Raw genomic sequence first — 57,671 nt, 5'->3', positions numbered from 1 at the left:
GAGCCAATTTAGTGCCTGAGCCAACCGCGATGGGCATGGCGGAATGCTCCCATGCTCGTCGTGGCCCAGCGCCACAATGGGGGGCGGGCGGTGGCGTTGCGGTGCTGCGGCGATTACGGTGTGGCGGGCGGCGGGAAGTTGAGCAGTCCGCGCTGGTACGTTTCCCTGACTTCCGCGATCGGTTCGTGGTCGCGCGTGTACAGCACGGCGCGGTGCTCGAACAGGGCGGCGGGGATGGGCAGTAAGGCTGGCATCGCAGGCGTCGACGGCATGGCCGGTGCCGCGCCCGTTGCGACGGTGGCGGTGGCGCTGACGTTGACGGTGCTTGGCGCCGGCAGGCTTTCCCAGTGCTCGGGCAACGGCGACCACAGGGTTTTCGCGGCGAAGGTGCGGCGGTAGGGCGCCAGCGGCAACACGACTTTGCCGAACGGGGTGTCGGTCTGTTCCAGCAACTGGTTCATGGCGGCGCTCAGGCGGCCGGGCACGTACCAGTTATCCGCTTCGGACAGCAAGTGCTCGCCGCAATACAGTTGCACGCGGCGGTATTTCAGTGGCGTATCCGGTGTCACGGATAGTCTGGCGCGCTGCTCCGGCGTGGCGGGCAGGTTGGCGTTGGGCTGTTGCCGCGCCACGATTTTTGCGTCGCCGGCCATGCCATGGTCGGCACACCATTTTTCCAGGGTCAAGGTGGCGCTGGTGCTGGCGAGGATATTGGCGTTCAGGGTCTGCAGCAGGGCTTGTGCCTGCAGCCGGCGCACATAGGTGTCGGGCCAGGCTGGCGCGTCAGCCGCCTGCGCGTTACCAGTAAGGCATGCAGTCACCAGCAGCATCGCCGTCCAGCGGGAAAGGGAGTGTGGCGTCATCATTTCGCGTCTGCCAATGCAAAAAGCCGTTGCATGGCAACGGCTTTTTAGTATCTGGTTGCGGGGACAGGATTTGAACCTGTGACCTTCGGGTTATGAGCCCGACGAGCTGCCAGACTGCTCCACCCCGCGTCTGAGGCCGCAATTATATAGGGTGGGGGCAAGTTGCGCAAGGGAACGTCACGACGTCCGTCTGAAGGCTGGCGGACCCCGTCCTGTAGGGGTGGCTCGCCAGTGCTTGCCGCGTCTCCGAGAGCATGGGGGGCATGCCAAAATAATCCATGGTCTAGATCAGTATATTTGGGGTCACCTGCGTCCAGTTCGGGCGAAAACCCCGGGGCGGGAGTCGAGAATCGTCTACAAATTCATGGCGAAAGTCTAGTTTGATCCAGTGCCAAAGGGCGAAACGCTAAAACGAACCATATTCCATTTCACCGGTCCAATCTTTAGACACATCTCGAAAGGATTGAATCATGGCATATGAACCGAAGCGGCCGATCTACCTGCCCATAGGGGATTTACTGGACCTCGAACTACACCTTATGGAAACACGTCCAAGTGTCAAGCTGGAGGCCTTCGTGACTGACTTGGTGCAGCGATGGTTGGCGCTTGATAAAGAGCAGCTCGCACTGCGCAGGAACGGGCGGGCCATGCGCGGATTTCAGTGGAAGAGCATTTTCTTGCCCGACGGAACCAGCTTACGAACCAGTCACTGCGACAACGTTGAATTCGCAAAGGTGGTAGGCGATCACATCGTTTCCGAAGATGGTACATCGTTGACGCCGTCGTTATTCGCCAATCGCCACGCCAAGGGGCGCAACGCATGGCGTTTTGTTTGGCTGCGCTTTCCGGGCGATGATTACTGGATCCGCGCGGCCGATTGCAGAACGCGCTTTGATAATCTGCTGCAACAGCGGTCTATCGGGAAAATTGAAATGTCCAAGGTGGTCTAGTCTGGTGCGGGCTGGTAGGCTAGCCCGGTCTAAGGATTTTCCTGCAGAGGCGAGTTCGGTCTAGAAAATCTGGCGCCTTGGCGATTCTGGACATGACTAGACCGAACTTGTGCTGTTTCAGACAAATTAGACTGGTGGCGAAAAATGGGACATCCCCCCTGTCAGCGGCTCTAATCTAACTCGGCTTCTTAGGAGGCTTTCGAGGAACCTTGGACACATCGATTACACACACACGCATCTGCGGCGCCAGGCTGTCCTTGGCCGCTATGTCGCGGGCGCGGGCTCGAAGATGCTCCACAACCTCGGCAAAGGTCCAGTAACCTGATCCTGACGGCTTCTCCCAACCCTCCGCTCGCTCGGTCTGATAGACCAGCAGAAGTATGCCCCAGCGAGTGTTTTCATCTCGCAGATAACGCCCCATGAGTTGGACCTCCAGGGCCTCCTCGAGTTTGACGCGGAAATAATAGACGCCGGTCGGTTGCGGATAAGGCGGGGCGCTTCGATTCGCATGCGCGTGGCTCACTAAGTGGAGCGCCTCGGAAAAGCAAAAAGCCGGTGATTTCTATTGAAATCACCGGCTTTTCTGAATCTGGTTGCGGGGACAGGATTTGAACCTGTGACCTTCGGGTTATGAGCCCGACGAGCTGCCAGACTGCTCCACCCCGCGTCTGAGGCCGTAACTATAACGGCCCACGTTCCTTTATGCAAGGAAATTATAAAATTAGCTGGAAATCGCTGCCAAACGCCATAAGGAAGTCACTTCGGCGGCCCGTGCCGCGTGCAGCGGATCGGTGGCGTCTGCTGCCTTGGCATGCACGGGGCGCACGTCGTGGCGGTCCTTGACGGTCAGCCCGGCGGCGGCGATCCACTCCAGCAATTGCTCGCGGGGACGCAAGCCCAGGTGTTCGGCCAGGTCGGACAGGATCAACCAGCCTTCGCCGCCCGGCAGCAGGTGGTCTTTCAAGCCCGCCAGGAAGCCGCGCAGCATGGCGCTGTCCGGATCGAACACCGCATATTCAATGGGCGAGCTGGGGCGTGCCGGCACCCATGGGGGATTGCAGACCACCAGGCTGGCGCGGCCTTCCGGGAACAAATCGGTTTTCAATAGTTCCACCTGTTGCTGCACGCCCAGCAGCGCCAGGTTTTCCTTGGCGCATGACAGCGCGCGCGGATCCTGGTCGGTGGCGATGACGCGGGCAATGCCGCGTTTCGCCAGCACGGCCGACAGCACGCCGGTGCCGACGCCGATATCGAACGCCAGTTGCGTGCCGCGCGGCAACGGTGTTTCGTTGACCAGTGCCACGTATTCGCCGCGCACCGGCGAAAACACGCCGTAATGCGGATGGATGCGTTCGCCCAGCGCGGGAATCATGACGCCGTTGCGGCGCCATTCGTGGGCGCCGATCAGGCCCAGCAATTCGCGCAGCGACGCGATGAAGGGTTGCTCGCCTTTGCCGTACGCTTCATTGCACGCGAGCTTCACGTCCGGCGCGCGGCGCAGCGGGATGGTGTAATCCGCATCGAACGGAATCAGCAGCATGGCCAGGGTGCGGCCGCGCTGCGATTGCGCCTGGCGGTGCAGATGGAACGCTTCGGTGGGCGTGGCGGGCGCCTTGGCGGCCTTGGCCTTGCGCTTGCCTCCGCCGCCCTTGTGGTCGGCGCGGCGCGCCAGTGCTTGCAACAACTGTTTCGCGTTTTGATAATCGCCGCGCCACAGCAGCGCTGTGCCTTCGCAGGCGAGGCGGTAGGCGGTGTCGGCATTGGTGGTGTCGTCGGCGATGACGACCCGTTTCGGCGGCGGCATGTTGCTTTCGGAGCGCCAGCGGGCGGAACGCTGTTCGCCGTTTTCGGTCCAGTGGATGAGTTGGGGCGCGGTGGATTCCATGGGGATTTTCTTGTTGTAGGGTGTAAACGGCAGAACCGCCGCGCAAGGGCGGCGGTTCGCTGGGCGATCCCTATTATACGGGGCCGGGAACTTAGCCGGTTTGTTCCGGCGTTTCCACGGTATTCGCCGCCGTGCTGGCTGCCGTGTTTACGGCCGGTTCGGCTGCGGGTGCGGTGGCTGGCGCCGCTGTGGCAGCGTCGGTCGTCGCGGACTCCGCCGCATTGTTGGCGACGGCATCGGCAACGGCGTCCGCCTGGGCATCGGCCAGCGCGCCCGGTGTGGCCGGCAGCGCTTCCTTGCCATAGGCATTGGCCACGGCCTTGGAGCGGTCGGATGGGTGGTAAATGTCTTGCGGGCCCTTGCTGTCGACCAGGCTCAGCAGGCGCAGGGACAGCGAGCCCAGTTTCTGGTCGTTGCCCTGGCCCTGGTCTTGTTGCACGACGTCGGCTTTCAACGGTTTGTCGAACAGGCGGAACAAGTCTTGCAGGCTGCCGGGGAAGCGGATGTCCGGGAACTTGATTTCTGGCAACGGATCGGCGGCGGAGCGGGGCGCTTCGCCAGATTTGCCCGGCAGCGCGCCCTGGGCCGACTGGCTGCGGCTGGCGGCGGCTTCCAGCGCGTAATCGTATTGCACTTCCACTTCGAAATCGAGGGTGCGGCCATCGGCTGTGGTGATCGTGCCTTTGCCGATGAAGTGCGAACTTTCCGTCAGGCTGAAGGCGGCCGCGTCGGACACGCGGCCGGCGCCTTCGGTGTGCGCGATGCCGGCAGCATACGAGGCGGACGTGTCCAGGCTGACCGAATCAAAGGAAATCGTCGCATCCTTGGCGGCGTCGCCAAACAATTGCTGGGCGAAACTGCCCACCAGGTTTTGCGCCAGGTCGACCGTGGAATGGCCCAGCGATTCCACCCGCTGCTGCAGGTCGATGCCGTTTTTTGACAGCGACACCAGGTCATTCCTGGCCTTGTCCACCAGCGGCGCGTTGTCCGCGCGCGCGTTTTTCTCCGCCTGGGCAGGCAGCGCGGTGGGGAGGAATGAACGGGAAGTCAAAGGGCTTAAATTGGTCATGGCAGCACCTGGTGCAGGGCTAATCGGTGGTTTCCTTTAATACATCGGCAGATTTCCGGATTTCTTGAGGTCCGGGATCAGTGGTGGTGGTGATGGTGGTGCACTTCACCGGTTTCCAGGAACGACTTTACCGCATCCGCCTGGCCGGTGGCGTGCAATCGGAGTTCACCGCAAGCGCACAGGCCCTGGTACGGCTGGACATGCGAGCACGCCGAGACTTTTTGCAGATACAAGGTCACTGGTTTGTTGCATTTGACACATTTGAAGGTCAGGGTACGGGCTGGTTTGGACATGGTGAAAAGATTTCAGGTAAAACGCGGATTTTAGCATTGCGCGCCGGGTACGCTATGCCTCGACATCGATGGCCGGGCGCGGCTTGGCCTCGGTTGTATAGGCCTGTTGCAGTTCAGCGCGCGCGTCGCGTTCCATCTGGCCGGCCCGCGCCGCCACGCTGCGGTCTTGCCCGGAAGGATCTGCCGGGGCCAGGGCGGCGGCCTGGATGCGCTGCGCCCGGGCAATAGTTTCCTGCGGCGTGCCGCCCGGCGAGGTATCGATATTGACTTCGCCGCCCACCGCGTAGTTCACGCCGTTCGGCCCGCGCTGGTACGTGTAGGTCGGCCCGGAGCTGGCCAGGCCGCCGGCCGCCGCCAGGTGCGCCTGTTCGTGCTGGCGCACCTTGGTGTCGGCGGCCTTGAGTTTGTCGATTTGCGCCTGCTGTTCCGGCGTCAGCTCCACCTTGTCCTGGCGCGCCCGCGCCGCGCCGGCCGATGCCTCGGCAGGCGGATACGAACCCGAAGTGGCGGTAATGGCGCTGATACCCATGGTGGCGTGCCGGTGAAGACCACTACATTGTAACAAGGTGTTGTATTCGGCCCCCGCGCGTCAACTGCCGCGCCGCGCCCGCGTTGAACAGGTACCGGATGACCGGATTCTCGTGAAGAGGGACGCTGTGGAACATGTGAAACAACCAAGCAAGGAAGCTGTGCGCCAGTGGTTGCAGAAAAAGCTGGAAGAGCGGCGTCCGCCACCCGACCCGCAGCAAATTCGCCGCGAGCTGGGCTGGGATTTGGTGAAGGCGGACCCGGAGGTGAAAGTCCGCTGACGCGCCGTTAATCCGGTCCTACGCTTGCACCGATACCGTACTGCGGCCGCCGGCGGACGGCTGCACCAGGATGCGCGTGGAAATCCGTTCCGTCATTTCCTGCACGTGTGAAATCACGCCGACTTTACGGCCCATCGCCTGCAAGCCATCGAGCGCGTCCATGGCGACGCGCAGGGTTTCCGCATCGAGGCTGCCAAAACCTTCATCGATGAACAGCGATTCCACCCGCACCCGGTTGGACGACAGTGACGCCAGGCCCAGCGCCAGCGCCAGCGACACCAGGAACGATTCGCCGCCCGACAGCGAATGCACGGAACGCGATTCGCCGCCCATGTCCTGGTCGCGCACCAGCAAACCCAGCGACGGGTTGGTGGGATGGGGGATGCGTTCGAGCTGGTAGCGCCGCGCCAGGTGCGACAGATGCGCATTGGCATAGCCCAGCAACACATCGAGCGTGAATTGCTGCGCATAGTTGCGGAACTTCTTGCCGTCGGCCGAACCGATCAAGTCCGCCAGGCGCGCCCAGCGCTGTTCCACCGCTTCCTGCGCTTCGATGTCATCCATCATGGCGGCGGCGCGCTGGCGCTTGTCGTCATCTTGCGCAATCGCCAGGCGGTCGGCCGCCAGGGTGTCGGCAGCCTGGCGGTGCGCCAGCGCCAGTTCCTGCATGGCCTGCGCCAGCGTCTCCGCCGTAAATTGGTTGTCGCCGCCGGCGAGGTGCTGTTCGCGTTGCAAGCGGCGTTCCTGCAGCACGGTGGCGGCGCTGCCGGCCGCCTGGTCCAGCGCCTGCAAGGCGTCGCGCTGCGCACGCACCTCGTCGTCGGTTTGCGCCAGCAGCGCGTGCAAGCCGTCCATGGTCAGCAAGTCCGGATGCGCGGCGACAGCGGCATCACCGGACTCTTCTCCAAACATGTCGGCCACGGCGGGCGCCACGGCATCGAGCGCCGCGTCGCCCAGCCGTTCGCGGTTGAATTCGCGCAGCCACAACGCCAGCCGTTGTTCCGCAGTGCGCACGCCATCGCGCAGTGCGGCCACGCGGGCGGCGGCCTGGGCGCACGCTTCCTCGGCACGCGCATGCTGTTGCAGCGCTTGCGCGCTGGCCTGCTGTTGCGCCGCCATGCGTTCGCGCGCCGCATCGATCGCCGCCTGCAACTGCACTTCGACGTCGCGCACTTCCTTGCCGCCCCACAGCGCCATGCGCTGTTCCTGCAGCGCGATCACGCCGGTGTCGGCGGCGGCATAGGCTTCGCGCGCGGCGCCGGCGGCGGCGCCGGTGCGCGCCTGCGCATCGGCCAGCGCCTGCGCTTCGATGTCGAGCTGCGCGATCGCGATGGCGCGTTCGTCGGCCTGGGTGCGCTGCGTGTGCCATTGCTTTGCTTCCACGCGGCGCGCGTCATGAAAAACATCCGGCGCGGCGCGCCAGGCGTCTTTCCATTCATCGTTGGGCGCTTCGCCGCCGCTGAAGGCGCTGTCGAGTTCATCGAGCAGGCCATCGAGCTGCTGCGCGGTCTCGATGCGCTTTTCGTCGAGCGCGCGGTAATCGGCAATGGCCTGCGCCAATGCGGCGGCCGCTTGCGTCGCGCCGGCCTGGGCGCGCTGGTGTTCGGCCACGGCCAGGTCGACGCCTTTTTGGGCGGCGTCGCGCGCGGTCTGGGCGCGGCGCCATGCCTGCTCCTGCTGTTCCAGTTGCTGCACGCCGGTGCGCAGGTCTTGCAATTGCTGCGACAGCCACGCGGCGCGGGCGCCCACCAGGTCAATACTGGCGACGGGGACCGTCTCGCCGCCCGCCAGCCATGGATCGAGGGCATCGGGCGCGGCCGCTGCCGCTTCGTGTGCCAGCGGATGCGCCAGCCAGCCGGCGCTCAATTGCGCCAGCGCGCCTTGCAATGACTGCTGTTCGATGCCGATCGCGCCCAGGCGTTCAATGCACGATTGCACGGTGGCGCGTTGCGCGGCCTGCAGTTCCACATTTCTTTGCAGCTGGTCGCGGCAGCGCAGCACGTCGGCCTGCAAGGTGTGCAGCATCGATGCCAGTGCGCCGTCGTCGTGGCGGTACGGGTGTTCGTGCGCGCCGCAGACCGGGCAGGGGGTTTCGTCTTCGAGGGTGGCGCGCAGTTTTTCCACGCTGTCGCCGCACGCGGCTTGCGCCAGTTTCAGCGCTTTTTCCGCCGCGCCGAATTCCGCCATGATGACGGCATAGCCATGCTGCGCGGCGGACAGCGCGGTTTCCGCCGTGGCGCGGCTGGCGTGCAGGGTGGCGGCCTGGCTGTCCAGTTGCGCATTGCGCTCGGCCTTGCCCTGCAACTCGCTCCACAGCTTGTCGGCGCCGGCCAGCTGGTCGCGCCGCGCTTCCAGGGTGCGGCGGTGGGCTTGCAGCGATTCCGCATCAAACCCGGCCAGCGCGGCATCGGCCTGGCGGCGCTGTTCCTGCGCGGCGTCGAGCTTTTCGATGGAGGCCGCCAGCGCGGCTTTGCCACGGGCGTCGTCTTCGCGGTGACGCGCGCCGTTGTGCTGGATCGCGGCCAGCGCCTGCGCATGTTTAATCGCCTGGGTTTGCGCATGGCCCGCCTGCGCAAACAAGATGTCCCACTTTTCCCAGCGTTCGGCCAGCGGCTGCCAGGGCGCGTGCCGCGCCAGCCAGTCCAGGCCATGCTGTTGCGCCGCTTGCAGCTGGCGCCGTTCGCTTTGCTTGGCTTGCAGCGCGGCTTTGGCCTGGGTATCGGCTTTCTCCGCCGTCTCGAGCAGCGCCGACGCCTGCTTGTGGGCCGGCAGCAGCGCTTCGATGCGGGCGTCGAGCGCGCGCGCCTGGTCCAGCTGCGGGCCCGCCGTGCGCTGGGCGTGTTCGGCCTGCGCCAGCGCGGCTTCGGCCTGCTGTTGCGCGGTGATTGCTTGCCGGTGGCCGGCCAGCGCCTGTTCCATGGTTTGCGCACCGGCCGACTGCGCCGCCTGCGCGGTGGCGATATCGGCTTCGATGCGGGCGATGTCAATCGCCAGCGGGCGCGCCGCCTGCACCGCGTCGAGCTTCGCCAGGGCATCGCGGCGCGGCTTCGCCAGGGCGACATCGTGCTGGCGCTGTTGCAAAAGCTGCTCCGCCTGCTGCTCGGACGCGTGCAAGCGCGCCGCCTGCTCGAACCAGCGCTGGCGCTGTTCCAGGCCTTCCTTGCGGGTATCGAGTCCGGTCAGCGCCTGCTCCGACTGGTCGCGCCGCGCCAGCAGGGCCGCGCGTTCTTCGCCGCTCAGCGGTTTTTGATCGGCCAGCCGCGACGTGAGTTTTTGCAGCGCGGCGGTTTCCTGCTTGGCGCGCTCGAAGGCGCGCATGGAAATGTCGCTGTACAGCGCGCTGCCGGTCAGGGTTTCCAGCAATTCGCCGCGCTCGTTGTCATCGGCCTTCAGGAAGGTGGCGAATTCGTTTTGCGCCAGCAGCACGGCGCGCGTGAACTGTTCGAACGACAGGCCGATGCGCTTTTCGATTTCCGCCTTGACTTCGGTCTTGGTATTGCCGACCGGGACCAGTTCCGGCAAGGTGTGCAGCGCCATGGTGGTCGGCTGCAGGGCGCCTTCGGCGCGGTTGCGCGAACGGCGCACGGCCCAGCGCGCGCGGTAGCGGGCCTGGTCGCTGCCGACGAAATCGACTTCCGCATAGCCTTCGCTGGCGCCGCGCCGCAACAGGTTGCGGGTGTCCTGGGTCGACACGGTTTCGGCGCCCACATCGGGCACCATGCTGCCGCGCATGGCTTTTAACAGACGCGGGGTGGCGTCATACAGGGCCAGGCACAGCGAGTCGAGCAGGGTCGACTTGCCGGCGCCGGTCGGGCCGCTGATGGCGAACAGGCCGCTGGAAGCCAGCGGTTCCTGTTCAAAGTCCACGGAAAATTCATTGGCCAGCGACGCCAGGTTTTTACCGCCGATACGCAGGATCCGCATGCTTAACTCCCCGCCATCAATTCGGCCAGCGCGGCCAGCTGTTCGGCCGGCGCCTCGGCGTCATAACGCTGCCGGTACAGGCGTTTAAAAATGTCGTCCGGCTGCAGTTTGTCGAGCTGTTCCAGCGACTCCGTGACTTCTTCCAGCGATGGCGCGCGGCGCACGGCGGACGTGTCGATGCGCGCCAGGCGCACCGCCTTGCCCTCGAGCGCCGTTTCGATTTTTGCCCGCATTCCCGGCTGCGGCTGGTCCAGCAAGACCCGCACTTCCACAAAGGGCCGCGCCTCGAACGGCGCGTCCGGCGGCGCCAGCGCGGCCAGGTGTTCCAGCACCTGTTCCAGGGGCGCCGGTTTTTCCGGCAGGCGCAGCATGTCCACCGCGCGCGGCACCGCCAGCGGGACAATGTCCGCCGCTTGCCCGTCGCGCAAATCGATGCGCAGCACCTGGTGCTGGTAATGCACTTCCGAGAACGACAGCGGCAGCGGGCTGCCGCTGTAGCGGATGTGCGGCTGCTTGCCGACCGCCTGCGCCAGGTGCAAATGGCCCAGCGCGGCATACGCGATGTCCGGACCAAAAATCCCGGACGGCAGCATTTCCGTGCCGCCGATGACGATGCGGCGTTCCGATTCATTCGACATTTCACCGCCCACCATGTGGCAGTGGCCCATGGCGACGATGCTTTGCCCCGGCTGGCGGCGCCCAAGCGCCACGGCCAGCGCCTGCTGGTACAGCAGGGCGATGCCGCCCAGGTAGGGATCGCCGTCGTCCGGTCCGATGCGCGGCACGTCGGCCGGGCGCAGGAATGGCATCGCGATGCACCATGCTGCCACGTTGCCGTCGCTGCCCGTCAACGGCAGCACCAGCTGTTCCACATCGATCGCGCCGTCGCCGTGGCGCGGCACATTGCCCACCACGCGCGTGCCCTGTTCTTCCAGCAGCGGTCCCGGCGCATCGAGGCGGCCGGGCGAATCGTGGTTGCCGGCAATGACGATCACATCGAGTTGCGGCGCGCGCTGTTTTACCTGGCGCAGGAAACGGTACAGCTGGCGCTGCGAGGCCGCCGATGGATTGGCGTTGTCGAACACATCGCCGCACACCAGCAGGGCGTCGGCCTGTTCGGCCACGATGGTGTCGAGTAGCCAGTCGAGGAAGCACTGGTGCTCGTAGTGGCGGTCGTAATTGTGCAGCGACTGGCCCAGATGCCAGTCGGAAGTGTGCAGCAGGCGCATGGATAGCCGGTCAAACTTGCGGAAAAGCGCACAATATACTGCAATCCGCGCGGAGCGGGCATGGGATAGTCGATATTACACAATGATTTGCGTGGACCGGCCGTCAGGCCGCGTCGAGGTCCGGAATCAGCGCGCCGGAGCGGAACGTGTTGCGGCCGGCCTGCTTGGCTTGGTACAGCAGCATGTCGGCCCGGTTCAGCAATTCCGCCGGGCTGACGTCTTCGCCCCTGTACCAGGTCAGGCCGATACTGGTCGACACGTGCACGGTGATGGTGTCGAGCACGAACGGCGCCTGCATCGCGGTGACGATCTTGGCGGCCGCCGCATCGGCGTCTTCGCGCTTGCTGATGCGCTCCATGATGATGGTGAATTCGTCGCCGCCGAGGCGGGCAATGGTGTCGGTGGCGCGCATCGCATGCGCCAGCCGTCCCGAGAAGGCTTTCAGCAGCGCATCGCCGACGCTGTGGCCATAGGTATCGTTGACCGGCTTGAAGCGGTCGATGTCCATATACATAACCGCCATCATGGCGCCATTGTCGCGGCAATACTGCATGGTGTCGGCCAGTTTTTGCTGGAAGCCGGCGCGGTTGGTCAGCCCCGTCAGCGCATCGACTTGCGACAGTTTCAGCAAGCGCTGCTGTTCGCGCTTTTGCGCCGTGATGTCCTGGCGCATCACGTGGAAGCCCACCACCGCGGCGCCTTCCTCGTCGAATTGCGGGATGTAGTTGACTTCGAAGGTGCGCACGATGCCGGTGCTGTCGTCGTCTTCCTCGAACGCCAGCGGTTCGCCGGCCAGCACCCGGCGGATGTAGGGTTCCAGGAACGCGTAGCGCGGCTCGCCCACGGTTTCGCGCACGGTCTTGCCCATCACGTCCATGCCGCTGCGCGAAAATTCCCGCTCATAGGCGATATTGTTGAAGCGGTAGACCTCGTCGAAGTCGATGTAGGCGATCATGGCCGGCAAGGTATCGGCAATGGTGCGCAGGCGTGCTTCGCTTTCGCGCAGCGCCATCACGGACTTGCGCATCAAGGTGATGTCGTCCACGGTGCTGACAAAGCCCTCGATCCGGCCATCAACGATGATGGGCGCCACTTTCATCGAGGTCCAGACAATCTGGCCGTCCGGATGCACGCAGCGCAACGTGTCCTGGAACGGTTTCAGCGTATCGCGCAAATGCGCCAGCGCTTCCGTCAATACCATGCGGTCGTTCGGGTGCACGGCGGCCATCCACTGGTCGCCCAGCGCCTGTTCGCGGGTCAGGCCGGTGATCGCTTCGAAGGTGCGGTTGACGTAGGTGCAATGGCCGTTGGCGTCGGCGCGCAGCAAGCCCAGCGGCGATGCGTCGTTGACGGCCTGCAATTCCGCTTGGTGCTTGCGCATCGCCAGCTCGTCGCGCTTGCGCGACGTGATGTTGCGGGTGGTGACCGCCACGCCGTCATCGATGGCGACGATCTGGTGCCGCAGCCAGCGCGATTCGGTGGATTGGCCCGGCAGGTTTTGCGTTTCGACTTCTTCTTCCAGCGCCACGCCGGTGTCCAGCACTTGCCGGTATTTGTCGATGAACCCTTCGCTGCGCCACGCCGGCGCCAGTTCGCCGATGCGGTGCCCGACCGCGTCGTCGTGGTGGTGGCCCAGCATGACGGCGCCCCGTTCATTGACATCGGCCAGCGTGAAGTCCACCACCGTTCCCTCGCGGTTGCGGCAGGCTTTCAGCAGGAACACCGCATCGAGGCTGGCGTCGGCCGCCGCGCGCAGCTTTTGCTGGGCCGCATTGGCTTCTTCCATGCTGTCGCGCAGGCGCAGGCTTTGCTGCATCAGCAACAGCGCAAAGATAAACACCAGCACCGAGGCGGCCGACGCCACGCTGAAATACATGCGGCGCTGCCGCTCAAAGCGCGCCATCGCGTGCGTGACGGTATTGCCCACCACAGCGGTCAGCTGGTAGCGCGGCATGTCGCGGTAACTGTAAATGCGGTCCACGCCGTCGAACGGGTGGCGCAGCACCAGCTCGTCGGCCGAGCCGTAGGCGTCGACATTGGTGACGAAATCGATCGTGTCCGAGATATACAGCTGTTCATCGACGCGGGCAATGGCCATCGCGGAATCCCGGCTGACCAGCATCACCAGCCCGTTGCCTTCCACGTGCAGGCGGTCGTAATCCTCGACGAAATACGCGGGGTCGATCATCAGCATGATAATGCCGCCGAACTGCCCGTTGCGGTCGTTGACCCGGCGTGCGATCTGGATCAGCCATTTCGAGGTTTGCGAATTGACCACCACGTTCGACGCATGCGGAGTGTCTTCGGCCGACTGGGACAGCGCCTGGTACACGGTTTCGACCCGGATGTCGTCCTGGAACACGCCATGCAGGCTGTCGAGCAATTTGCCGTCCGGTCCATACAGGGCAATCGGCAATTGCAGCTTGGACGGCATCAGCGAATCGAGCAGGCCGCCCTTGCGGGTGAATTCGGCCAGGCGCAGGGCGCCCCCGGTTTCCTCGAATTTGAGTTTGAACAGCTGGGTGGCGTGGTCGCTTTGGCGCAACAGGTGACTGGCATGTTCGGCCAGGGTGCGCGCCAGGGTGTGGGCGTGCAGCACGGCCTCGTGCCGCGCGCTTTGGTATTCCTGGTTGACCTGGTACACCACGGCGGTCCACATCGAGACCAGCAACACGAGCGCGAACGCAGGCAGCAGTATCATCCGATACAGCTTGCGCAACAGGCGTCGGATTGGGCTGTCAGTCTGGATCACAGGGCCCCTTATGTGTGCAGCCCGCTGGCTGCGTACTGGTATTTTGCACGCAAACCCGCGGCTTTGACGCTGGCCAAGGCAGATTTTTCGTTTCCGTGTACCAAATCAGCGAAAACTTCGTGCCATGTTAGGGGAAACATTCCACCTTTCTTTATTAGAATAGCCCGCGGACACTTGGGAGAAAAGGAAGCGCGCTTGACTGAATTGACACTGACCCTGGCGGCGGCCCGCGCCCTGCACCTGGCGGCGCAGGGATTGTTGCAGCCGCGCCGAAAAAAGGCGCAAAAAAACGATGTACTGGACACCATCCGGCACATGGGTGTATTGCAGATCGACACCATCCACGTCGTGGCCCGCAGCCCTTATTTAGTGTTGTGGAGCCGGCTGGGCGACTACCCGCAGCCTTGGCTCGAACAATTGCTGGAAGAAGGCGCGCTGTTCGAATACTGGGCGCATGAAGCGTGCTTCGTGCCGATCGAAGATTACGGCCTGTACCGGCACCGCATGCTGGACCCGGCCGCCATGGGATGGAAGTATTCCGAGACCTGGATGCGCGAACGGCGCGCCGAGGTGGATGCGGTGCTGGCCCATATCCGCACCCATGGCCCGGTGAAATCGTCGGACTTCGAACGCAGCGACGGGCAGGGCGGCGGCTGGTGGCAGTGGAAGCCGGAAAAACGCTCGCTCGAAGTGTTGTTTACGGCGGGACACTTGATGATTGCGCGGCGCCACAATTTCCAGCGCGTGTATGACCTGGCCGAGCGCGTGCTGCCGGGCTGGGACGACCGCAGCATGCCGGTCATGGACGACGTGCGCCGCACGTTCGTGCTGAAAACCGTCAAGTCGCTGGGCCTGGCGCGGGCGTCATGGATTGCTGATTATTTCAGGACTAAACCACCACGGCTGGACCCGGAAACCCTGGTGGCCGAAGGCGCGCTGCTGCGGGCGCGGGTGCAGGGCTGGGACGACCCGGTGTATATCCACCCGGACCTGGCCGACCTGGCGGCCGGCGCGGCGGCGGGCAGCCTGGCGGCCACCGCCACCACGCTGTTGTCGCCGTTCGACCCGGTGGTGTGGGACCGCCGCCGCGCGCTGGATTTATTCGGCTTCGATTACCGGCTTGAATGCTATACGCCGGCGGAAAAACGCCGCTATGGCTATTTCACGTTGCCGATCCTGCGGCGGGGCGCGCTGGTGGGGCGGATCGACGCCAAGGCGCACCGGCGCGAGCAAGTGTTTGAACTGAAGTCCGTTGCGCTGGAAGCGGGCGTGAAAGTCAGCGAGCGCTTTGTGCGCGATATCGCGGGCGCCGTGCAGCGCTGCGCCAACTGGCATGGCTGTCCAGAGGTGCGTGTGGTTATCGATGCGGCAGTCGATGCCGCGGGCGGCGAACCGGCCGGCAGGTCGGCCGGCAAGCTGGCCAATGAGGCGGCCAGCGCTTTGGCGGACGGTCCATCGGCGGCCTTTGCCCGCCTGCTGCGGGCGGCGCTGGCCCGTACGGCTGGTCTGGCCGAGGAGGCGCCATGATGTTGCCTGACGCACCGCACACCATCGTGGGCGCCGATGGCATGCCCTTGCTGGGCCGCTTTGCCGGCCAGGCCGCGCAATTTGACTGGAAGCAACTGGCCGCGCCCCATGCGCGCGGCGCGCTGTGGCGCCGTTTCCATCATAAAAAATGGCACTATGTGGCGCTGGCCACGGATGACGTGTTTTGCGCGGTGGCCATCGTTGATCTGGGCTGGATCAGTTCTTGTTTTGCCTATGCGTTTGAGCGCAAGGAAGGCGACATGCTGGCCAATTTTTCCCAGGAAGGGTTGCCTGGCGTCGCGGCCAGGGTGGCGGACCATGCGGGCGGGCGCAGCACGTTCCAGGCGAAAGGCACGCGCATCGCCATCGACCGCCTGGACGGGGGGCGCTACAGCCTGGAACTGGTGTCGCCCTATCTGGAAATCGATGCGCAATTCGGACCGGCAACGGCGCCGTTGCTGCTGGCGACCGGCCCGGTCGAGGGCGGTTCCGTGCACGCCACGCAAAAGTCGTCCGGCATGCCTTTGACAGGTGAAGTGCGCTTGTGGCGGGGCGAGTTCCCGCTCGATGGCGGCGTCGCCAGTTTCGACTATTCCAACGGCTTGCTGGCCCGTCATACCGCGTGGCGCTGGGCTTCCGCCCATAGCCTGGACCTGGGCTTCAATTTACAGGCAGGCTATTTCGGCGCCAATGAAAACGCGCTGTGGCTCGATGGCGAAGTGCATCCGCTGGCGGCGGCGCATTTTGTCTTTGACCGCCACGATCCGCTGTCGACCTGGCATATCTTTACGGAAGACGATTTGCTGGAAGTGTTTTTCACGCCGGAAGGGGCGCGGCGCCAGGATAAAAACCTGGTGATCGCCGCCAGCAAATATTTGCAGCCGATCGGCACGTTCACGGGCTGGGTGCGTTCCAGCGTGGATGCGCCCAAGCGGGTCGTCAGCAATCTGGCCGGGGTGACGGAAGACCATACATCGAAATGGTGAAGGGGGCTTGTCATGAGCATCAGGAATTTTCAGAAACTGTTTGAACCTGGATCCGTGGCTGTCTTCGGCGCGTCGCAGCAACCGGGACGCCTCGGCACGGTCGTGCTGAATCATATGGCGGAAGGGGGCTATGCCGGTGCGCTGTGGCCGGTCAACCCGAAATATGACAGTTTGCTGGGCATTCCCTGCTACGCCAGCGTGGAGCGCTTGCCGCAGGCGCCGGACCTGGCCATCATTTGCACGCCGCCCGCCACCGTGCATGACTTGATCGCCCAACTGGGCAAGCGGGGCACCCGCGCGGCCGTGGTGCTGACGCCGGGACTGGAACGGGAAACCCGCTGGGAAGGCACCACCTTGCACCAGGCCATGCTCGATGCCGCCAAGCCGCATTTGTTGCGCATCCTGGGCCCGGGCGGGGTCGGCTTGCTGGCGCCGGGCAGTGGCCTGAATGCCAGCCTGGCGCCCTCGCGCCTGCCGGCCGGGCGCATCGCGTTCCTGTCGGAATCGGACGCCGTCATGACGGCGGCGCTGGACTGGGCGCATTTGCACGATGTCGGTTTTTCCAAATGCGTGTCGCTGGGGGAGCGCGGCGATATCGATCTGGGTGACTTGCTCGATTACCTGGCCGATGACGACGAAACGGGCGCCATCCTGATGTACCTCGACAGTGTGGTGTGCGCCCGCAAATTCATGACGGCAGGCAGGATCGCCTCGCGCGCCAAGCCGGTGATTGTCCTGAAACCCGGCGGCGGCGCCGGCGATGACGTGTATGACGCGGCGTTCCGCCGCGCCGGCATGCTGCGCGTGCATGCCACCGAAGACTTGTTCGATGCGGTGGAAACGCTGGCGCGGGCCAAGCCCATGCGCGGTGAACAACTGGCGATCCTGTGCAATGGCGCGGCGCTGGCCCGGATTGCCGCCGATACGCTGGCCCGGGCCGATGGCAGGCTGGCGGCGGAACCGGTGGTGTTGCCGATGGATGCGCCCGCCGATGCCTGCGCCGCCGCCTTGCAAGCCTTGCTGGCGCCGTCGGTGGGCGGCCCGGCGCCCGATGCCGTGTTGCTGCTGTTTGCGCCGTCGCAGGGCGCCGACGCGGCGGCGGTGGCGCAGGCGCTGGTGGGGCCGGTGCGGGCTTCGGGCAAGAATGTGCTGTCGTGCTGGCTGGGCGGCGCCGCGATGGCGCCGGCGCGCCAGGTATTCGCGCAAGCGGGATTGCCGACCTACGACACGCCGGAACAGGCGGTGCACGGCTTTATGCAACTGGTGCAATACCGCCGCAACCAGGACCAGCTGAACCAGGTGCCGGGCGCGTTGCCGCGCGCCAGCCGGCCGGAGCGGGAAGCCGCCCATGCGCTGATCGGCCAGGCGCTGCACGAAGGCCGCACCCGCCTTGACGGCGCCGATGCCTGCGCCGTGCTGGGCGCCTATGGCATTGCCGTGGCGGAGCCGGGCGCGGCGCCCGGTGCGCGGCTGGCGCGGGCATTGGCCCATGAACTGGCCATCACGGTCGAGACCGATGCCATGTTTGGCCCGGTGATCCGCTTTGGCCGGGGCGGGGCGGCGGCCGAGCTGGTGTCCGGCCTGACCGATGAGCAGGCGGTCGGCTTGCCGCCATTGAACATGGTGCTGGCGCGCGACCTGGTGCAGCGCACCCGCGTGGCCCGGGCGCTGGCCGGGGTGCGCCACGGTCCCCGGGTGCGGCCCGCCGCCGACCTCGATGCGCTGTGCCATGCGCTGATCCAGGTGTCGGACCTGGTGGCCGATACTGCGGAACTGGTGTCGCTGACCCTGGACCCGCTGCTGGCCGATGCCCAGGGCGTGCTGGCGCTCGGCGCGGCGCTGGAACTGGGCGCGCCGCGCGCCAGCCATGCCCAGGCGATCCGGCCTTATCCGCAGGAACTGGAGCAGGAAATCGGCTGGCAGGGCGCGCCGCTGGTGTTGCGGCCGATCCGGCCCGAAGACACGCCGCAGCACCGCGAATTCTTCAGCCAGTTGCAGCCGGAAGACGTGCGCCTGCGGTTTTTCTCGCCCATCCGTGAGCTGCACCCCAACCAGCTGGCGCGCCTGACGCAAATCGATTACGACCGGGCCATGGCGTTCATCGCATCGCGCACCCGGCCGGATGGCAGCCCGGAAACCCTGGGCGTGGTGCGGGCTGTTGCAGATCCGGACAACCGGAAGGCGGAATTTGCCATTTTGGTACGATCTGACTTGAAGGGAATGGGTCTAGGCGCTATCCTGTTTCAGAAGCTGATCGACTATTTCCGAGGCCGGGGCACCACGGAATTGGTCGGTGAAGCATTATCTGAAAATAACGGTATCCAGCAACTGGTGCGCCGCTTCGGCGGCACTGTCAGTCCCTCGCTGGAACCGGGGATGGCCGATCTTCGGATCAATTTGCAAGATCCTTGACATTGGTTTGTTGAATGTCAAGGTTTCAGCAGTCGTAAATCTTTACACTCTTACTTCCGCCTCTCGCTTAATTGAGTGAACCTTGCTTGGAGTAAAGATGTTAACGGCCACTTACACCTTGGTTGCTCTATCTGTTGAGCAAGCTAATATCCGCATCAGCCTGCAATCGTTTCAAAAATATGTGCAAGCGACGTTGCTGCGCCAGCATGGCATGTCGCTCAACCAGCTCGAGTTTGCCTGTGAGTCGCTGAACCGTCTGTACCAGGCCTGTCATTGGCGCAAGATCGAAATGTATTTGATCCCCGCCATCCGCCAGGCCACCCAGCAAGCCGATCAGTTGCTGGAAGAATTGGGCCGCCTGAACGATTCGGCGCTCAACGTGATCCGGTCGCTGCAGGAGCAGGTGGCGAAATCGCAGCAGGACAATGAAGCGTGTGGCGAAGAAATCGCCGAGCGGATCGATAACTTCTGCGATTCCATGCTGAACCGGCTGGACAAGGAAGAAAAAGAATTGTTCAACGTGGCCCGCACCGCGATTGGCGGCGAAGCGTGGTTTGCGATTGCCAACCAGTTCCTGTTGCACGATGCCCACGTGGCGGAAGCGCGCCGCTGCCGTGGCGCCCTGGCCGCGCCGGTCGCATCGGCCCAGCAGTTGCTGCTGGCCGAGCCGGACGACAATGTCATCGACCTGGTGCCGGCCCTGGCGGCCTTGCCGGTCGAGGTGCCGGACGACGAGCTGGAAACCAATATTCCGGTTTCTGAGTTGCAATATCAACGGCGTGCCAACGGCCGCCGCGCCATGATGGATTAAAACATATGGGGCAAATCCGGGCGGGCCGCCGAAGCAAAATGCTTTACTTTGCTATCATGGTGGTTTTGATCACCCGGTAGCCCATTATGTTCGAATTCCTCTTCAAACGCCCAGGCGACAAGTCGTCCGATCAGCAGGCTAATCCGGAACAGGCTGCGGCATCCGCTGCAGCGGCCGCCAATGCTGAGCAGACTGCCGCCCGCCGCGCTGCCCAGCTGGAACGGGCCAAGGCGCTGGAGAGCGATGAAGCGGCTGCCGTCGAACTGATCCTGCAAAGCGAATTCGCCGATGTGCGCCTGGCCGCCGCCGAGCACGTGCACAACCAGGCGGCGCTGGAACAAATCCAGCAGGCGATGCGCAATACCGACCGCCGCGTCGCCAAACTCATGCAAGGCCGCCTCGACGCCCTGCGTCACCAGCAATCCGAGCAGCGGCAAGCGGAAGCGGCCATCGCATCGGCCCGCAAGCTGGCGCAGGATGACAAGCTCAATCCCAACCAGGTAGCCGAACTGGACCGCCTGTGGAAAGTCATTGCGGCCGGTCCGGCATTGGCCGAAGAATTCGGCGCCGTGCGCGCCACCCTGGCCAAGCGCCTGGAAGATCAAATGGCGCTGCAGCGCGCCGCGCTCGACGCCTTGGCGGCCGTACGCCGCATCGCGTCCGGCCAATTGCCCGACGGCGCCAGCGCCGACGCGGTCGCCGCGCTGCTCGACACGCTGGCCGCTGAACACGCGGTGCGTGCGGCGTCGCCGGAAAAGGAATCGCTGCCGCGCCATTTGCTGGCCGATATCGACGCCGCCCTGGCCAGCGCCCGCGCCGGCCAGGAAAGCGTCAGCGCGCGCCGCGCCGCATTGGCCGGCTGGCAGGCGCAGGACGCGGCCACGTTACAGGCCGATGAATTGAAACGCAGCTGGCAAGCGTTGCCGAAAGTTGCCGATGCGGCCGTGGCGGCGGCGTTGCAGCAAGAATTCGATGCGGTGCTGGCCAGCGTGCCGGCGCCGGTGCGCGCCAGGGAAGAGGCGCAGGCGCAGAAGGCGCCGAAAGTGCACAGGGATCCTCAGGAGCATAAGGAGCATAAGGACCCGTCCGATCCGCATCATCACAAGGAACATGCCGCGAAGCCGGAAGCGCGCAAGGAATCGAAGGAAGCGCAGGAAGCCAACCGCGAAGCCAATCGCCACTTCATGTCCATCGTGGACCAGATGGAAGCGGCGCTGGACCAGGGGCAGTTGCATATCGCGGCCGACCAGGACAAGCTGTTGAAGGAAACCAAGACCGGCCGCCTGTCGCCGGCGCAGGCCGACCGCCTGGCGCACGTGCGCGCCGAGTTGAAGCGCCTGGGCGACTGGGCGCGCTGGGGCGGCAATGTGTCGCGCGAAGAGTTGGTGAAAGCCGTCGAGGAATTGCCGGCGCAAAAATTGTCGATGCCGGAACTGGCCAAGAAAGTCGGCAGCATGCGCGAGCGCTGGAAAGCGCTGGACGGCGTTTCCGGCGCCGCACCGAAATCGCTGTGGGAGCGTTTCGACGCGGCTTGCACGGCCGCCTATGCGCCCGCCGCGGCACACTTCCGGCACCTGGCGGACGAACGCCACACTAACGCCGCCAAGGCCGAAGCCATGATTTCCGAAGTGGAAAAAATGGCGCGGGAACTGGCTGGCGAGGAACCGAATTTCAAGGCGCTGGCCGCCGCCGCGCAGCGGCTGCGCCAGGCCTGGGGCCGTTTGGGCGCGATCGACCGCAAGGACAAGAAAAAGCTCGACACGGCCTTTGATAAAGCCATGGCCATGATGACCGGCCCGCTGGACGAGCAGCGCCGGGTGGAAGTGGCGCGCCGCGAACAATTGATTGCCGAGACGGAAAAGCTGTCGCCGACCGACCGCCATACGCTCGATACCGTGCGCCACCTGCAGGAACAATGGCAGGAATTTGCCCGCGCCCTGCCGCTCGAGCGCAAGCAGGAGCAGGCGCTGTGGCAGCGTTTCCGTGGCGCATGCGATGCGATCTTTGCCGCCCGCAAGGAATCGGCCCATGCCGCCGATTCCGAACGCAAGGCCCATCTGCACGTGCGCGAAGACATTTGCGCGCAACTGGAAAACGCCACCTTCAGCGGCGACGACAAGGCGCAAACCGCGGCGATCACCAAGGCGCTGCGCGACGCGGCCCAGGCCTGGCACGCATCGGGCCATGTGCCGCGCGCCAGCGAAGCGAGAATCGATGCCCGCTATAAAGCCGCGGTGGCCACGGTGCAAGCGCAGGCCGATGCGATCCGCAAACGCGCCGGCGCCGCGCAAGCCAATGCGCTGCGCGACAAGTTGCGCCTGACGCAAGCGCTGGAAGCGGCGCTGATCGCGGAAGAGGCGATCGATGGCGCGGATTGGGAACAGCGCTGGCAAGCCTTGCCCGCCTTGCCGGGTGAATATGAACGCGCCTTGCACGGCCGTTTTGCCGCCGCCATCGCGGCCTCCGGCGAGACTGGCAAGCGCGGCGCATACGGCGCCCGCCTGGAGCAGGCGCGCACCACCTTGCTGAGTGAAGTCTTGCGCCTGGAAATCGTGGCCGGCGTGGACAGCGGCGCGGAATTCGCCCGCGACCGCCTGAAGATGCAAGTTGAAGTGTTGCAATCGTCGCTGAAGTCCGGCCAGAAACCGATGACGCAGGCGGCGCAATTCCTGCAACTGTGCGCGATGCCGGCGCTGGCCGATGGCCGCACCGCGTCCCGCATCGAACAATTGTTCCGCCGTATCGGCGCCGATGCGAAATGACCGTGTTCTTTAATCAAGTCCGGGTCCAGGCCGAAGACTTCGATGTGGCTTACGAGCTGGCGCAGCTGCGCGCCGGCAACGCCAAGGTGGGCGGTATCGTGAGTTTTGTCGGCACCGTGCGCGACCTCAATGAAGGCGCGCAGGTGGCGGAAATGGAACTCGAGCATTATCCCGGCATGACGGAACAGTCGATCGCCGCCATCATCGGCCAGGCGCAGCAGCGCTGGCCGATCTACGGCGCGCTGGTGATCCACCGCATCGGCCCATTGAAACCCATGGAACAGATTGTCATGGTGGCGGTCACGTCCGCGCACCGGGGCGAAGCGTTTGCCGCGTGCGAATTCATCATTGACTACCTGAAAACCGAAGCGCCGTTCTGGAAAAAAGAGCAAACCCCGGATGGCGCGCGCTGGGTCGATGCGCGCGTCAGCGACGATGCTGCCCTTAAGAAATGGCAGCCGTAATGGCCTAGGTGACGCTCGGTGACTTGAAAAGCCGCAGGCCATCCCAACTTTGTTCGCAATAGAACATCACCGGAGCGGTTTACCATGCGGCAAGACAAACTCACCACAAAATTGCAGGAAGCCCTGGCCGACGCGCAAAGCCTGGCCGTCGGGAATGACAATCCCTATATTGAACCCGTGCACCTGCTGTCGGCCCTGATCAACCAGGACGACGGCGGCGCCCGTTCGCTGTTGCAGCGCGCCGGCGTCAACCTGGGCGGCCTGACCAACGCCATCAAGGGCGGGCTGGAGCGTTTGCCCAAGGTGTCCGGCAATAACGGCGACGTGCAAGCCAGCCGCGAATTCATCGGCGTGCTGAACCTGGCGGACAAGGAAGCGCAAAAGCGCGCTGACCAGTTCGTTTCCAGTGAAATGGTGTTGCTGGCGCTGACCGACGACAAGTCCGACGCCGGCCGCCTGGCGCGCGAAAACGGCTTGACCCGTAAATCGCTGGAAGCGGCCATCGACACCGTGCGCGGTGGCGGCAAGGTCGATTCGCAGGAAGCCGAAGGCCAGCGCGAAGCGCTGAAAAAATACACGCTGGACCTGACGGAACGGGCGCGCCAGGGCAAGCTGGACCCGGTGATTGGCCGCGACGATGAAATCCGCCGCGCGATCCAGGTGTTGCAGCGCCGCACCAAGAACAATCCGGTGCTGATCGGCGAACCGGGCGTCGGCAAGACCGCCATCGTCGAAGGCCTGGCGCAGCGGATTGTCAACAATGAAGTGCCGGACTCGCTGCGCGGCAAGCGCGTGCTGTCGCTGGACATGGCGGCTTTGCTGGCGGGCGCGAAATACCGTGGCGAGTTCGAAGAGCGTTTAAAAGCCGTGCTGAAGGAACTGGCGATGGATGAGGGCCAGACCATCGTCTTCATCGACGAGCTGCACACCATGGTGGGCGCCGGCAAGGCCGAAGGCGCGATGGATGCGGGCAATATGCTCAAACCCGCGCTGGCCCGTGGCGAATTGCACTGCGTGGGCGCCACCACGCTCGATGAATACCGCAAATACATCGAGAAAGATGCCGCGCTGGAGCGCCGCTTCCAGAAAATCCTGGTCGATGAACCGACCGTGGAAGCAACCATCGCGATCTTGCGCGGCTTGCAGGACAAGTACGAGCTGCACCACAAGGTCGCGATCACCGACGCGGCCATCATTGCCGCCGCGGAGTTGTCGCACCGCTATATCACCGACCGCTTCCTGCCGGACAAGGCAATCGACCTGATCGATGAAGCCGCGTCGAAGATCAAGATCGAGATTGATTCCAAGCCGGAAGTGATGGACAAGCTGGAACGCCGATTGATCCAGCTGAAGATCGAGAAGGAAGCCGTCAAGAAGGAAAAGGATGACGCGTCGCGCCGCCGCCTGGACTTGATCGACGAGGAAATCGCGAAACTGCAGCGCGAATACAACGATTTCGAGGAAGTGCTGAAGGCGGAAAAAGCTAATGTGCAGGGCACCACGCACATCAAGGAAGAAATCGAACGCATTCGCCAGCAAATGGACGAAGCCACGCGCGCCTCGAACTGGCAGCGCGTGTCGGAATTGCAGTATGGCCAATTGCCGCAACTGGAAGCGCAACTGAAGCAGGCCGAGTCGCCGGCGGCTGGCGCGCAGGCGGCCGGCAAGCCGACCCTGTTGCGCACCCAGGTGGGGGCGGAAGAAATCGCTGAAGTGGTGTCGCGCGCGACCGGCATTCCCGTGTCGCGCATGATGCAGGGCGAACGCGACAAGCTGCTGCACATCGAAGATAAACTGCACGAGCGCGTGGTGGGCCAGAATGAAGCCATCACGGCGGTGGCCGATGCGATCCGCCGTTCCCGCGCCGGCCTGGCTGACCCGAACCGTCCGTATGGTTCGTTCATGTTCCTGGGCCCGACCGGTGTCGGCAAGACGGAACTGACCAAGGCGCTGGCGGCCTTCCTGTTCGATACCGAAGATGCGCTGATCCGGCTCGACATGAGCGAATTCATGGAAAAGCATTCGGTGGCCCGCCTGATCGGCGCGCCACCGGGCTATGTCGGCTACGACGAGGGCGGCTACCTGACCGAAGCGGTGCGCCGCAAGCCGTACAGCGTGATCCTGCTCGATGAAGTGGAAAAGGCGCACCACGACGTCTTCAACGTGCTGCTGCAAGTGCTGGACGATGGCCGCATGACCGATGGCCAGGGCCGCACGGTGGACTTCAAGAATACCGTGATCATCATGACCTCGAACCTGGGTTCGCAAAAAATCCAGTCGATGGAAGATTCCGATCCGGCGCTGGTGAAGCTGTCCGTGATGGCGGAAGTGCGCTCCCACTTCCGTCCGGAATTCATCAACCGCATCGATGAAATCGTCGTGTTCCACGGCCTGGACGAGAAGAACATCGGCGCGATTGCGAAGATCCAGCTGAAGATCCTGGAACAGCGCCTGCACCGCATGGACATGGGCTTGAACGTGTCCGAGGCGGCGCTGCAAAAGATCGCGGAAGCCGGCTACGATCCCGTGTACGGCGCAAGGCCACTGAAGCGCGCGGTCCAGCAGGGCATTGAAAACCCGCTGTCGAAACTGATCCTGGAAGGCCGCTTCGGTCCGAAAGACACGATCCGGGTCGACGTCCGCGATGGCGAACTGGCGTTTGCCAAATAAGGGTAGGGTGGCGGCCCGGGTTCCTTGAAACTCAGGCCGCCGTCCTGCGTCCGTCGCGCTCGGCAAAGTCTTCCACTTCATAGCGTTCCAGGAATCCTGCCGCTTCCGCGCCGGCCAGCGCCATCGGCTGCTTGCCGGCCGCCACGCCCTCGAACACCCGCTTGACATACGCCCCCAGCGATTGCTTGGTGGTGCACTTTTGCCGCATCGGATAGCGGCCGCTCACGGTGTAGCCGTCCAGGTATTCGATTTCAAAATCGCATTCGGCGCTGGGCTGCAGCGCGGAGGCCCAGTTTTTCAGCAGCTTGTCCGCCGCCACGAAAGACCCCAGCACCGCCATCGTGCAGCTGCGCTGCTGGCGGATGCGGATCTTGGCCACGCCGACTTTTTCTTCCATTTGCTTGATGCGCATACGGTTCTCCTGCCCAGGTGTCAATTGACCGACTAGTGCCGCATTTCCCCATCAACCGCGCGCCACAGGTGCAGCGGGTTATCGTCCTGCAGCGCGGCGGGCAGCAGGATGGGAGGGGCGTCCTGGTAGACCACGGGACGCAGGAAACGTTCAATCGCGTGACTGGCGGCCGCCACATGCCAGGCGGGCGGCGCCACGGTGCTGTTGATGCCGATCTGGCCCGCCATGCGTTGCAGCCGGGGCAGCAGCCGGCTGGCCAGCGCCATGTCGTCGCTGCCGATGTGCAGCACCGCCGCATGCTGGCGGCCCAGGCGCGCGGCCGCCGCCAGCATGGCGTGCGCGTCACGGCAGCGCACCAGTAAACCGGCCGGGCTGCGGCACGCGTCATCGAGCAGGGGCGGCGCCGGCAAATGGGTGTCATCGGTTTCCGCAAACATCGGCCGCACCATGCCGCGCGTGACACCGCCGGCCGGAGGCGCGCCTTCCGCCAGCATGGTCACGCGCGGCGCCGACAGCAACCAGTCGACCCGCTGCAGGTGGCCATGCGCGTCATCGGGCATGGCGATGGCGGGCAGCGCGGCCACCGCATCGATGATGGTTTCGCGTAAATCCACATAACCGTCGCCCTCCGGCGCAAACACCAGTGCGGGCCGGTGTGCGGCCGGCGCGGCGGCAAACTGGCGCACCAGTTGCAGGCCCAGGTGTTCGGCTTGCGCATTGAGCGCGTCCGGCAAGATGAAGACGGGGTTGCAGGCGCCGGGTTCGGCCAGCACGGGAATCGGTTCGGCGCGGTCCAGGCTGCGCCGCATCAGCCGCAGCGCGTCGCCCCGGTTGCTGGCCGCGGCGGCGCGCAAGTCGGGGTGCGCCAGCAGCGCTTCCACGCTACCCGGCAACTCCGGGGACAGGGCATACACGCCATCGGGCAAGCCGGCCGCGCGCACGGCGCGCAGCACGGCCTGGCCGGCCAGCGCATGGCACAGCGGATGGCTGGCGCGGGTATGCACGATCACCGGGCATCCGGCCGCCAGCGCCGCCAGCGCATCGGGTCCGATCGCGCCATGCACCGGCGTGGCGCCGCCGCCGAGGATGGCGACCGGCCCGAGCGCCACATGTTCGGCGCGCAGGCGCAGCGGCGCGGTTTCAATCGCCGCCTGTTGCCAGTGGTGGCGCTGCAACACCGTGCACAGCGCATCGATTTGCTGGCGGATCGCGGCGCGCTCCAGCATCACGCAGGCATGTGTCGCGCCCAGTTCGCGCCGCGCGGCTTCCTGCAATGCCTCGGCCTGGGCATCGAGTTCGCTGGCGATGGCTTGCAGCAGACGGCAGCGCGTGGCGGCATTGCTGAGTCCAAAGCTGCTTGCCGCACTGTCGGCGCGGCGCACCAGCGCATTGAGCCGGGACCAGGCGTCGGGATGAACAGTGGGTGGCACGGACTGGACCACAGGCAGCCTCCGGTAGGGAACCGTGCCATTTTAAAAACTAATTGCTGCACCCGCGCATAAATTCTTGTAAATTGGTGTTAAGCAAAAACTTTGCAATCCAACATGTTTTAACGACATGCCCGCTGCCGATACCGTCTTCCTGTTTGGTCCTTTCCGGCTGGTTCCCGCCGAGCGCGCGCTGTATGGCAGCGGCGGCGCCGTGCGCCTGCACGGACGCGCATTTGACCTGTTGCTGGCGCTGGTCGAACGGGCCGGGGAAGTGGTGGCCAAGGAAGAGCTGCTGGCGCGGGTGTGGCCGCAAACCTTTGTGGAGGAAGGCAACTTGCGGGTGCATGTCGCCGCACTGCGCAAGGTGTTGCAGGATGACAGTGGCCATCCCTATGTCGATAACGTGGTGGGGCGCGGCTACAGTTTTGTGGCGCCGGTGCGGCGCCAGGCCATGGCGCCGGCCGCGGCGCCGCAGCGCATTCCGGCGACCATCCCGCTGTTGCAGCAGCCGCGCCTGTTCGGCCGGCGCGATACGCTGCAGCGGCTCGATGAATTGCTGTCGCAGTGCCGCCTGGTGACGGTGGCCGGTCCCGGCGGCATGGGCAAGACGTCGGTCGCACTGGCGGCCGCCGCGCGCTGTGCGGCGCTGGGCGAACCGGTGCACGTGCTGGATATGGCGCCGCTGGCCGATGCCGCGCAGCTGGGCGGCGCACTGGCCGTGGTGCTGGGCGTGCCGGCGCTGGCGCAGGATCCGGTGCCGGGCCTGCTGGCGCATTTGCGCGGGGTGCAGGCGTTACTGGTGTTCGACAATTGCGAACATGTGATCGATGCCGCCGCCGCGCTGGCGGAGCGCTTGCTGCACGATACCGGCGGTATCCGCATCCTGGCCACCAGCCGTGAACCGCTGCGCGCGGAAGGCGAGTGCGTGCACCGCTTGCCGCCGCTGGCGTTGCCCGGGCCGCCATCGGCGGCCGAATCGGCGGCGCTGGCCGACGGCGGCGCGGCGCAATTTGCCGCCCTGGCCGCCAGCCCCGCCGTGCAATTGTTTGTCGAGCGCGCGGCCAATGGCATGGATGGCTTCCGGCTCACGCATGACAATGCCGAGTGCGTGGCCGATATCTGCCGCCGCCTCGACGGCATTCCGCTGGCGATCGAACTGGCGGCGGGACGTGCGGAATTCTTTGGCGTGCAGGGCCTGGCGGCGCGCCTGGAAGATTGCTTTGCCGTGTTGACGCGCGGGCGCCGCACGGCGCTGCCGCGCCACCAGACCCTGCGCGCCACCCTGGACTGGAGCTATGACATGCTGCCGCCGCTGGAACAGGCGATCTTGCGGCGCTTTGCCGTGTTCCGTGCGCCGTTCGGCCTCGATTGCGCGATCGATGTGGTGCGCTGCGAACAGGCCGATCGCGACTTCGTCACCGACAGCATCGCCAACCTGGCGGCCAAGTCGCTGCTCAGCGTCGACAGCGGCGGCAGTGAAACCTTGTACCGCCTGCTCGGCACCACCCGCGCCTATGCGCTCGATAAATTGTGCGCCAGCGGCGAGCTGGAATGGGTGTCGCACCGCTATGCGCAGCGCTGCTGCGCGCTGATGGAGCAGGCGCAAGGCTTGTTTGACGAACTGCCGCTGGCGCAGTGGCTGGCGCGTTTCGGCGCCAGCATCGGCCATGTGCGGGCGGCGCTGGACTGGACGCTGGGCGGCGCGGATGGGATGGAACACCCCGACGACCGCTTCGCGCTGGGCCTGCGCCTGTGCGCGGCGTCGGCCACGCTGTGGTACCAGCTGTCGCTGATGGATGAATACCGGCGCCGCCTGGAACAGGCGATGCGGCGCGTTTGCAGTGGTGGCTTGCGCATCGACGCCGGCACGGAAATGCGGCTGCAGCTGGCCATGGGCCATGCGCTGGTGCACGTGGGCGGGCAGGCCGACAGCCTGCGCCGTGCCGAGGCGTTTGCCCGCGCGCTGGCGCTGGCCGAGCGCCTCGATGATGGCGCGGCGCGCATGGCGGCGCTGTGGGGCTGTTATACCGATGCGATTTTTGGCGGCGATTACCAGGCCGCGCTGGAGTATGCGGAACGCTATGGCGCGGCCGCGGCGCACAGCGGCGAACTGGCGCAGGTGGGCCATGCGCGCATGCTGGCGCGCAGCATGCATTACCTCGGGCACCAGCAGCGCGCCCGCGCCCATGTCGATTATGTGGCGCGCCATCCGCTCAGCCACCGGCGCCATGCGCTGCACCGGGGCTTCCAGTTCGACCAGCACATTTCCACCCTGGCGATCCAGGGGCGCGTGCTGTGGCTGCAAGGTTACCCGGAACAGGCGGCGCAGGCGGCGCGGCAATGCGTCGATGACGCGATGCGGGTCGGCCATGGAATTTCACTGTGCTTTGCGCTGCTGCTGGGCTGCACGGTCGCCACCTGGTCCGGCGATGCGGCGGAAGCGGCACGCTACACGGAACTGATCCTGGAACACTCGCGGCGCTGCTCGCTGCCGCACTGGCATTTCTGGGGCGAAGGGTTCGCCATTGCGCAGCGCCTGCTGCATGGCGGCGACGACGCCACCGATCCCGCCATCCTGGCGTTGCACCAAAGCCCGTATTGCGGGGACATGCAGGTCGACGTGATGGCGACCCTGCATCCGCGCCTGCTGAGCGCACGCGCCATTGCCCGTGCCGATGCCGGCCTGGCCGGCTGGAGCTGCGCCGAAGTGCTGCGCAGCTGGGGCGAATCGTTGCATCGTGGCGGTTCGCCGGAGCAGGCCGGCCAGTTGTTCCAGCGTGCGCTGGACATCGCCCGCGAACAGGGCGCCGCCGCCTGGGCCTTGCGCGCGGCCATCAGCCTGGCGCGGCTGCGGCACGCGCAGGGCCGGGCGGGAGAAGCGCTGGCGCCGTTGCTGGCGGCCTATGAATCCTTTTCCGAAGGATTCCAGACGCGCGATTTGCGGCTGGCGCGCGAACTGTTGAACGGTGTCGAGGCGCGGTAGCGCAGCACGCTAAGCACTGTCGGCAAAAAAGGCCGACGGCGTGGTGCCGAAGGTTTTCCTGAACATGGCGGAAAAGGCCGACTGGCTGGCATAGCCCAGGTGCTCCGCCACCTGCGCCAGCGGCATGCCGCGCGCGATCATTGGCGTGGCATGGGCCAGCCGCACTTGCTGGCGCCACTGGCCAAACGTCATGCCCAGCTCTTTTTCAAACAGCCGCGCCAGCGTGCGTTCGGACGCGCCGACCTGGCCGGCCCACGTGCCGAGCGTGTGCGGCATGCCGGGATCGGCGATCAGGGCGGCGCACAGGCTGGCCAGGCGCTTGTCGTGCGGTAGCGGCACGCGGATCGGGCGCGTGGCCAGGCGCGTCACTTCATCGAGCATCAATTCGCCCAGCAAGGTGGCGCGCGTGCCATGGTCGGCGGGGTCGAGCTGTTCCAGCGCCACCAGCATTTCGCGCATCAGCGCGGAGACCGCCAGCACCCGGCATTCCTGGCCGGGGAAGGGCGCGCGCCGGGCCAGCACGAACACGGGGCGCAAACGCGCGGTTTCCAGGATGTCGACCGAATGCATGACGTCCGGCGGTATCCAGATGGCGCGCTGCGGCGGCACGATCCAGCTGCTGTTGTTGGCCGTGACCCGCACCACGCCTTCCAGCGTGAACGTGACCTGGCCCCACGCGTGCCGGTGCGGTTGCATCTGGTGCGTGACATCGAGGTCGCGGGCCCGCACGGTGACCGGACGGGCCTCGGTCGGGTCCGCGCCGGGCAGGTCGAGGCCGGTGTGGTGGACGATCGGGACTGGCATGGCAGGGTTGGCAGTTTTGCGATAAATGATGTCATGCTATCTTAATTCAGACGCGGCAATTTTGCTTACACTGGTGCTATCAATTTATTAACCTGGAGTCCACGGATGGCACCCCCTGACAACGCCACGTTCCGCAGCGATGCGCGCGTGATCGGCCTGGTTGGCCTGGCGCACGGCATTTCGCACTTTTACCATGTGATCCTGGCCGCGCTGTTCCCGTGGCTGATCCCCCATTTCAACCTGTCCCACGTGGAAGTGGGCTTGCTGATGACGGTGTTTTTCGTCGTCTCCGGCATCGGCCAGGCGCTGGCCGGCTTCGTGGTGGACCGGGTCGGCGCGCGCGCCGTGCTGTTTTCCGGCGTCGGCCTGCTGGGCGTCTCGGCCCTGGTGCTGGCCGGCGCCCAGCAATACCCGGTGTTGATCGCCGGCGCCATGCTGGCGGGCTTGGGCAACAGCGTGTTCCACCCGGCCGACTATACCTTGCTGAACCAGCGTGTTTCGTCAGCCCGCCTGGCGCACGCGTTTTCCGTGCACGGCATCAGCGGCAATATCGGCTGGGCGCTGTCGCCGCTGTTCATGACGTCCGTGACCGCGCTGACCGACTGGCGCACCGCGCTGCTGTGCGCGGCGGCGCTGCCGTTCGCGGTGCTGGCGGTGCTGCTGCTGAACCGCCAGGCGCTGCGCCCGAATCCCGTCGTGCGGCATGACACGGCGAAGGGCGGCGGTTCACTGGACTTCCTGCGCCTGAAATCCGTGTGGATGTGCTTTGCCTTCTTCTTCGTGACGGCGCTGGCGCTGGGCGGCATCCAGAGCTTCGCTTCGCCGGCGCTGGTGTCGCTGTATGGCATGTCGCTGGCGATGGCCACGTCCAGCTATACGGCGTACATGGGCGCGTCGGCGCTCGGCATGGTGCTGGGCGGCTTCCTGGCGGCGGGCCGCAAGGACCATGACAAGACCATCGCGTTTGCCTTCACCCTGGCGGCGCTGCTGGCGGTGGTGCTGGCGTCGGCCACGGTGCCGGCCTGGCTGGCGTTCGTGCTGATGGGCGCGATCGGGTTTGCGGCCGGCATCGCGGGCCCCTCGCGCGACTTGATGATCAAGGCGGCCGCGCCGCCGAACGCCACCGGGCGCGTGTTCGGCGTGGTGTATTCCGGGCTCGACAGCGGCTTGTCGGTGGCGCCGCTGCTGTTTGGCGCGCTGATGGATGCCAACCGCCCGGCCTGGCTGTTTATTGGCATCGGCGTGTTCCAGGCCATGGCGATCGCCACGGCGGTGGGCGTGGGCGGCAATACCCGGGCGCTGCGCTTGCAAAAGGCTTGAGCGGCTATTGCGGTGCAACACCGGTTCGGCGTACCCTGAAGCTTTATTAATCTTGGAGCTTTGCCATGAATTTCGCCACGAGTTTCGCCACCACCGACCTGTGCGACGACAACCCGGAATTGCTGGACAGCGGCGAACTTGCCGTGTTGCCGCCGGTATTCCACAACTATGGCCAGCATATGCGTTTCAGTGGCCCGGCCAGCACGCTGAAAGTGTTTGAAGACAATGCGCTGGTGCGCGCCGCGCTGGAACAGCCCGGCAAAGGGCAGGTGCTGGTGATCGATGGCGGCGGCAGCATGCGCCGCGCACTGGTTGGCGGCCAGTTGGGCCTGCTGGCGCAAAACAATGGCTGGGCCGGCATCGTGGTCTATGGCTGCATCCGCGACACCGATGAAATCAATGCCTGCGGCACCGGGGTGCGCGCGCTGGGCGCCCATCCGCAAAAAAGCGCGAAAAAGGGCGTCGGCGACGTCAATACCCAGGTACAGGTGGCCGGCGTGACGGTGCGGCCTGGCGACTGGATCTATGCCGATGCCGATGGCGTGCTGGTGGCGCGCAGCAAACTGAAATAAGCAAATAAAAACCGCACCCTGGTTCGCCAGTGGTGCGGTGGATGCGCCCACACAACCCTTCCGGACGGGTGGTGGAGCGGGCCGGGCACGTTTCGCTGGCCGGATATCCGCAGCGGCAGCGCCGCTGGCGTCGACATCATCCGGGTTCAAACTGTGCCGCCGGCTACTCTTGGTCTGTTTTATTCTTGGTGACTTCAGGATAGCAGAGCCCGCCCGATTGTCTCATTGTATTTTCCTACGCTAACTATAGTTCCTATTTAGAAATGAGAATTTCAAAATAGAAATTATCGCAGGATGTGTGGCCAGCTGCCGTCTATGCACCGGCCTGTATAATGGACCCCTTGCAGCGCCATCACCCAAGAGGAAAAATCCCATGTTCAGTTACCGCCACGCCTTCCACGCAGGCAACCACGCCGACGTGCTGAAGCACTTTGTGTTGATCCAGTTATTGCAATACATGAACCGGAAAGACACGGCCTACACGTATATCGATACCCACGCGGGTGCCGGCGTGTATCAGCTGGACGGGGAATATGCGGCGAAAAGCGGCGAATCCGCCACCGGCATCGCGCCCCTGTGGGAGCGCGACGATTTGCCGGCGGCGCTGGCCGAATACGTGAATTTAATCAAGGGCATGAACCCGAGCGGCAAGCTGCGGTTTTATCCGGGCTCGCCGTATTGCGCCGAACAGGTGGCGCGCGAACAGGACCGGCTGCGCATGTATGAAATGCACCCGGCCGATTTCAAGCTGTGCACGGATAACTTCCGCAAGCTGGCCGAACACGCGGCCGCCCAGGGGCAGCGCTCTTCGGTGCGCGGCCAGCGCGCGCTGGTGACGCGCGCCGACGGCTTCCAGTCGCTGAAAGCGTTGTTGCCACCGCCGTCGCGCCGCGCCGTGGTGCTGTGCGACCCACCCTATGAAGACAAGCAGGATTACCGCAAGGTCACCGACATGGTGCGCGAAGCGCTGACGCGCTTCCCGGGCGGCACCTATGCCGTGTGGTACCCGATCCTGCAGCGCATCGAAGCGCGCAATTTTGCGGAACGCCTGAAGCATATGCCGGGCACCGAGTGGCTCAACGTGTCGCTGACGATTCGCACGCCTGGGCCGGATGGCTTTGGCGGCCTGCACAGCAGCGGCATGTTCATCATCAATCCGCCATACACCCTGGAAGCCACGCTCAGGCAAGTCATGCCGTACCTGGTCGAGGTGCTGGGTGAGGATACCGGCGCCTCGTTCGTGCTGGAGTCCGGCCTGGCGGCCACCACGCCGCGCTTGACGGCATCGCCGCACGCCGATGGCCCCCGTGCCGCCGCCGCGCCGCGCAGCAGTGGCAAGCGCGCCGGTGAGCCGGGCCGCAGCAGCCGTCCGGGTGGCGAGGGCGGACGCGGGCAGGGCGGCTGGCGCGGCGACGGCGATGGCCGCGCTCCGCGCAGCGCGCCTGGCGGCGAGACCGGCAGCCCCTACGGCGGCGGCAAGGCGCGTGGCGCCACCGCGCGCGCTGGCGGCGAGCGTGCCGGGGGCGATCGCAGCGGCGCTGAGCGTTCCGGCGGTGACCGTTTCGGTAGCGACCGTTTCGGCAGTGGCCGTCCGGGCGGTGATCGTCCAGGCGGGGATCGATTCAGCAGTGATCGTTCCAGCAGCGATCGGTCCAGCAGTGGCCGCGCCGGTAGTGGCGCCACTAGTGGCGCCGGTTCGGACAGCGCTAACCGTGGCCGTCCAGGCAGCGAGCGCATGCGTGACGCCCGTCCGGCGGGCGGCAGGGAAGGCGGCTACGAAAGCCGTCCGCCACGTGGCGCGGATGCGCGTGGCAGCGGCGGCCGGCCGGCCGGCATGGGCGGCTCCGGTGCGGCCAATGGCGCCGGCCAGCGCGCCGCCCGTCCGTCCGGTAAACCGTTCGTCGGCACCGGCCGGACGTCGGGGCCGCGCAACGGCCCCCGCAAAGGTTAAAAAAGTTATAACGAAAGGTGTTGTCAGTCCTGCATTTTTAGGTATAGGCTACTACTAACCGGGCACGGCAAATCAACGTGCCCGGTCTGCCTGCCGCATCGCGGTACCGAACCGCGGCGGAACCACCAACGTGCAGATTGAGGCCGATCATGACCACGCCTGCAGACTTTTCACCTGCAATCGCGAACCAGTTTTATCTGGCGCGACAACCCATCCTCAATCGCAGCCAGCGCCTGGTTGCCTATGAATTGCTGTTCCGCCATGCCGATGTGGATACGGCCCGTGTTACGGATAACGCCACCGCCACCGCGTCCGTGATTGCCCATGCCAGCGAGTTGGGCATGGAGCAAGTGGTGGGCGACCAGATGGCCTTCGTCAATGTCGATGAAGTGGGCTTGATGAGTGATTTCATCCACTTCTTGCCGACAGACAAGGTGATCCTGGAAATCCTGGAAACCGTGCATGCCACGCCGGACGTATTGGCGCGCGTGCAGGAATTGAAGGAGCAGGGTTTCCGCTTCGCGCTCGACGATGTGATCCACCACAGCGAAGATGTGCAGAAATTCCAGCCCATGGCCGATGTGATCAAGGTCGACATCCACGACATGTCGCGCGCGGACCTCGATTCGCTGGCGATCAGCCTGAAAAATGCGCCGCAAAAATTGCTGGCTGAAAAGGTGGAGACCATCGAGGAATACCAGCATTGCATGGACCTCGGTTTTGAATACTTCCAGGGCTATTACTTTGCCCGCCCCGTCATCCTCAGCGGCAAGAAAATCGAACCATCGCAGATGGCGATCCTGCACCTGCTGAACTTGCTGAACACCGATGCGGACCAGCAGGAAATTGAGCGCAGTGTCAAACACGACGCCCTGATCACCTTGAATTTATTGCGCCTGGTAAATACCCCGGCCGTGGGAGCGCGCTTTCGCATCAATTCGGTCAGCCATGCGCTGATCGTGCTGGGGCGGCGCCAGTTGCAGCGGTGGCTGCAGATACTGCTCTATGTAAAGAACGGGCCTAAGCAGGAATTTGATTCGCCGCTGCTGCTGATGGCCACCACCCGCGGCAAGATGATGGAATTGATGATGGAGCGGCTGCATCCCGGCCAGCGCACCGGCGCCGATATTGCCTTCACAGTGGGCATCATGTCGCTGATGAGTACGCTGTTCTCGGTACCGATGGAAGAGATCCTCGACAGCGTCAATGTGCTTGATGATGTCCGCGCCGCGCTGCTGCACCGGCGCGGCGAATATGGCGACATGCTGTCACTGGTCGAACAGGTGGAGCGCGCCGGCGAGAACGAGGACATCGCCGACTTGCTGCGCAACCTGGGACTGGAGCCGGGCGACCTGTTTGAAATCCAGGTGGAGGCCTACGACTGGGTCAATGATTACCGGGCCGGCTTGCACTGATCGCTGACCCAGGCTCACTGGCCCAGGATCAGGAATACCGTGGGCTTTTTGTGGAAGTCCGGCGTGTTGCCTGCCTTGAGCTGGTTGTTCCACTGCGCCACCGTCATGGTCTTGATGGTTTCCGCTGGCAGGCTGATGTCGGTGGCCACGCACACCAGGGTGGTGCCGTGGCAACTGGCGGCGATGGCTTCGAGCATGGCGCCGTTGCGGTACGGCGTTTCAATGAACAGCTGCGTCTGCTTTTCGCTGCGCGAGCGGATTTCCAGTTCCTTTAACCGCTTGCCGCGCAGCGCCGCGTCGGTCGGCAAATAGCCGTTGAAGGCAAAACTCTGGCCATTCAAGCCGCTCGCCATGACGGCCAGCAGCAGCGACGACGGTCCCACCAGCGGCCGCACCGGAATGCCATGCTGGTGTGCCAGGCGCACCAGGTCCGCACCCGGATCGGCCACGGCGGGCACGCCGGCTTCCGACAGCAAGCCCGCATCTTCCCCGGCCAGCAGCGGTTCCAATAAACCTTTCAGCGCGGCGGCGGGGGTATTGACGTTCAGTTCGCTGATGCGGATTTCCTGCATGGGTTTCGCCAGCGGGTAATGCGCACTGACCAGTTTTAAAAAGGCGCGGGCGGTCTTGGCGTTTTCCGCCACGAAATTCACCAGGCCAGCCGTGGTGGCTTGCACGTGTTCAGGGATGACGTGCGACAGCGACTCGGTGTCGCCCAGGGTATTCGGGATCAGGAACAGGGTGCCGGTCATGGGATCAGTTAGCTGGGTGGAAGAAGGACACGCCGGCGTTGCGCAGCATGCCGGTCAGGGCGATCAGTGGCAGGCCGGTCAGCGCGGTCGGGTCATCGGTGGCGATGCGCTCGAGGATGGCGATGCCCAGGCCTTCGTTTTTGGCACTGCCCGCGCAATCATAAGGCTGTTCGATGCGCAGGTAGGCATCGAGTTCGGCATCGGGCAAATCGCGGAAGGTGACGGTGGTCTGGATGTCGGCCACCTGTGACGAATTGTTGCGCCCATCCCACAGGCACAGCGCCGTATGGAATATCACTTCACGCCCCCGCATTTTCCGCAGTTGCGCCAGGGCGGCGGGATGCGAGCCGGGCTTGCCGATCTGTTCATCGTCCAGGGTGGCCACCTGGTCCGACCCGATCACCAGCGCGCCCGGATGGCGCGCCGCCACGGCCGCCGCCTTGTCGCGGGCCAGGCGCAGCGCGGTGGCGCTGGGCGTCTCGCCGGGCAGCGGGCTTTCATCGATGTCGGGCACGTCCACACTGAAGGGCAGGTGCAGGCGGCCCAGCAACTCGCGGCGATAGGCGGAACTGGAGGCCAGCACCAGTGGGACGGTATTGTCGGGCGGGGAATTTTGAATAATCGGCATCGGTTTACTGGCCCCAAACTATGTTTTGTTATATGCTTTGCGCACCGTAAAGCGGCGCGCATAAAAATGTGCGGGTAAACAGGCGCATCGCAGAAAATCCTGCTATTATCGCAGGTTTTCCGGGGAATGCTGCTAATGACTGCCTTTGTGATCGACGCGTTTGAATTTTGTCGGACCAATGGAAATCGCGACGGTGTAACGCCAGTCGCCGAGATGACCCGGTTGGCCAAGGAAACAGCGGACGCGACCGGCGAGATCGCCTGGAAAGCCGAGGGTGGCACCAGCAAGCATGGTTTCCCGCAGTTGCGCCTGTCGACCAAGGGTGTCGTGCAACTGGTTTGCCAGCGCTGCATGCAGCCGTTTGCCCACGAGTTGGAGTCGTCAACCCTGTTGATGCTGGGTAAGGACGATGCCAATGCGGATGAGATCGAGCAGATCATCGATGATGAATCGATCGACGTGATCGTCGGCGCCCGTGAAATGGACATGATGTACCTGGTGGAAGATGAGGCCCTGCTGGCATTGCCGCACACGCCCCGCCACAAGGAATGTCCGGATACGTCGCTGCTCGACTTTGTGAAGTCCGATACGCAGTCGCCGTTCGCAGGTTTGAAGAACCTGAAAAAATAACCGAATTGTAGTGGTAATAAACGTGTCAAACGCGTGCTTTTGTCGAGTATTGGCATCGTTGTAGTTTGTAGTAAAGGCGTTGGCAAGTGGCTAAGTTACTAATTAATTTACTAACCATTTGCCTTGTGGATACTCGATTCGCATGTATTTGCTGGTCGAATGTGTTAGAATCTTAGAACTTTGTATTAGGAGTCATCATGGCAGTTCAACAGAACAAAAAGTCCCCATCGAAGCGTGGCATGCACCGTTCGCACGATTTCCTGGTTGCACCAAACCTGGCAGTCGAGCCAACCACCGGTGAAACGCACCTGCGTCACCACATCAGCCCGAACGGTTTCTACCGTGGCCGTAAAGTGCTGAAGACCAAAAACGACGAGTAATCGGCGTTTTTACCCAGAATAAAGGCGGTGCGACGTGAGCTTGACTGACGTTACGCCGCTTTTTTCTTTTCTTTCGGCTGGTTTCCAGCCCGTCATCTGTATCCAGCAGGACTGAACGCAATCCGTTCCGGCCCCGCATCTGTCCCACATGACAATAAAAATATCCATCGACTGCATGGGCGGCGATCACGGCCCCTCTGTCACTATTCCGGCCGCCATTTCCTTTTCCAAGCAGCAGCCTGATGTCGAGCTGATCCTCGTCGGCCTGGAAGACGTCATCCGCGCGGAATTGAAAAAACACGGCGCGGAATCGTTGCCGCGTCTCGCCATCCAGCACGCTTCCGAACAAGTCACCATGGACGACCCGCTCGAGGTTGCCCTGCGCCGCAAGAAAGATTCGTCGATGCGCGTGGCAATCGAGCAAGTCAAGGATGGCAAGGCGCAGGCCGCCGTGTCGTCCGGTAATACCGGCGCGCTGATGGCGGTCTCGCGCTATGTGCTGAAAACCATGGCCGGCGTCGACCGTCCCGCCATTTGCAGCATCTTGCCTAATGAAAAGGGCGGCCCCACTTACATGCTCGACCTGGGCGCGAACGTGGATTGCGAACCGCACCATTTGCACCAGTTCGCCATCATGGGGTCCGTGCTGGTGCACGCCATGGAAGGCATTGAAAAGCCGACCATTGGCTTGCTGAACGTGGGTACGGAAGATATCAAGGGCAATGAAGTGGTGAAAGCCACCGCCAAGCTGCTGCAGGCCGACAAGGAACGCGGCGCGCTCAATTACCACGGCAACGTGGAAGGCACCGATATCTTCCGGGGCACGGTGGACCTGGTGGTGTGCGACGGCTTTGTCGGCAACGTGACGCTGAAGGCGCTGGAAGGCCTGGGCCACTTCATGAAGACCGTGATCACCACGGAATTCAAGCGCAACTTCCTGACCATGCTGGGCGCAGTGATTGCCGGTGGCGCCCTGAAGGCCATGAAAAACAAATTCAACCCGTCCCGTTACAACGGCGCCGGCTTGCTGGGCTTGCGCGGCCTGGTATTCAAGAGCCACGGCGGGGCGGATGCCTATGCATTCGAATGGGCGCTGCGCAGGGCGTATGAGGCAGCAAAAAATGACGTGCAGGCCCAGTTGGCGACCATGATCGCCGAGCTGATGCCGCGCGGAGCGGAACCAACGCAAGAGCAGGCGTAAGGCGGGGGGAGCGCCCTGCATTACGCCGGCCCGATTATCTAATGGATGAAACGGCATGACTTTGTACAGCAAAATTATTGGCACCGGCAGTTACCTGCCTGAAAAACGCGTGACCAACCAGGACCTGGCCGAGCAGCTGGCGGCCAAGGGCATCGAGACCTCGGATGACTGGATCGTCAGCCGCAGCGGCATTTCGGCGCGCCACTATGCCGAGCCTGAACAGAATTCGTCCGACCTGGCTGCTCATGCCGCGCGCAAGGCGCTGGACATGGCGGGCTTGCAGGCGGACCAGATCGACCTGATCATCGTCGCCAGTTCGACGCCGGATTTCTTCGGCAGCTTCCCCAGCACCGCCTGCATCGTGCAGCGCAAGCTGGGCATGACCAACCACAGCGCGGCGGTGGACGTGCAAGCCGTGTGCAGCGGCTTCGTGTATGCCGTTTCGACGGCGGACGCGTTCATCCGCGCCGGCGTGCACAAGAATGTGCTGGTGATCGGCGCCGAAGTGTTTTCCCGTATCTTGAATTTCGAAGACCGCACCACCTGCGTGCTATTCGGTGATGGCGCCGGCGCCATCGTGCTGTCCGCATCGGAAGAGCCGGGCATCCTGGCGACCAAATTGCACGCGGACGGCCGCCATGCGGACATCCTCAGCATCCCGGGCAACCTGGCGGGCGGCGCCGTGGCGGGCAGTTCGTACCTGTACATGGATGGCCAGGCAGTGTTCAAGCTGGCTGTCACCGTGCTCGAGCAGGTGGCGCACGAAGCGCTGGACCACGCCGGCATGAAAGCCGAAGACATCGACTGGCTGATTCCGCACCAGGCCAATATCCGCATCATGAAAGGCACGGCGAAAAAACTGCGCATGCCGGAAGAAAAAATGGTGGTCACGGTGGACCAGCACGGCAATACGTCTGCCGCGTCGATCCCGCTGGCGCTCGATATCGCGGTGCGCGATGGCCGCATCAAGAAAGGCGATAACGTGCTGATGGAAGGTGTGGGCGGCGGCTTCACCTGGGGCGCCGTCCTGGCAAGGATGTGATTTCCGCCATGGGCGCGGTAAAATAGCGTCCTCTTTAGAATTAGAGTTCTAAAAGTTGGGATGGCGCGGGTAGTTGTCCTACCATGGCGCGCGGTAGCAATCCTGATAGAAATATGTGGATGCGCGGCCTGAAGGCCTCGCACCCAGGTTAAATATAGAACGAGACTGATCAGATATGAGCAAATTTGCATTTGTATTCCCGGGCCAGGGCTCGCAAGCGATCGGCATGATGGATGGCTTTGCGGGCAACCCGGTGGTGGCGCAGACCATCGCCGAGGCTTCCGATGCGCTGGGTTTCGATATCGGCAAACTGATGGCGGAAGGTCCGAAAGAGGAACTGGACCTGACCACCAATACGCAACCGGTCATGCTGACCGCTGCCGTGGCGGCTTACCGCGCCTGGATCGCCGCCGGCGGCCCGCTGCCGTCGATCGTCGCCGGCCACAGCCTGGGTGAATATTCCGCGCTGGTGGCAGCCGGCGTGATTGCCTTCAAGGATGCGGTGCCGCTGGTGCGCTTCCGCGCGCAAGCCATGCAGGAAGCGGTACCGGTCGGGCAGGGCACGATGGCCGCGATTCTTGGCCTGTCCGATGATGACGTGCGCGCCGCGTGCGCTGAAGCGGCCGCCGGTGAAGTGGTCGAGCCGGTCAATTTCAATGCGCCGGCCCAGGTGGTCATCGCCGGCCACGTTGCGGCGGTTGAACGCGCTTGCGAACTGGCGAAGGCCAAGGGCGCCAAGCGCGCACTGAAATTGCCTGTGTCCGCGCCGTTCCATTCGTCGCTGCTGAAGCCGGCGTCGGACCGCTTGCGCGATTACATGGCCGGCATTGCTTTCAGTGCGCCGCAAATCCCGCTGATCAACAACGTCGATGTCGCCATCGTCAGCGATCCGGTCGCCATCAAGGATGCGCTGGTACGCCAGGCGGCCAGCCCGGTGCGCTGGGTGGAATCGATGCAAAAAGTCGCGGCGGACGGCATCACGCAAGTGATCGAATGCGGTCCGGGCAAGGTCTTGATGGGCCTGGCCAAGCGTATCGACGGCAATCTGGTCGGCAGCGCCATCTATGACCAGGCGACGCTGGACAGCATCATCGCCGCATATAAATAAATAACAAGGATTCACATGACTCTGTCTAATCAAGTTGCCCTGGTAACGGGCGCCTCGCGCGGTATCGGCAAGGCCATTGCACAGGAATTGGCGCGCCAGGGTGCGCGCGTGATCGGCACCGCCACCACCGAAGCCGGTGCGCAAGCGATTTCCGCTTACCTGGCCGAAATCGGCGCCGAAGCCGGACAAGGCATGGTGCTGAACGTCACCGACGCGGCCGCTTGCGCCGCCATCATCGATGACATCGCCAAGGCGCACGGCGCCGTCGGCATCCTGGTCAACAATGCGGGCATTACGCAAGACCAGCTGGCCATGCGCATGAAGGATGAAGAGTGGGATAACGTGATCGCCACCAACCTGACGTCGGTCGGCCGCCTGGCCCGCGCCGTGTTGCGCGGCATGATGAAGGCCAAGGGTGGCCGCATCATCAACATCACGTCCGTGGTGGCGTCGTCGGGCAACCCCGGCCAGATCAACTATGCCGCCGCCAAGGCCGGCGTGGAAGGCATGACGCGCGCGCTGGCCCGTGAAATCGGCAGCCGCAACATCACCGTCAACAGCGTCGCCCCTGGTTTTATCGATACCGATATGACCAAGGCGCTGGGCGAAGACCAGCACGCGGCGCTGCTGACGCAGATTCCGCTGGGCCGTTTGGGCAAGCCGGAAGACATCGCGGCAGCGGTGGCTTTCCTCGCCTCGCCACAGGCCGCTTACATCACGGGCACGACCCTGCACGTGAATGGCGGCATGTACATGAATTGATGAAGATGCGCGGCGTTGGCTGTGCATAGTCGTCATTTAGTAATGATTTCAGTCTAAATAGCACCACATGCTGAAATTAGTTTTTCAGCGCGCAAACCTGATAAAATGCGCGCTTTCCGTAACAAACAAAATGGAGCCATAACATGTCGGATATCGAACAACGCGTAAAAAAGATCGTCGCTGAGCAACTGGGCGTCGCCGAAGCAGACATCAAAAACGAGTCGTCCTTTGTTGACGATCTGGGTGCTGACTCGCTGGACACCGTTGAACTGGTGATGGCACTGGAAGACGAGTTCGAAATGGAAATCCCTGACGAGCAGGCAGAAAAGATCACCACCGTGCAGCAAGCGATCGACTACGCTACCGCGCACGTTAAGGCTGGCTAAGCAGCAGCCACCCGATCTACTCCAGGAGAAATCGCTTGAGTTCTAAAAACCGTCGTGTAGTGGTCACCGGCCTTGGCTGCGTGTCTCCGATTGGCAATTCGATTGCCGAAGCGTGGAGCGCCGCCGTCGAGGGGAAATCGGGGATCGCCAACATTACCAAATTTGATGCGCAGCCTTTTTCTGTCCACTTTGCTGGTGAAGTAAAAGGCTTCAATATCGAGGATTACCTCCCCGGTAAGGAAGCGCGCCATATGGATACCTTTATCCACTTTGGCATGGCGGCCGGCATTCAGGCGGTCCAGGATTCTGGCCTGGTCGTCACCGAGGAAAACGCCGATCGTATCGGCGTGATCATCGGTTCCGGCATCGGTGGCCTGCCGATGATCGAAGAGCAGAAGGAAGACTACGACAAGCGCGGCCCGCGCCGCATTTCGCCGTTCTTCGTGCCTGCGTCGATCATCAACATGATCTCGGGCAATCTGTCCATCAAGTACGGCATGCGTGGTCCGAACCTGTCCATCGTGACAGCGTGCACCACCGGCCTGCACAGCATTGGCGCAGCCGCCCGCCTGATCGAGTACGGCGATGCCGACGTGATGGTGGCCGGCGGCGCGGAATCGACCATCTCGCCACTGGGCATGGGCGGTTTCGCCTCGGCCCGTGCGCTGTCGACCCGCAACGACGACCCCGCAACCGCGTCCCGTCCTTGGGACAAGGACCGCGATGGTTTCGTGCAGGGTGAAGGCGCCGGTGTGATGGTGCTGGAAGAGTACGAACATGCCAAGGCCCGTGGCGCCAAGATCTATGCGGAAGTCCATGGCTTCGGCATGACCGCGGACGCCTACCACATGACGTCGCCACTGGAAGACGGTAGCGGCGGCAGCAAGGCGGTGATTGCAGCGCTGAAAAACTCCGGCCTCAACCCGGACCAGGTGCAATATGTGAACGCCCACGGCACGTCGACCCCGCTGGGCGACCTGGCCGAAGTCGTTGGCATCAAGCGCACCTTCGGCGACCACGCCAAGCAATTGGTGGTCAGCTCGACCAAGTCGATGACCGGCCACTTGCTGGGCGGTGCCGGCGGCCTGGAAGCGGTGTTTACGGTCCTGGCGATTCACAATCAAGTGATTCCGCCGACCATCAACATCTTCAACCAGGACCCGGCCTGCGATCTGGACTTCTGCGCCAACGTGGCGCGGGATGCGAAGATCCAGTACGCCGTGAAAAACTCGTTCGGCTTCGGCGGAACGAACGGCAGCCTGGTTTTCGGCAAGATCTGATGTGAACTAATCCGCACCGCGCCGGTCTGAGACCGGTGCGGCTGCCAAATGGCGCCGGCTTGTCCGGCGCCATTGTCGTTTACGGCTCGCCTTCCTTCATAGTTTCCTCACCGGGGATTGCCATGGGCATTGCCGTGTCGCTGCTGGTGCGCTCATCCCGCCGCTTGCGCTGGCTGCGGGCGGGGCTGGCCGCGTCCGCCGTGGGCGCGCCGCTGGCCAGCTGGCCGCTGGACCTGTTGCCGGACCAGCCGCTGATGTGGCTGGCGGCGCTGATCGGATTGCTTGCGTTGTGCCACCCGCCACGGCGGCTCCGGAATGGCAAGGGCTTCCGGATTGATATTTCGGATAACGGCGCCATCCGCGTGGCGGTATACCTGAATCACAGTCTCCCCGCCGTCATGCCGGCGCCGCAACCGGCCGCCTTGCAGTGCGGCGCCGTGTTGTGGCCGTGGCTGCTCGTGTTGCCGCTGCGCCTGGCCGATGGCCGTACCTTGCGCTTGCTGGTGTTGCGCGACAGCGTGGCGCCTGGCGCGTTCCGTCCCCTGGCGGTGGCGTGCCGGGCTTGCGCGGCCAGGGACCTGTGAAACTTTTGTGGCGCAGCGCCTGCAGGGCCGTCGCCACCGGGGAGCGGGGTGACGACAGAACGCGAAAGCGACCAGTTGCTGGTCGAGCGGGCGCAGGCCGGCGATCGCGGCGCTTTCGACTTGCTGGTGATGAAATACCGGCGCAGGTTGATGCGGCTGCTGAAGCGCGTGGTGCGCGATCCGTTTGATACGGAAGACGTGGTGCAGGAAACCTTTATCAGGGCTTACCGCGCACTCCCGTATTTCCGGGGCGATGCCGCGTTTTACACGTGGCTGTACCGCATTGCCGTCAATACCGCGCGCAATTACATGGCTGGACTGGCGCACCGCGTGAGCACCACCGCGGCCCGGTTCCGCGAGCAGGCCCACGCGCTCGACGAGCAATTGAGCGACAACAACACGCCGGAGTCGGTCCTGGCCAGCAAGCAGATTGCGCTGACGGTCAGTGCCGCGGTCGATGCGTTGCCGCCGGAATTGCGCGTGACCATCGTGCTGCGCGAAATGGAAGGGCTCAGTTATGAAGACATCGCGGAATTGATGGAGTGCCCGGTCGGCACCGTGCGCAGCCGCATCTTCCGCGCCCGGGAAGTCATTGCCGAGCGGCTCGAACCGCTGATCGACAAGGCCTCGGAGGGGCGCTGGTAGGCGGCAAGTGCTGGAATCCCGGCAGGAGCGGCGTCAATCGCAGCAGCGTCTGCTGCGCAGGAAACACTCAACGACATGCATCATGTTCCCTCTTGAAAAAACTTGCATTTCGCAACATCTTGTATGTGCTGCATGCCGGGTTTTTCGCTTACCATGTGCCGACCGGGCGTGCTGAGACCCGACTCCAAACTTGAATTCGATGGATCTTTCTTTCCCATGAAAACGACTTTTTCGACTGGTACCCGCACTACGTTGTCCGCGCTGCTGATCAGCGCAGGTGTCTTGTTTGCTCCCGCCATGGCCGGCCTGGCTCCGGCGGCGCAAGCGGCATCCTCCGCCATCGCCGGCTTGCCCGATTTTGCCGACATGGTGGACAAGGTCGGCCCCGCCGTGGTCAATATCCGCACCACCGAACGCCTGAAGTTGCAAAACAATGCGCCGGGCCAGGTGGACGCCGAAGAAATGCAGGAATTCCTGCGCCGCTTCTTCGGCGGCCAGATTCCGACCCCGCGCGGCCCGCAGGGACAAAGCCCGCGTGGCCGCCGCAACGCGCCGCAGCAGGGCGATGAAGTGCAGCGTGGCATCGGTTCCGGTTTCATCACGTCGCCGGACGGTTATGTGCTGACCAATGCGCACGTGGTCGATGGCGCCGATGAAGTGTATGTGACCCTGACCGATAAACGTGAATTCAAGGCCAAGGTGCTGGGCGCCGATACCCGCACCGACGTGGCGCTGCTGAAAATTGAAGGCAGCAAGTTGCCCAGCCTGACCATTGGCGACTCGAGCAAGATCCGCGTGGGCGAGTGGGTGGTGGCGATCGGTTCGCCGTTCAACCTGGAAAACACGGTCACGGCCGGCATTATTTCCGCCAAGTCGCGCGATACCGGCGATTATTTACCGCTGATCCAGTCCGATGTGGCGGTCAATCCCGGCAACTCGGGCGGCCCCCTGATCAATATGCGCGGCGAAGTGATCGGCATTAATTCGCAGATCGCGACCCTGTCCGGTGGCTATAACGGCATTTCCTTCTCGATCCCGATCGATGAAGCCATGCGCGTGGCCGACCAGCTGAAGAAATCCGGCAAGGTGGCGCGCGGCCGCATTGGCGTGCGCATTGGCGAACTGGGCAAGGAAGTGGCGGAAGCGCTGGGCCTGAAGAACACGCAAGGCGCGGAAGTCACGCTGGTCGAGCCGGGCGGCCCGGCCGACAAGGCTGGCATCAAGGCGGGCGACATCATCATCAAGTTCAATGGCGCCACCGTGAACCGCTCCAGTGATTTGCCGCGCATGATCGGCAACGCCACGCTCGACGCCAAGGCCACCGTCACGGTCTGGCGCAAGGGCCAGCCGGTGGACTTGCCGGTGACTGTGGTGGAGCTGGACAACGAGAAAACCGCCAAGGCCGGCGGCGCGGACAAGCCGCAGCCGGAAGCGGCCAATGCGCTGGGCTTCAAGGTCAACGACCTCAGCGCCGCGCAGAAGAAGGAATTGAGCCTGGACGCGGGCGTGGTGGTGGTGGCGGCGGAGGGTGTGGCGGCCAAGGCCGGCCTGCAGGCCGGCGACGTGCTGCTGCAATTGAATAACATTGAAATCCGCGACGCCAAGCAATTCAACGCCGCCGTGGCCAAGCTCGATCCGAAGAAGGCCCACGTGGTGCTGGTGCGGCGCGGCGAGGTGGCGCAATTCATTTCGCTGCGTCCGGTGCCGGCGTCGAAATAACCTTCATCCAACCCAATGCGGCCCGGCTCGACCGGGCCGTTTTCTCTCATGCACTTCACCCTGTATTCCCGCTCGTATTGCCACCTGTGCCAGGACATGCTGGACGCGCTCAATAAGTTCCAAACGCCGGAGCACCCGTTCACGGTCGACGTCATCGATGTCGATGCCGATGACGCGCTGGTGGCGCGTTTCGATGAATTGGTGCCGGTGCTGTTTGCCGATCTCGACCAACCCGAGTTGTGCCACTATTTTTTAAACGAAGATGCCGTCAAAACGGTGTTAGAGAGCAATAAATAAGCATTTCGACCGGTCGAATAGCCTGCGAAATCGCGTTTCGCCATGCTGCCCCCTTCGAAAACCGGGCTTTCCCCTCTGAAATCCGGTAAAATGCGAAGGTTGGAAAGCTCTTGTTTCCGTGCATAGGAAGTCACAAAAGCGCTCGTCCAGGGGTAGAAATGCTCCGCTCGGAGCGCTTTTTGTATTGCCCCGTTAGAAATTAGCCAGTAAATGTGCCAGTAGCCGCCCTGGATGGCGGCCGTCCTTTTTTAGATTTGTTTAATGAACAACATACGCAATTTTTCCATCATCGCCCACATCGACCACGGTAAATCGACCTTGGCCGACCGCATTATTCAGCTGTGCGGCGGCTTGTCCGAGCGCGAAATGGAAGCGCAGGTGCTCGATTCGATGGATCTGGAACGCGAGCGCGGCATCACCATCAAGGCGCAGACCGCGGCCCTGAGCTACAAGGCGCGCGATGGCCAGGTGTATAACCTGAACCTGATCGACACCCCCGGCCACGTCGACTTTTCCTATGAAGTGTCGCGCTCGCTGTCCGCCTGCGAAGGCGCGCTGCTGGTGGTCGACGCGTCGCAGGGTGTGGAAGCGCAGACCGTGGCGAACTGCTACACCGCGCTGGACCTGGGCGTGGAAGTGGTGCCGGTCTTGAACAAGATCGACCTGCCGAACGCCGATCCACCGACCGCGATTGCCGAGATCGAAGACGTGATCGGGATTGAAGCGGGTGACGCGGTGCACTGCTCGGCCAAGACCGGCCTGGGCGTCGATGATGTGCTGGAAGCCATCATTGCCAAGGTGCCGCCACCGAAAGGCGATCCGGACGCGCCGCTGCAGGCGCTGATCGTCGACTCGTGGTACGACGCCTATGTCGGCGTGGTGATGCTGGTGCGCGTGGTCAACGGCACGTTGAAACCGAAAGACAAGATCAAACTGATGGCAACCGATTCGGTGCAGCTGGTCGACGATGTCGGCGTGTTCGCGCCGCGCTCGGTGTCGCTGCCGCAACTGTCGGCCGGCCAGGTGGGCTTCATCATTGCCGGCATCAAGGAACTGGCCGCCGCCAAAGTGGGCGACACCATTACCCTGGCCAACAAGCCGGCCCCGGCGCCGCTGCCAGGCTTCAAGGAAGTGCAGCCACAGGTGTTTGCCGGCCTGTTCCCGGTCGAGGCCAACCAGTACGATTCGCTGCGCGACGCGCTGGAAAAGCTCAAGCTGAACGATGCCGCGCTGATGTACGAGCCGGAAGTGTCGCAGGCGCTGGGCTTCGGCTTCCGCTGCGGCTTCCTGGGCTTGCTGCACATGGAAATCGTGCAGGAGCGCCTGGAGCGCGAATTCGACCAGGACTTGATCACCACGGCGCCGACCGTGGTGTATGAAGTCGAGTTGCGCGATGGCAGCGTGATCAAGGTGGACAACCCGTCGCGCATGCCGGACACCACCAAGATCAACGAGATCCGCGAACCGATCGTCACGGTCAACCTGTACATGCCGCAAGAGTATGTCGGCTCCGTGATCACCCTGTGTATCGCCAAGCGCGGCGTGCAGATGGACATGAGCTACCACGGCCGCCAGGTCAAGCTGATCTATGAAATGCCGATGGGCGAGATCGTGCTGGACTTCTTCGACAAGCTGAAGTCGACGTCGCGCGGCTATGCGTCGATGGATTACGAGTTCAAGGAATACCGTCCGGCCGACGTGGTGAAAGTCGACATGCTGATCAACAGCGAAAAAGTCGATGCGCTGGCCATTATCGTGCACCGCTCCAATAGCGCGTACCGTGGCCGCCAGGTGGCCGCCAAGATGCGTGAGCTGATTCCGCGCCAGATGTTCGACGTGGCGATCCAGGCCGCCATCGGCGTCAACGTGATTTCCCGTGAAAACGTGAAAGCGCTGCGCAAGAACGTGCTGGCCAAGTGCTATGGCGGCGACATCAGCCGTAAGAAGAAGCTGCTGGAAAAGCAGAAAGCCGGTAAAAAACGCATGAAGCAGGTGGGCTCGGTGGAGATTCCGCAAGAAGCCTTCCTGGCCATCTTACAAGTGGACGAGAAATGACCTTGCAAGCCCTGCTGACCAACTTTGCCCTGATCCTGTTTGTCCTGATGGTGATCACGGGCGTGATCTGGTGCCTGGACGTGTTCGTGCTGGCCAAACAGCGCCGCGCCGCAGCGGACCGCGCTTTGGCCGAGTACGATGCGCGTACAGCCAAACTGACGGCCGATGGCATCAAGCTGGACAACAATACCAACCGTGCGGAAATCGAAGCGGCGCAGTTGCGCCAGCCTACCTGGGTGGAATACTCGGGCAGTTTCTTCCCGGTGATCGCGCTGGTGTTTTTCCTGCGTTCGTTCCTGTATGAGCCGTTCAAGATCCCGTCGATGTCGATGGTGCCGACCTTGCAGGTGGGCGACCTGATCCTGGTGAACAAGTTCACCTATGGTATCCGCCTGCCGATCATCAACAAGAAAATCGTGCAACTGAACGATCCGCAGCGCGGCGACGTGATGGTTTTCAAGTATCCACGCGATATGAGCCAGGATTACATCAAGCGCGTTGTCGGCGTGCCGGGCGACAAGATCACGTATGAAAACAAGCGCCTGACGGTGAATGGCAAGCCGGTCGAGTACACCGCGCTGGAAGATTACCTGAACGAGGAAAGCCTCACGTATTCCAAGCAGTTCAAGGAAAACCTGACGGGCGCCGACCACCGCGTGATCGTCACGGAAGCGGCGCCGACCGTGAACTTGTCGGATGTGAAAGACTTCCCGCACAGTGAGGCGTGCACTTATCGCTACGAAGGCTTTACGTGTGTTGTGCCTGCCGGCAATTACTTTATGATGGGCGATAACCGCGACAATAGCGCGGACAGCCGGTACTGGGGCTTTGTCCCGGACAAGAATATTGTCGGTAAAGCATTCTATGTCTGGATGAACCTCGGCAACCCATTGAAGCGGATCGGCAGTATCCAATAAGGAGGGCGCAAGATGCGTGGCAAGCACAAGCAGCAAGGTATTTCCCTGGTCGGCCTGATCCTGGCTATCGCCGTTCTCAGCATGGTTGGTTTGCTGGCCGCGAAAGTCTTGCCCACGTATTCGGAATTCCGCGCGATCCAGGGCGCCATCGTGAAGGCCAAGGCCGACAGTACGACGCCGAAGGAAATCATCGATTCGTTCAACAAGAGCGCAGAGGTGGGTTACATCTCGTCGATCACCGGCGCGGACTTGTTGATCGAACGGGAAGAGGGCGGCCTGGAAGTCAGTTTCGCCTACGACAAGAAAATTCCGCTGGCCGGTCCGGCCAGCCTGTTGCTGGAATATAACGGCACCACGTCGAAATCAGGGCAAGCCGCCGCCAAGCCCAAAACAGAATAAAAATCCATGAATTTACAGTTATTGCAAACCCGTCTCGGCTACACCTTTCACAACGACGCCTTGCTGTTGCAGGCGCTGACGCACCGTAGCCACAGCAGTTTGCATAACGAACGCCTGGAATTCCTGGGCGACTCCATCCTCAACTGCGTGGTGGCGTCGATCCTGTACGAACGCTACCTGAGCGTCGATGAAGGCGACCTGTCGCGCCTGCGCGCCAACCTGGTCAAGCAGCAATCGCTGTATGAAATCGCGCAAAAGCTGGAATTGTCGCAATTCCTGCGCCTGGGCGAAGGCGAATTGAAGTCGGGCGGTTTCCGCCGCCCATCGATCCTGGCCGATACGCTCGAAGCCATCCTCGGCGCGATTTTCCTGGACACGGGCTTTGACAGCGCGGCGAAAGCCATCCGCGCGTTTTATATCCCGATCCTCGACAGCGTCGATCCGCGCACCCTGGGCAAGGATGCCAAGACCTTGCTGCAGGAATTCTTGCAGGCGAAGAAAATTTCGCTACCGCAGTACAATGTGGTAGCGACCCATGGCGCGGCGCACAGCCAGGAATTTGAAATTGAATGCCTGGTGCCGAAACTTGGCATCCAGGTCTATGGCCGCGGCGGCAGCCGCCGTGCCGGTGAACAGGCTGCCGCCAAACTGGCGCTGGAAGTTGCGGAACAGGCTATGCAAAAGACGCCCACAGCTAGCCGCAAACCGCGTCAGCGGGGCGCCCAATTGAAGCTGGCGGGCATCGCCACGATCCAGGGGCAGTCGGATCCATCCAGCGACCAGGCCGTCGACGTGGCGAAAGACGGCAAAGCAGTCAAACAGTAAAGAAGGTCAACATGAATACCCCAACCACTCCCACGGCTTTTCGCTGCGGCTATATCGCCATTGTCGGCCGCCCTAACGTGGGCAAGTCGACCTTGATGAATACGCTGATCGGCGCCAAGGTCAGCATCACGTCGCGCAAGGCGCAAACCACGCGCCACCGCATTACCGGCATCCAGACGCTCGATGATGCGCAATTCATTTACGTCGACACGCCGGGCTTCCAGACCCGCCATGCGAATGCGCTGAACAAGACGCTCAACAAGACGGTCACCAATACGCTCGATTCGTCGGACGTGATCCTGTACGTGATCGAAGCCGGCACGTTTGGCCCGGCCGACCAGCAAGTGCTGGACCTGCTGCCGAAGCAGGTGCCGGTGATCCTGGTCATCAATAAATCCGACCGCAGCAAGGATAAAGCCGTGCTGTTGCCGTTCGCGCAGCAAGTGGCGGCCAAATACGATTTTGCCGCCGTGGTGCCGGTCTCGGCCAAGCTGCGCTTCCAGCTGGACGGGCTGCAAAACGAGATCAAGCGCCTGCTGCCGGAAAACGCGCCGATCTTTGACGCGGACGACATCACCGACCGCAGCGAGAAATTCCTGGCATCGGAAATCGTGCGTGAAAAACTGTTCCGCTTTGTCGGCGACGAATTGCCGTACAAGAGCACGGTGATCATCGAGCAGTTCGAACAGGAAGGCAACCTGCGCCGCATCTTTGCCGCCATCCTGGTGGAACGCGATACGCACAAATCCATGGTGATCGGTAACAAGGGCGCGCGCCTGAAAGAAGTCTCGACCCAGGCCCGCCAGGACATGGAAAAACTGTTTGGCGGTCCGGTCTACCTGGAAATCTGGGTCAAGGTGAAATCCGGCTGGGCCGACAACGAAGCGGGCCTGCGCGCGTACGGTTACGAGTAATTCCATCACCACGATGTCCATCATTGACGAGCCTGCCATGTCACAACTGGGGTCAGACCCCGGTAGTGACATAGCGGGCTCGTCTGTTTCTCAGGCGGCCACACCGCCAGCCCAGCCAGAGCCGGCGGCGCCGGCCGCCCCGATGGCCGTGGCCGCCCCGGTGCAAAAGCGCGCCCGCGCGCCCAGCCGTGAGCGCACCATCGGCACCCGCGTCGCCGGCCAGCCGGCCTTCGTCCTGCACAGCTACCCGTACAAGGAAACCAGCCTGATCGTCGATATGCTGACGCGCGACTATGGCCGCGTGGCGCTGATCGCGAAGGGCGCCAAGCGGCCCCATTCGCAATTGCGCGGCGTGCTGCAAACCTTCCAGCCGCTGTCCGCCAGCTGGACCGGCAAGAATGAATTGCGCACCCTGACCGACGCGGAATGGGTCGGCGGCATGCTGCCGCTGGAACGCACCGCGCTGCTGTGCGGCTTTTATTTGAATGAATTGCTGGTGAAGCTGCTGGCGCGCGACGATGCGCATCCGGCACTGTTCAACCATTACGTCGCGACCTTGAACCAGCTGGCGCATAATGAACCCGCGCCCATCGTGCTGCGCAAGTTCGAGCGCGCGCTGTTGAAGGAAACCGGCGTCGCGGCCGATCTCACGCACTGCACCGGCACCCGCCAGAAGGTGAAAGCGGGGCAGATGTACGTGGTGGACCCGGAGCGCGGCCCCCGTCCGGAACAGGCGGGCGACCTGTGGCCGCGTGTCAATGGCAAGACCTTGCTCGACATGGAGCGCGAAGATTATCAAGACACGGCGACGCAGGCGCAAAGCAAGCAATTGATGCGTTTCCTGCTGGCGCATCACCTGGGCGGCGCACCCCTGAACACGCGCCAGATATTAATCGACCTTTCTCAGTTATAGATACCATGAGCTTCCTCTACCCATCCGGCCCGGTGATCGACCTGGGCGTCAACATCGACCACGTGGCCACCTTGCGCAATGCGCGCGGCACGGTCTATCCCGATCCGATCCGCGCGGCGCTGTTGGCCGAGCAGGCCGGCGCCGATTGCATCACCCTGCACCTGCGCGAAGACCGCCGCCACATCAAGGATGCCGACGTGATTGCGCTGGCGCCGCAACTGGTGACGCGCATGAACCTGGAAGCGGCGGTCACCGCCGAGATGCTGGACTTCGCGTGCAAGATCAAGCCGGCCGACGTCTGCCTGGTGCCGGAAAAACGCACCGAAGTCACGACCGAGGGCGGCCTGGATGTCGTCGGGCATTTCGCCGACGTGCAAGCGGCCGTGCGGCAATTGCAGGCCGAAGGCATCCGCGTCAGCCTGTTCATCGACGCCGATGAACAGCAAATTGCGGCCGCTGCCGAAGCCGGCGCGCCGGTGATCGAACTGCACACGGGCGCCTACGCCGACGCGCAGGGCGCGGACCAGTTGAAGGAACTGGAGCGCATCAAGGCCGGCGTCGCATGGGGCGTGCAAAAAGGCTTGAAGGTCAATGCCGGCCATGGCCTGCATTACACCAACGTGCAGGCGATTGCCGCGATTCCCGGCATCGTGGAACTGAACATCGGCCACGCCATCGTGGCGCACTCGGTGTTCGTCGGCTGGGAAAACGCCGTGCGCGAAATGAAGGCCATCATGACGGCCACCCGCCTGGGCGCCAAATGATTGTTGGCATCGGCACCGATATCTGCAAGATTGCGCGCATCGCGGAATCGGCCGGGCGCAGCCAGCGCTTTGTGGAAAAGGTGCTGGGCCCGGAAGAACTCGCGCAATACCAGTTGCGCGGCGAGCGCAGTCCGGAGCGCGCCACGCGCTACCTGGCCACGCGCTGGGCGGCCAAGGAAGCGCTGGGCAAGGCGCTCGGCACCGGCGTGGTGCCGCCCATGACCCTGGCCACGGCGCAGGTCTTGAACAACCCGTCGGGCAAGCCGGAATTCGTGTGCAGCGGCGCGCTGGCCGACCACCTGCGCGTGCATGGCCTGTCCGCGCAAGTGACGGTCAGCGACGAGGCCGACTATGCGGTGGCGTTTGTCATCGTGGAGCGGGTGGCCGCGCAGGTGGCCGCGCAGGTGGCTGGATCCGCGCCGTAATCAAACCGTATAAATAGTATGAACGACGAAGCCAACAAGCCCGCGCCGGACGCGCCAGCAGTGGATGCACGCCAGCATGTGCTCGACACCGTGGCCAAGCTGCCCGGCTTGCCGGGCGTGTACCGTTATTTTGACGCGGCGGACAACGTGCTGTATGTGGGCAAGGCGCGCGACCTGAAAAAACGCGTCTCGAGCTACTTCCAGAAGACCCTGTCGAGTCCCCGCATCGCCATGATGGTGGAGCGTATCGCGCGCCTGGAAACCACGGTGACGCGCAGCGAAGCGGAAGCGCTGATCCTGGAAAACAACCTGATCAAGGCGCTGCAGCCGCGTTTCAACATCCTGTTCCGCGACGACAAATCGTACCCGTACTTGAAAATCACCAGCGGCGATGCGCCGCGCATGGTGTATTACCGCGGCGCGGTCGACAAGAAGAACCAGTATTTCGGTCCGTTCCCGAATTCGTGGGCGGTCAAGGAATCCATGCAGATCCTGCAAAAGGTTTTCCAGATCCGCACCTGCGAAGACAGCGTGTATGCCAATCGCACGCGTCCCTGCCTACTGCACCAGATCGGCCGCTGCAGCGCGCCCTGCGTGGCCGCCATCACACCGGAAGACTACAAGCTCGACGTCGATAACGCCGCGCGTTTCCTGCGCGGACGGCAGACCGAGGTGATGGAAGACCTGGAAAAGAAAATGATGGCCTTTGCCGCCGACCTGAAGTTCGAGCAGGCGGCCGCCGTGCGCAACCAGATCCAGTCGCTGTCGAAGGTGCTGCACCAGCAAAGCATGGAGACCACGGGCGATGCGGACATCGACATCATTGCCGTCATCGTGCAGGGTGGCCGTGCCTGCGTCAACCTGGCCATGGTGCGGGGCGGACGCCACCTCGGCGACCGCGCCTACTTCCCGACGCACCTGGGCGACGCGGCCGCCATCGCGGAAGCCGCGCCGGAAGTCGAGGTGCTGTCGGCCTTCCTGGTCCAGCACTACACGGAAAAGTTCATCCCCGGCACCCTGATCCTGAACATCGAATACGACCAGCCGGAATTGATGCTGGCGTTGCAGGAACAGTGCGGCCACCGCATCCACCTGATCTTCCAGCCGCAGGGCCAGCGCCGCCAATGGCTGGAACTGGCGCAAAAGGGCGGCGAGATCGCGCTGGCGCGCCTGCTGTCGGAACAGGGTTCGCAGCAGTCGCGCACGCGCGCGCTGGCCGACGCGCTGAACCTGGAAGCGGACGACCTGGAAACCATCCGCATCGAATGCTTCGATATTTCGCACACCCAGGGCGAAGCGACGCAAGCGTCGTGCGTGGTGTTCCATCACCACCAGATGCAAAATGGCGAATACCGCCGCTACAACATCAACGACATCACGCCGGGCGACGATTACGCCGCGATGCGCCAGGTGCTGACGCGCCGCTACGAGAAAGTCGCGTCGTCCGAAGGCGTGATGCCGGACGTGGTGCTGGTGGACGGCGGCAAGGGACAAGTGGAAATGGCGCGGCAAGTGTTGTCGGAACTGGGCCTGGACATCAGCCTGATTGTCGGCGTGGCGAAAGGCGAGGGCAGGCGGGTTGGCCTGGAAACGCTGATCTTTGCCGATGGCCGCGCACCGCAGGAACTCGGCAAGGAATCGGCGGCCCTGATGCTGGTGGCGCAGATCCGCGACGAGGCGCACCGCTTTGCGATCACCGGCATGCGCGCCAAACGCGCCAAGGCGCGCCAGACGTCGCGGCTGGAGGAAATCGAAGGTATCGGCGCCAAGCGCCGGCAAAAATTGCTGACCCGCTTCGGCGGCTTGCGCGGGGTGATGAATGCCAGTGTGGACGATTTGAAGTCGGTGGAAGGGATATCGAGCGCGCTGGCAGAGGAAATTTACCGCCAGCTGCACTGAGTCCGCGCCACACGCAATGCGCTTGCTGGTGCTAAGCCGTGTTGCAAGGTAGACTAGCGGCGCGTCTATAACAACTATTAAATTTCTACCGCAGTCTTATGCCTTTCAATATTCCGATTCTGTTGACCTGGTTGCGCGTTGCCTTGATTCCCCTGGTGGTCGGCGTGTATTTCCTGCCCCAGGCATGGCTGCCACTGGCCGACCGCAACATGGCCGCAACCCTGGTGTTTATCGTGGCCGCCGTCACCGACTGGTTCGACGGCTTCCTGGCCCGCCGCTGGAACCAGACCTCGGCCTTCGGCGCCTTCCTCGACCCGGTGGCGGACAAGCTGATGGTGGCCGGCGCCTTGCTGGTGCTGACGCAACTGGACCGCTGCAACGCGATCCTGGCGTTCATCATCATTGGCCGCGAAATCACGATTTCCGCCTTGCGTGAATGGATGGCGCAAATTGGCGCCTCGAAGTCGGTGGCGGTCAACTCCATTGGCAAGATCAAGACCGCCGCGCAAATGACGGCGATCCCGCTGTTGCTGTACCACGACATCCTGTTCGGCGCCATCGACACCCAGTTCTGGGGCGACAAACTGTTGTGGATCGCCAGCGTGCTGACGGTGTGGTCGATGTTCTACTACCTGCAAAAAGCGTGGCCGCTGATCAAAGAGAAAAGTGGCAATCTTTGAAGAATTGAAATAAATCGTTTACTCGACCTTGACAGGTTTTTTCCAGCCTCTATAATGCTTGCCTGTTGTTGATGACAACGCGCAGCAAGAACGAAGCGGGAGTAGCTCAGTTGGTAGAGCGCAACCTTGCCAAGGTTGAGGTCGAGAGTTCGAGACTCTTCTCCCGCTCC

General features: G+C 63.5%; 49 protein-coding genes and 3 tRNA genes. 37 read left to right on the top strand and 15 right to left on the bottom strand.

Features of this window, described 5'->3' with window-relative positions:
- Positions 1-113: 113 nt before the first annotated feature.
- Both AC1RRC_RS32100 and AC1RRC_RS32095 read right to left on the bottom strand, forming a co-directional pair.
- The gene (locus AC1RRC_RS32100; RefSeq protein WP_493059905.1) at positions 114-866 is read right to left on the bottom strand and encodes a hypothetical protein; all 753 of its coding nucleotides are present in this window, start codon (positions 864-866) and stop codon (positions 114-116) included.
- Positions 867-918: 52 nt separating this feature from the next.
- A tRNA-Met gene (locus AC1RRC_RS32095) sits at positions 919-995 on the bottom strand.
- 341 nt (positions 996-1,336) lie between these two features.
- On the opposite strand from AC1RRC_RS32095, the gene AC1RRC_RS32090 reads away from it, so the two are divergent.
- A complete protein-coding gene (locus AC1RRC_RS32090) occupies positions 1,337-1,816 on the top strand; it encodes a hypothetical protein (protein WP_493059904.1) in 480 nt (159 codons plus the stop codon).
- A 590-nt stretch (positions 1,817-2,406) separates the two neighbouring features.
- Here the strand turns inward: AC1RRC_RS32090 and AC1RRC_RS32085 are convergent.
- The 5 genes from AC1RRC_RS32085 to AC1RRC_RS32065 form a co-directional block, all read right to left on the bottom strand.
- Positions 2,407-2,483, bottom strand: a tRNA-Met gene (locus tag AC1RRC_RS32085).
- Positions 2,484-2,537: 54 nt separating this feature from the next.
- Complete coding sequence (locus AC1RRC_RS32080) at positions 2,538-3,701, bottom strand: methyltransferase (protein ID WP_493059903.1); 1,164 nt, start codon at positions 3,699-3,701, stop codon at positions 2,538-2,540.
- A 91-nt stretch (positions 3,702-3,792) separates the two neighbouring features.
- Positions 3,793-4,770: a hypothetical protein gene (locus tag AC1RRC_RS32075; protein ID WP_493059902.1), complete on the bottom strand. Its 978-nt coding sequence runs from the start codon at positions 4,768-4,770 to the stop codon at positions 3,793-3,795.
- Positions 4,771-4,847: 77 nt separating this feature from the next.
- Positions 4,848-5,063: a hypothetical protein gene (locus tag AC1RRC_RS32070; protein WP_493059900.1), complete on the bottom strand. Its 216-nt coding sequence runs from the start codon at positions 5,061-5,063 to the stop codon at positions 4,848-4,850.
- Between the two features lie 52 nt (positions 5,064-5,115).
- A complete protein-coding gene (locus tag AC1RRC_RS32065; RefSeq protein WP_493059899.1) occupies positions 5,116-5,592 on the bottom strand; it encodes a putative metalloprotease CJM1_0395 family protein in 477 nt (158 codons plus the stop codon).
- Between the two features lie 127 nt (positions 5,593-5,719).
- Between AC1RRC_RS32065 and AC1RRC_RS32060 the strand changes: the two genes are divergently transcribed.
- Entirely contained in the window at positions 5,720-5,872 is a 153-nt protein-coding gene (locus AC1RRC_RS32060; RefSeq protein WP_493059897.1) for a hypothetical protein, read from the top strand.
- An 18-nt stretch (positions 5,873-5,890) separates the two neighbouring features.
- On the opposite strand, the gene AC1RRC_RS32055 is transcribed toward AC1RRC_RS32060, so the two are convergent.
- The 3 genes from AC1RRC_RS32055 to AC1RRC_RS32045 form a co-directional block, all read right to left on the bottom strand.
- A complete protein-coding gene (locus AC1RRC_RS32055; protein WP_493059896.1) occupies positions 5,891-9,796 on the bottom strand; it encodes an AAA family ATPase in 3,906 nt (1,301 codons plus the stop codon).
- Positions 9,797-9,798: 2 nt separating this feature from the next.
- Complete coding sequence (locus AC1RRC_RS32050) at positions 9,799-11,025, bottom strand: exonuclease SbcCD subunit D C-terminal domain-containing protein (protein ID WP_493059895.1); 1,227 nt, start codon at positions 11,023-11,025, stop codon at positions 9,799-9,801.
- 103 nt (positions 11,026-11,128) lie between these two features.
- Positions 11,129-13,726, bottom strand: coding sequence for a sensor domain-containing diguanylate cyclase (locus AC1RRC_RS32045; RefSeq protein WP_493059894.1), 2,598 nt, complete (start codon positions 13,724-13,726; stop codon positions 11,129-11,131).
- Between the two features lie 246 nt (positions 13,727-13,972).
- On the opposite strand from AC1RRC_RS32045, the gene AC1RRC_RS32040 reads away from it, so the two are divergent.
- From AC1RRC_RS32040 to clpB, 7 genes are all read left to right on the top strand, one after another.
- Positions 13,973-15,304 carry a winged helix-turn-helix domain-containing protein gene (locus AC1RRC_RS32040; RefSeq protein WP_493059893.1) on the top strand — a complete coding sequence of 444 codons (1,332 nt, stop codon included), beginning with the start codon at positions 13,973-13,975 and terminating at the stop codon, positions 15,302-15,304.
- Positions 15,301-16,290: a DUF2804 domain-containing protein gene (locus AC1RRC_RS32035; protein WP_493059892.1), complete on the top strand. Its 990-nt coding sequence runs from the start codon at positions 15,301-15,303 to the stop codon at positions 16,288-16,290. Before AC1RRC_RS32040 ends, AC1RRC_RS32035 begins: the two co-directional genes overlap by 4 nt.
- A 12-nt stretch (positions 16,291-16,302) precedes the next feature.
- On the top strand, positions 16,303-18,702 hold the full coding sequence (locus AC1RRC_RS32030) for a bifunctional acetate--CoA ligase family protein/GNAT family N-acetyltransferase (RefSeq protein ID WP_493059890.1): 2,400 nt from the start codon (positions 16,303-16,305) through the stop codon (positions 18,700-18,702).
- A gap of 97 nt (positions 18,703-18,799) precedes the next feature.
- On the top strand, positions 18,800-19,513 hold the full coding sequence (locus tag AC1RRC_RS32025) for a hemerythrin domain-containing protein (protein ID WP_493059888.1): 714 nt from the start codon (positions 18,800-18,802) through the stop codon (positions 19,511-19,513).
- 86 nt (positions 19,514-19,599) lie between these two features.
- Positions 19,600-22,275, top strand: coding sequence for a DUF349 domain-containing protein (locus tag AC1RRC_RS32020; protein WP_493059887.1), 2,676 nt, complete (start codon positions 19,600-19,602; stop codon positions 22,273-22,275).
- Between the two features lie 2 nt (positions 22,276-22,277).
- A complete protein-coding gene (locus AC1RRC_RS32015; protein WP_493059885.1) occupies positions 22,278-22,739 on the top strand; it encodes a molybdenum cofactor biosynthesis protein MoaE in 462 nt (153 codons plus the stop codon).
- 84 nt (positions 22,740-22,823) lie between these two features.
- The gene (gene clpB, locus AC1RRC_RS32010; RefSeq protein WP_493059884.1) at positions 22,824-25,409 is read left to right on the top strand and encodes an ATP-dependent chaperone ClpB; all 2,586 of its coding nucleotides are present in this window, start codon (positions 22,824-22,826) and stop codon (positions 25,407-25,409) included.
- A 31-nt stretch (positions 25,410-25,440) separates the two neighbouring features.
- Here clpB and AC1RRC_RS32005 read toward each other — a convergent pair whose 3' ends face one another.
- A complete protein-coding gene (locus AC1RRC_RS32005; protein ID WP_493059883.1) occupies positions 25,441-25,821 on the bottom strand; it encodes a hypothetical protein in 381 nt (126 codons plus the stop codon).
- A gap of 32 nt (positions 25,822-25,853) precedes the next feature.
- Positions 25,854-27,251, bottom strand: coding sequence for an aldehyde dehydrogenase family protein (locus tag AC1RRC_RS32000; protein ID WP_493059882.1), 1,398 nt, complete (start codon positions 27,249-27,251; stop codon positions 25,854-25,856).
- Between the two features lie 127 nt (positions 27,252-27,378).
- On the opposite strand from AC1RRC_RS32000, the gene AC1RRC_RS31995 reads away from it, so the two are divergent.
- Positions 27,379-30,234, top strand: a complete 2,856-nt coding sequence (locus AC1RRC_RS31995) for an ATP-binding protein (RefSeq protein ID WP_493059879.1) — start codon at positions 27,379-27,381, stop codon at positions 30,232-30,234.
- Positions 30,235-30,243: 9 nt separating this feature from the next.
- Here the strand turns inward: AC1RRC_RS31995 and AC1RRC_RS31990 are convergent, their stop codons facing one another.
- A complete protein-coding gene (locus AC1RRC_RS31990) occupies positions 30,244-31,038 on the bottom strand; it encodes an AraC family transcriptional regulator (protein WP_493059878.1) in 795 nt (264 codons plus the stop codon).
- A gap of 105 nt (positions 31,039-31,143) precedes the next feature.
- On the opposite strand from AC1RRC_RS31990, the gene AC1RRC_RS31985 reads away from it, so the two are divergent.
- From AC1RRC_RS31985 to AC1RRC_RS31970, 4 genes are all read left to right on the top strand, one after another.
- Positions 31,144-32,358: an MFS transporter gene (locus AC1RRC_RS31985; RefSeq protein WP_493059876.1), complete on the top strand. Its 1,215-nt coding sequence runs from the start codon at positions 31,144-31,146 to the stop codon at positions 32,356-32,358.
- A gap of 65 nt (positions 32,359-32,423) precedes the next feature.
- Complete coding sequence (gene rraA, locus AC1RRC_RS31980) at positions 32,424-32,930, top strand: ribonuclease E activity regulator RraA (RefSeq protein WP_493059875.1); 507 nt, start codon at positions 32,424-32,426, stop codon at positions 32,928-32,930.
- Positions 32,931-33,303: 373 nt separating this feature from the next.
- Complete coding sequence (locus AC1RRC_RS31975; RefSeq protein ID WP_493059873.1) at positions 33,304-34,881, top strand: 23S rRNA (adenine(2030)-N(6))-methyltransferase RlmJ; 1,578 nt, start codon at positions 33,304-33,306, stop codon at positions 34,879-34,881.
- Between the two features lie 149 nt (positions 34,882-35,030).
- Complete coding sequence (locus AC1RRC_RS31970; protein WP_493059872.1) at positions 35,031-36,296, top strand: EAL and HDOD domain-containing protein; 1,266 nt, start codon at positions 35,031-35,033, stop codon at positions 36,294-36,296.
- Between the two features lie 14 nt (positions 36,297-36,310).
- Here AC1RRC_RS31970 and AC1RRC_RS31965 read toward each other — a convergent pair whose 3' ends face one another.
- Both AC1RRC_RS31965 and AC1RRC_RS31960 read right to left on the bottom strand, forming a co-directional pair.
- The gene (locus AC1RRC_RS31965; protein WP_493059871.1) at positions 36,311-37,048 is read right to left on the bottom strand and encodes an SAM-dependent methyltransferase; all 738 of its coding nucleotides are present in this window, start codon (positions 37,046-37,048) and stop codon (positions 36,311-36,313) included.
- 4 nt (positions 37,049-37,052) lie between these two features.
- Positions 37,053-37,676: a Maf-like protein gene (locus AC1RRC_RS31960; RefSeq protein ID WP_493059870.1), complete on the bottom strand. Its 624-nt coding sequence runs from the start codon at positions 37,674-37,676 to the stop codon at positions 37,053-37,055.
- 135 nt (positions 37,677-37,811) lie between these two features.
- On the opposite strand from AC1RRC_RS31960, the gene AC1RRC_RS31955 reads away from it, so the two are divergent.
- From AC1RRC_RS31955 to AC1RRC_RS31845, 23 genes are all read left to right on the top strand, one after another.
- Positions 37,812-38,306, top strand: a complete 495-nt coding sequence (locus AC1RRC_RS31955; protein ID WP_493059869.1) for a YceD family protein — start codon at positions 37,812-37,814, stop codon at positions 38,304-38,306.
- A 197-nt stretch (positions 38,307-38,503) separates the two neighbouring features.
- Complete coding sequence (gene rpmF, locus AC1RRC_RS31950) at positions 38,504-38,686, top strand: 50S ribosomal protein L32 (RefSeq protein ID WP_028104096.1); 183 nt, start codon at positions 38,504-38,506, stop codon at positions 38,684-38,686.
- Positions 38,687-38,834: 148 nt separating this feature from the next.
- Positions 38,835-39,887 carry a phosphate acyltransferase PlsX gene (plsX, locus tag AC1RRC_RS31945; protein ID WP_493059868.1) on the top strand — a complete coding sequence of 351 codons (1,053 nt, stop codon included), beginning with the start codon at positions 38,835-38,837 and terminating at the stop codon, positions 39,885-39,887.
- A 55-nt stretch (positions 39,888-39,942) separates the two neighbouring features.
- The gene (locus AC1RRC_RS31940; RefSeq protein ID WP_493059867.1) at positions 39,943-40,929 is read left to right on the top strand and encodes a beta-ketoacyl-ACP synthase III; all 987 of its coding nucleotides are present in this window, start codon (positions 39,943-39,945) and stop codon (positions 40,927-40,929) included.
- Positions 40,930-41,104: 175 nt separating this feature from the next.
- Positions 41,105-42,037: an ACP S-malonyltransferase gene (fabD, locus tag AC1RRC_RS31935; RefSeq protein WP_493059866.1), complete on the top strand. Its 933-nt coding sequence runs from the start codon at positions 41,105-41,107 to the stop codon at positions 42,035-42,037.
- A gap of 15 nt (positions 42,038-42,052) precedes the next feature.
- Positions 42,053-42,799, top strand: coding sequence for a 3-oxoacyl-ACP reductase FabG (gene fabG, locus AC1RRC_RS31930; RefSeq protein ID WP_493059865.1), 747 nt, complete (start codon positions 42,053-42,055; stop codon positions 42,797-42,799).
- Between the two features lie 143 nt (positions 42,800-42,942).
- A complete protein-coding gene (acpP, locus tag AC1RRC_RS31925) occupies positions 42,943-43,185 on the top strand; it encodes an acyl carrier protein (protein ID WP_155438763.1) in 243 nt (80 codons plus the stop codon).
- Positions 43,186-43,220: 35 nt separating this feature from the next.
- Positions 43,221-44,465, top strand: a complete 1,245-nt coding sequence (fabF, locus tag AC1RRC_RS31920; protein WP_493059864.1) for a beta-ketoacyl-ACP synthase II — start codon at positions 43,221-43,223, stop codon at positions 44,463-44,465.
- A 122-nt stretch (positions 44,466-44,587) separates the two neighbouring features.
- Positions 44,588-45,049, top strand: coding sequence for a protein YgfX (locus AC1RRC_RS31915; protein WP_493059863.1), 462 nt, complete (start codon positions 44,588-44,590; stop codon positions 45,047-45,049).
- 48 nt (positions 45,050-45,097) lie between these two features.
- Positions 45,098-45,694, top strand: a complete 597-nt coding sequence (rpoE, locus tag AC1RRC_RS31910; protein ID WP_493059862.1) for an RNA polymerase sigma factor RpoE — start codon at positions 45,098-45,100, stop codon at positions 45,692-45,694.
- Positions 45,695-45,910: 216 nt separating this feature from the next.
- On the top strand, positions 45,911-47,413 hold the full coding sequence (locus AC1RRC_RS31905) for a Do family serine endopeptidase (RefSeq protein WP_493059861.1): 1,503 nt from the start codon (positions 45,911-45,913) through the stop codon (positions 47,411-47,413).
- 48 nt (positions 47,414-47,461) lie between these two features.
- Positions 47,462-47,710, top strand: a complete 249-nt coding sequence (locus AC1RRC_RS31900; RefSeq protein ID WP_493059860.1) for a glutaredoxin family protein — start codon at positions 47,462-47,464, stop codon at positions 47,708-47,710.
- A gap of 261 nt (positions 47,711-47,971) precedes the next feature.
- On the top strand, positions 47,972-49,765 hold the full coding sequence (lepA, locus tag AC1RRC_RS31895) for a translation elongation factor 4 (RefSeq protein ID WP_493059859.1): 1,794 nt from the start codon (positions 47,972-47,974) through the stop codon (positions 49,763-49,765).
- The gene (gene lepB / locus AC1RRC_RS31890) at positions 49,762-50,682 is read left to right on the top strand and encodes a signal peptidase I (protein ID WP_493059858.1); all 921 of its coding nucleotides are present in this window, start codon (positions 49,762-49,764) and stop codon (positions 50,680-50,682) included. Before lepA ends, lepB begins: the two co-directional genes overlap by 4 nt.
- A 12-nt stretch (positions 50,683-50,694) precedes the next feature.
- Positions 50,695-51,081 (top strand): DUF4845 domain-containing protein, encoded by a 387-nt coding sequence (locus AC1RRC_RS31885; RefSeq protein ID WP_493059857.1) that lies wholly within the window; start codon positions 50,695-50,697, stop codon positions 51,079-51,081.
- A gap of 6 nt (positions 51,082-51,087) precedes the next feature.
- Complete coding sequence (gene rnc, locus AC1RRC_RS31880; protein WP_493059856.1) at positions 51,088-51,906, top strand: ribonuclease III; 819 nt, start codon at positions 51,088-51,090, stop codon at positions 51,904-51,906.
- A gap of 11 nt (positions 51,907-51,917) precedes the next feature.
- Positions 51,918-52,820: a GTPase Era gene (era, locus tag AC1RRC_RS31875; RefSeq protein WP_493059855.1), complete on the top strand. Its 903-nt coding sequence runs from the start codon at positions 51,918-51,920 to the stop codon at positions 52,818-52,820.
- Positions 52,821-52,962: 142 nt separating this feature from the next.
- Positions 52,963-53,733 (top strand): DNA repair protein RecO, encoded by a 771-nt coding sequence (gene recO / locus AC1RRC_RS31870; protein WP_493059854.1) that lies wholly within the window; start codon positions 52,963-52,965, stop codon positions 53,731-53,733.
- 5 nt (positions 53,734-53,738) lie between these two features.
- Positions 53,739-54,497: a pyridoxine 5'-phosphate synthase gene (gene pdxJ, locus AC1RRC_RS31865; RefSeq protein WP_493059853.1), complete on the top strand. Its 759-nt coding sequence runs from the start codon at positions 53,739-53,741 to the stop codon at positions 54,495-54,497.
- Positions 54,494-54,922, top strand: a complete 429-nt coding sequence (acpS, locus tag AC1RRC_RS31860; RefSeq protein WP_493059851.1) for a holo-ACP synthase — start codon at positions 54,494-54,496, stop codon at positions 54,920-54,922. The genes pdxJ and acpS overlap by 4 nt, the downstream gene beginning before the upstream one ends.
- Positions 54,923-54,940: 18 nt before the next feature.
- Positions 54,941-56,821, top strand: a complete 1,881-nt coding sequence (uvrC, locus tag AC1RRC_RS31855; RefSeq protein WP_493059849.1) for an excinuclease ABC subunit UvrC — start codon at positions 54,941-54,943, stop codon at positions 56,819-56,821.
- Positions 56,822-56,919: 98 nt separating this feature from the next.
- Entirely contained in the window at positions 56,920-57,501 is a 582-nt protein-coding gene (gene pgsA, locus AC1RRC_RS31850) for a CDP-diacylglycerol--glycerol-3-phosphate 3-phosphatidyltransferase (protein ID WP_493059847.1), read from the top strand.
- A gap of 95 nt (positions 57,502-57,596) precedes the next feature.
- A tRNA-Gly gene (locus AC1RRC_RS31845) sits at positions 57,597-57,669 on the top strand.
- Positions 57,670-57,671: the final 2 nt, after the last annotated feature.

This window comes from Pseudoduganella sp. GW821-FHT12E03, from assembly GCF_058807115.1.
This window is presented reverse-complemented; position numbering and strand designations above follow the sequence as displayed.

Coding starts and splice junctions, on each gene's coding strand:
- AC1RRC_RS32090 (WP_493059904.1), top strand. CDS start 1,337: ATGGCATATGAACCGAAGCGGCCGATCTACCTGCCCATAGGGGATTTA.
- AC1RRC_RS31995 (WP_493059879.1), top strand. CDS start 27,379: ATGCCCGCTGCCGATACCGTCTTCCTGTTTGGTCCTTTCCGGCTGGTT.
- fabG (WP_493059865.1), top strand. CDS start 42,053: ATGACTCTGTCTAATCAAGTTGCCCTGGTAACGGGCGCCTCGCGCGGT.
- AC1RRC_RS32045 (WP_493059894.1), bottom strand. CDS start 13,726: ATGATACTGCTGCCTGCGTTCGCGCTCGTGTTGCTGGTCTCGATGTGG.
- AC1RRC_RS32075 (WP_493059902.1), bottom strand. CDS start 4,770: ATGACCAATTTAAGCCCTTTGACTTCCCGTTCATTCCTCCCCACCGCG.
- AC1RRC_RS31985 (WP_493059876.1), top strand. CDS start 31,144: ATGGCACCCCCTGACAACGCCACGTTCCGCAGCGATGCGCGCGTGATC.
- lepB (WP_493059858.1), top strand. CDS start 49,762: ATGACCTTGCAAGCCCTGCTGACCAACTTTGCCCTGATCCTGTTTGTC.
- recO (WP_493059854.1), top strand. CDS start 52,963: ATGGCCGTGGCCGCCCCGGTGCAAAAGCGCGCCCGCGCGCCCAGCCGT.
- AC1RRC_RS32070 (WP_493059900.1), bottom strand. CDS start 5,063: ATGTCCAAACCAGCCCGTACCCTGACCTTCAAATGTGTCAAATGCAAC.
- AC1RRC_RS32035 (WP_493059892.1), top strand. CDS start 15,301: ATGATGTTGCCTGACGCACCGCACACCATCGTGGGCGCCGATGGCATG.
- AC1RRC_RS32055 (WP_493059896.1), bottom strand. CDS start 9,796: ATGCGGATCCTGCGTATCGGCGGTAAAAACCTGGCGTCGCTGGCCAAT.
- acpP (WP_155438763.1), top strand. CDS start 42,943: ATGTCGGATATCGAACAACGCGTAAAAAAGATCGTCGCTGAGCAACTG.
- AC1RRC_RS31900 (WP_493059860.1), top strand. CDS start 47,462: ATGCACTTCACCCTGTATTCCCGCTCGTATTGCCACCTGTGCCAGGAC.
- rpmF (WP_028104096.1), top strand. CDS start 38,504: ATGGCAGTTCAACAGAACAAAAAGTCCCCATCGAAGCGTGGCATGCAC.
- era (WP_493059855.1), top strand. CDS start 51,918: ATGAATACCCCAACCACTCCCACGGCTTTTCGCTGCGGCTATATCGCC.
- AC1RRC_RS32065 (WP_493059899.1), bottom strand. CDS start 5,592: ATGGGTATCAGCGCCATTACCGCCACTTCGGGTTCGTATCCGCCTGCC.
- pdxJ (WP_493059853.1), top strand. CDS start 53,739: ATGAGCTTCCTCTACCCATCCGGCCCGGTGATCGACCTGGGCGTCAAC.
- AC1RRC_RS31965 (WP_493059871.1), bottom strand. CDS start 37,048: ATGACCGGCACCCTGTTCCTGATCCCGAATACCCTGGGCGACACCGAG.
- AC1RRC_RS31885 (WP_493059857.1), top strand. CDS start 50,695: ATGCGTGGCAAGCACAAGCAGCAAGGTATTTCCCTGGTCGGCCTGATC.
- rraA (WP_493059875.1), top strand. CDS start 32,424: ATGAATTTCGCCACGAGTTTCGCCACCACCGACCTGTGCGACGACAAC.
- AC1RRC_RS32100 (WP_493059905.1), bottom strand. CDS start 866: ATGATGACGCCACACTCCCTTTCCCGCTGGACGGCGATGCTGCTGGTG.
- AC1RRC_RS32005 (WP_493059883.1), bottom strand. CDS start 25,821: ATGCGCATCAAGCAAATGGAAGAAAAAGTCGGCGTGGCCAAGATCCGC.
- AC1RRC_RS32050 (WP_493059895.1), bottom strand. CDS start 11,025: ATGCGCCTGCTGCACACTTCCGACTGGCATCTGGGCCAGTCGCTGCAC.
- AC1RRC_RS32030 (WP_493059890.1), top strand. CDS start 16,303: ATGAGCATCAGGAATTTTCAGAAACTGTTTGAACCTGGATCCGTGGCT.
- AC1RRC_RS31970 (WP_493059872.1), top strand. CDS start 35,031: ATGACCACGCCTGCAGACTTTTCACCTGCAATCGCGAACCAGTTTTAT.
- AC1RRC_RS31905 (WP_493059861.1), top strand. CDS start 45,911: ATGAAAACGACTTTTTCGACTGGTACCCGCACTACGTTGTCCGCGCTG.
- pgsA (WP_493059847.1), top strand. CDS start 56,920: ATGCCTTTCAATATTCCGATTCTGTTGACCTGGTTGCGCGTTGCCTTG.
- AC1RRC_RS31975 (WP_493059873.1), top strand. CDS start 33,304: ATGTTCAGTTACCGCCACGCCTTCCACGCAGGCAACCACGCCGACGTG.
- rnc (WP_493059856.1), top strand. CDS start 51,088: ATGAATTTACAGTTATTGCAAACCCGTCTCGGCTACACCTTTCACAAC.
- plsX (WP_493059868.1), top strand. CDS start 38,835: ATGACAATAAAAATATCCATCGACTGCATGGGCGGCGATCACGGCCCC.
- AC1RRC_RS32020 (WP_493059887.1), top strand. CDS start 19,600: ATGTTCGAATTCCTCTTCAAACGCCCAGGCGACAAGTCGTCCGATCAG.
- fabD (WP_493059866.1), top strand. CDS start 41,105: ATGAGCAAATTTGCATTTGTATTCCCGGGCCAGGGCTCGCAAGCGATC.
- AC1RRC_RS32080 (WP_493059903.1), bottom strand. CDS start 3,701: ATGGAATCCACCGCGCCCCAACTCATCCACTGGACCGAAAACGGCGAA.
- AC1RRC_RS31990 (WP_493059878.1), bottom strand. CDS start 31,038: ATGCCAGTCCCGATCGTCCACCACACCGGCCTCGACCTGCCCGGCGCG.
- AC1RRC_RS31955 (WP_493059869.1), top strand. CDS start 37,812: ATGACTGCCTTTGTGATCGACGCGTTTGAATTTTGTCGGACCAATGGA.
- clpB (WP_493059884.1), top strand. CDS start 22,824: ATGCGGCAAGACAAACTCACCACAAAATTGCAGGAAGCCCTGGCCGAC.
- AC1RRC_RS31940 (WP_493059867.1), top strand. CDS start 39,943: ATGACTTTGTACAGCAAAATTATTGGCACCGGCAGTTACCTGCCTGAA.
- lepA (WP_493059859.1), top strand. CDS start 47,972: ATGAACAACATACGCAATTTTTCCATCATCGCCCACATCGACCACGGT.
- AC1RRC_RS32025 (WP_493059888.1), top strand. CDS start 18,800: ATGTTAACGGCCACTTACACCTTGGTTGCTCTATCTGTTGAGCAAGCT.
- AC1RRC_RS31915 (WP_493059863.1), top strand. CDS start 44,588: ATGGGCATTGCCGTGTCGCTGCTGGTGCGCTCATCCCGCCGCTTGCGC.
- uvrC (WP_493059849.1), top strand. CDS start 54,941: ATGAACGACGAAGCCAACAAGCCCGCGCCGGACGCGCCAGCAGTGGAT.
- AC1RRC_RS31960 (WP_493059870.1), bottom strand. CDS start 37,676: ATGCCGATTATTCAAAATTCCCCGCCCGACAATACCGTCCCACTGGTG.
- acpS (WP_493059851.1), top strand. CDS start 54,494: ATGATTGTTGGCATCGGCACCGATATCTGCAAGATTGCGCGCATCGCG.